The organism is Micromonospora sp. NPDC050495 (genome assembly GCF_040655175.1).
In the GTDB taxonomy this organism is placed as follows: Bacteria; Actinomycetota; Actinomycetes; order Mycobacteriales; family Micromonosporaceae; genus Micromonospora.
The window spans coordinates 156,725-209,501 of record NZ_JBFAJK010000007.1; the positions used below are offsets into that span (position 1 = coordinate 156,725).

At 71.5% G+C, this 52,777-nt stretch carries 43 protein-coding genes, 2 tRNA genes, 3 rRNA genes, 1 other RNA gene and 1 pseudogene; 20 read left to right on the forward strand and 30 right to left on the reverse strand.

The annotated features are described in order from the left end of the window. Positions 1 to 45: 45 nt before the first annotated feature. On the reverse strand, positions 46 to 1,785 hold the full coding sequence (locus AB0I11_RS11065) for a bifunctional metallophosphatase/5'-nucleotidase (RefSeq protein ID WP_357317023.1): 1,740 nt from the start codon (positions 1,783 to 1,785) through the stop codon (positions 46 to 48). Positions 1,786 to 2,589: 804 nt separating this feature from the next. Continuing rightward, the gene (locus AB0I11_RS11070; RefSeq protein ID WP_357317026.1) at positions 2,590 to 3,369 is read right to left on the reverse strand and encodes a phosphodiesterase; all 780 of its coding nucleotides are present in this window, start codon (positions 3,367 to 3,369) and stop codon (positions 2,590 to 2,592) included. Positions 3,370 to 3,542: 173 nt separating this feature from the next. On the opposite strand from AB0I11_RS11070, the gene AB0I11_RS11075 reads away from it, so the two are divergent. Next, positions 3,543 to 4,994 (forward strand): sensor domain-containing diguanylate cyclase, encoded by a 1,452-nt coding sequence (locus AB0I11_RS11075; protein ID WP_357317029.1) that lies wholly within the window; start codon positions 3,543 to 3,545, stop codon positions 4,992 to 4,994. A 214-nt stretch (positions 4,995 to 5,208) separates the two neighbouring features. On the opposite strand, the gene AB0I11_RS11080 is transcribed toward AB0I11_RS11075, so the two are convergent. Both AB0I11_RS11080 and AB0I11_RS11085 read right to left on the reverse strand, forming a co-directional pair. Then, positions 5,209 to 6,267, reverse strand: coding sequence for an aspartate-semialdehyde dehydrogenase (locus AB0I11_RS11080; RefSeq protein ID WP_357317032.1), 1,059 nt, complete (start codon positions 6,265 to 6,267; stop codon positions 5,209 to 5,211). A gap of 6 nt (positions 6,268 to 6,273) precedes the next feature. Continuing rightward, positions 6,274 to 7,539, reverse strand: coding sequence for an aspartate kinase (locus AB0I11_RS11085; RefSeq protein ID WP_357317035.1), 1,266 nt, complete (start codon positions 7,537 to 7,539; stop codon positions 6,274 to 6,276). Positions 7,540 to 7,787: 248 nt separating this feature from the next. On the opposite strand from AB0I11_RS11085, the gene AB0I11_RS11090 reads away from it, so the two are divergent. Together AB0I11_RS11090 and AB0I11_RS11095 are read left to right on the forward strand one after the other, a co-directional pair. Beyond that, complete coding sequence (locus tag AB0I11_RS11090) at positions 7,788 to 8,570, forward strand: hypothetical protein (RefSeq protein ID WP_357317038.1); 783 nt, start codon at positions 7,788 to 7,790, stop codon at positions 8,568 to 8,570. Between the two features lie 84 nt (positions 8,571 to 8,654). Then, the gene (locus AB0I11_RS11095; protein WP_357317042.1) at positions 8,655 to 9,197 is read left to right on the forward strand and encodes a nitroreductase family protein; all 543 of its coding nucleotides are present in this window, start codon (positions 8,655 to 8,657) and stop codon (positions 9,195 to 9,197) included. An 18-nt stretch (positions 9,198 to 9,215) separates the two neighbouring features. Here AB0I11_RS11095 and AB0I11_RS11100 read toward each other — a convergent pair whose 3' ends face one another. Then, on the reverse strand, positions 9,216 to 10,202 hold the full coding sequence (locus AB0I11_RS11100) for a MarR family transcriptional regulator (protein ID WP_357317045.1): 987 nt from the start codon (positions 10,200 to 10,202) through the stop codon (positions 9,216 to 9,218). 77 nt (positions 10,203 to 10,279) lie between these two features. On the opposite strand from AB0I11_RS11100, the gene AB0I11_RS11105 reads away from it, so the two are divergent. Further along, positions 10,280 to 11,551 (forward strand): MFS transporter, encoded by a 1,272-nt coding sequence (locus tag AB0I11_RS11105; RefSeq protein ID WP_357317048.1) that lies wholly within the window; start codon positions 10,280 to 10,282, stop codon positions 11,549 to 11,551. A gap of 239 nt (positions 11,552 to 11,790) precedes the next feature. Continuing rightward, positions 11,791 to 13,542, forward strand: coding sequence for a 2-isopropylmalate synthase (gene leuA, locus AB0I11_RS11110; RefSeq protein WP_357317051.1), 1,752 nt, complete (start codon positions 11,791 to 11,793; stop codon positions 13,540 to 13,542). A 44-nt stretch (positions 13,543 to 13,586) separates the two neighbouring features. Here the strand turns inward: leuA and AB0I11_RS11115 are convergent, their stop codons facing one another. Beyond that, the gene (locus AB0I11_RS11115; RefSeq protein WP_091316864.1) at positions 13,587 to 13,799 is read right to left on the reverse strand and encodes a DUF1737 domain-containing protein; all 213 of its coding nucleotides are present in this window, start codon (positions 13,797 to 13,799) and stop codon (positions 13,587 to 13,589) included. A 26-nt stretch (positions 13,800 to 13,825) separates the two neighbouring features. Continuing rightward, positions 13,826 to 15,307: an MFS transporter gene (locus AB0I11_RS11120; RefSeq protein WP_357317056.1), complete on the reverse strand. Its 1,482-nt coding sequence runs from the start codon at positions 15,305 to 15,307 to the stop codon at positions 13,826 to 13,828. A 192-nt stretch (positions 15,308 to 15,499) separates the two neighbouring features. On the opposite strand from AB0I11_RS11120, the gene AB0I11_RS11125 reads away from it, so the two are divergent. Next, positions 15,500 to 16,060 (forward strand): HNH endonuclease family protein, encoded by a 561-nt coding sequence (locus AB0I11_RS11125; RefSeq protein WP_357317144.1) that lies wholly within the window; start codon positions 15,500 to 15,502, stop codon positions 16,058 to 16,060. A gap of 64 nt (positions 16,061 to 16,124) precedes the next feature. Beyond that, positions 16,125 to 16,583, forward strand: a complete 459-nt coding sequence (locus tag AB0I11_RS11130; protein WP_357317059.1) for a hypothetical protein — start codon at positions 16,125 to 16,127, stop codon at positions 16,581 to 16,583. Between the two features lie 50 nt (positions 16,584 to 16,633). Here the strand turns inward: AB0I11_RS11130 and AB0I11_RS11135 are convergent, their stop codons facing one another. From AB0I11_RS11135 to ffs, 9 genes are all read right to left on the reverse strand, one after another. After that, positions 16,634 to 17,731, reverse strand: a complete 1,098-nt coding sequence (locus AB0I11_RS11135; protein WP_357317147.1) for an oligopeptide/dipeptide ABC transporter ATP-binding protein — start codon at positions 17,729 to 17,731, stop codon at positions 16,634 to 16,636. A gap of 5 nt (positions 17,732 to 17,736) precedes the next feature. Beyond that, entirely contained in the window at positions 17,737 to 18,723 is a 987-nt protein-coding gene (locus AB0I11_RS11140) for an ABC transporter ATP-binding protein (protein WP_357317062.1), read from the reverse strand. A 55-nt stretch (positions 18,724 to 18,778) separates the two neighbouring features. Beyond that, the gene (locus AB0I11_RS11145) at positions 18,779 to 19,819 is read right to left on the reverse strand and encodes an ABC transporter permease (RefSeq protein ID WP_357317065.1); all 1,041 of its coding nucleotides are present in this window, start codon (positions 19,817 to 19,819) and stop codon (positions 18,779 to 18,781) included. Then, positions 19,816 to 20,823, reverse strand: a complete 1,008-nt coding sequence (locus tag AB0I11_RS11150) for an ABC transporter permease (protein ID WP_357317068.1) — start codon at positions 20,821 to 20,823, stop codon at positions 19,816 to 19,818. Before AB0I11_RS11150 ends, AB0I11_RS11145 begins: the two co-directional genes overlap by 4 nt. Before the next feature lie 98 nt (positions 20,824 to 20,921). Beyond that, positions 20,922 to 22,592: an ABC transporter substrate-binding protein gene (locus AB0I11_RS11155; RefSeq protein WP_357317071.1), complete on the reverse strand. Its 1,671-nt coding sequence runs from the start codon at positions 22,590 to 22,592 to the stop codon at positions 20,922 to 20,924. Between the two features lie 388 nt (positions 22,593 to 22,980). Then, the gene (gene recR, locus AB0I11_RS11160) at positions 22,981 to 23,574 is read right to left on the reverse strand and encodes a recombination mediator RecR (protein WP_357317075.1); all 594 of its coding nucleotides are present in this window, start codon (positions 23,572 to 23,574) and stop codon (positions 22,981 to 22,983) included. Positions 23,575 to 23,581: 7 nt separating this feature from the next. After that, positions 23,582 to 23,890, reverse strand: coding sequence for a YbaB/EbfC family nucleoid-associated protein (locus AB0I11_RS11165; protein ID WP_357317151.1), 309 nt, complete (start codon positions 23,888 to 23,890; stop codon positions 23,582 to 23,584). A gap of 108 nt (positions 23,891 to 23,998) precedes the next feature. Beyond that, positions 23,999 to 26,818: a DNA polymerase III subunit gamma and tau gene (locus AB0I11_RS11170; protein WP_357317078.1), complete on the reverse strand. Its 2,820-nt coding sequence runs from the start codon at positions 26,816 to 26,818 to the stop codon at positions 23,999 to 24,001. A 107-nt stretch (positions 26,819 to 26,925) separates the two neighbouring features. Beyond that, an RNA gene (gene ffs / locus AB0I11_RS11175) (signal recognition particle sRNA small type) lies at positions 26,926 to 27,015 on the reverse strand. An 82-nt stretch (positions 27,016 to 27,097) separates the two neighbouring features. Here ffs and AB0I11_RS11180 point away from each other — a divergent pair. The 3 genes from AB0I11_RS11180 to AB0I11_RS11190 all read left to right on the forward strand — a co-directional run bounded on the left by AB0I11_RS11180 (position 27,098) and on the right by AB0I11_RS11190 (position 28,173). Then, positions 27,098 to 27,185, forward strand: a tRNA-Ser gene (locus tag AB0I11_RS11180). Positions 27,186 to 27,433: 248 nt separating this feature from the next. Then, positions 27,434 to 27,619 carry a hypothetical protein gene (locus AB0I11_RS11185; protein WP_357317082.1) on the forward strand — a complete coding sequence of 62 codons (186 nt, stop codon included), beginning with the start codon at positions 27,434 to 27,436 and terminating at the stop codon, positions 27,617 to 27,619. Between the two features lie 179 nt (positions 27,620 to 27,798). Next, entirely contained in the window at positions 27,799 to 28,173 is a 375-nt protein-coding gene (locus AB0I11_RS11190; protein ID WP_357317086.1) for a PH domain-containing protein, read from the forward strand. 140 nt (positions 28,174 to 28,313) lie between these two features. Here the strand turns inward: AB0I11_RS11190 and AB0I11_RS11195 are convergent, their stop codons facing one another. After that, on the reverse strand, positions 28,314 to 29,495 hold the full coding sequence (locus tag AB0I11_RS11195) for a right-handed parallel beta-helix repeat-containing protein (RefSeq protein WP_357317089.1): 1,182 nt from the start codon (positions 29,493 to 29,495) through the stop codon (positions 28,314 to 28,316). 454 nt (positions 29,496 to 29,949) lie between these two features. Between AB0I11_RS11195 and AB0I11_RS11200 the strand changes: the two genes are divergently transcribed. The 3 genes from AB0I11_RS11200 to AB0I11_RS11210 are packed head-to-tail and all read left to right on the forward strand — an operon-like array spanning position 29,950 to position 32,055. After that, positions 29,950 to 30,675, forward strand: coding sequence for a hypothetical protein (locus AB0I11_RS11200; protein WP_357317092.1), 726 nt, complete (start codon positions 29,950 to 29,952; stop codon positions 30,673 to 30,675). Then, on the forward strand, positions 30,672 to 31,202 hold the full coding sequence (locus AB0I11_RS11205; RefSeq protein ID WP_357317095.1) for a hypothetical protein: 531 nt from the start codon (positions 30,672 to 30,674) through the stop codon (positions 31,200 to 31,202). Before AB0I11_RS11200 ends, AB0I11_RS11205 begins: the two co-directional genes overlap by 4 nt. Positions 31,203 to 31,221: 19 nt before the next feature. Further along, positions 31,222 to 32,055 (forward strand): hypothetical protein, encoded by an 834-nt coding sequence (locus tag AB0I11_RS11210; RefSeq protein WP_357317097.1) that lies wholly within the window; start codon positions 31,222 to 31,224, stop codon positions 32,053 to 32,055. A 152-nt stretch (positions 32,056 to 32,207) separates the two neighbouring features. Here AB0I11_RS11210 and AB0I11_RS11215 read toward each other — a convergent pair. Next, positions 32,208 to 32,294 (reverse strand) — tRNA-Ser (locus AB0I11_RS11215). A 75-nt stretch (positions 32,295 to 32,369) separates the two neighbouring features. Between AB0I11_RS11215 and deoD the strand changes: the two genes are divergently transcribed. From deoD to AB0I11_RS11230, 3 genes are all read left to right on the forward strand, one after another. Next, on the forward strand, positions 32,370 to 33,077 hold the full coding sequence (deoD, locus tag AB0I11_RS11220) for a purine-nucleoside phosphorylase (RefSeq protein ID WP_357317099.1): 708 nt from the start codon (positions 32,370 to 32,372) through the stop codon (positions 33,075 to 33,077). Between the two features lie 114 nt (positions 33,078 to 33,191). Continuing rightward, complete coding sequence (locus tag AB0I11_RS11225) at positions 33,192 to 33,830, forward strand: TetR/AcrR family transcriptional regulator (protein WP_357317103.1); 639 nt, start codon at positions 33,192 to 33,194, stop codon at positions 33,828 to 33,830. Further along, positions 33,827 to 34,270: a thioesterase family protein gene (locus AB0I11_RS11230; protein ID WP_357317106.1), complete on the forward strand. Its 444-nt coding sequence runs from the start codon at positions 33,827 to 33,829 to the stop codon at positions 34,268 to 34,270. Before AB0I11_RS11225 ends, AB0I11_RS11230 begins: the two co-directional genes overlap by 4 nt. 161 nt (positions 34,271 to 34,431) lie before the next feature. On the opposite strand, the gene AB0I11_RS11235 is transcribed toward AB0I11_RS11230, so the two are convergent. From AB0I11_RS11235 to AB0I11_RS11250, 4 genes are all read right to left on the reverse strand, one after another. Further along, positions 34,432 to 34,917 carry a nucleoside deaminase gene (locus AB0I11_RS11235; protein ID WP_357317155.1) on the reverse strand — a complete coding sequence of 162 codons (486 nt, stop codon included), beginning with the start codon at positions 34,915 to 34,917 and terminating at the stop codon, positions 34,432 to 34,434. A 130-nt stretch (positions 34,918 to 35,047) separates the two neighbouring features. Beyond that, entirely contained in the window at positions 35,048 to 35,572 is a 525-nt protein-coding gene (locus tag AB0I11_RS11240) for a tRNA adenosine deaminase-associated protein (RefSeq protein WP_357317109.1), read from the reverse strand. Between the two features lie 119 nt (positions 35,573 to 35,691). Next, positions 35,692 to 35,862, reverse strand: a complete 171-nt coding sequence (locus tag AB0I11_RS11245) for a hypothetical protein (protein ID WP_357317111.1) — start codon at positions 35,860 to 35,862, stop codon at positions 35,692 to 35,694. 71 nt (positions 35,863 to 35,933) lie between these two features. Next, entirely contained in the window at positions 35,934 to 36,230 is a 297-nt protein-coding gene (locus AB0I11_RS11250; protein WP_357317158.1) for a hypothetical protein, read from the reverse strand. A gap of 206 nt (positions 36,231 to 36,436) precedes the next feature. On the opposite strand from AB0I11_RS11250, the gene AB0I11_RS11255 reads away from it, so the two are divergent. Both AB0I11_RS11255 and AB0I11_RS11260 read left to right on the forward strand, forming a co-directional pair. After that, entirely contained in the window at positions 36,437 to 37,195 is a 759-nt protein-coding gene (locus AB0I11_RS11255; protein WP_357317114.1) for a M23 family metallopeptidase, read from the forward strand. Between the two features lie 69 nt (positions 37,196 to 37,264). Continuing rightward, positions 37,265 to 38,335: a PHP domain-containing protein gene (locus AB0I11_RS11260; RefSeq protein ID WP_357317117.1), complete on the forward strand. Its 1,071-nt coding sequence runs from the start codon at positions 37,265 to 37,267 to the stop codon at positions 38,333 to 38,335. Here the strand turns inward: AB0I11_RS11260 and AB0I11_RS11265 are convergent. Further along, positions 38,218 to 39,349, reverse strand: a pseudogene (locus AB0I11_RS11265) (DMT family transporter); the annotation flags it as partial. The gene AB0I11_RS11260 and the pseudogene AB0I11_RS11265 sit on opposite strands and share 118 nt — an antisense overlap. A 167-nt stretch (positions 39,350 to 39,516) precedes the next feature. Between AB0I11_RS11265 and AB0I11_RS11270 the strand changes: the two are divergent. Next, positions 39,517 to 41,187: a DUF885 domain-containing protein gene (locus tag AB0I11_RS11270; RefSeq protein WP_357317120.1), complete on the forward strand. Its 1,671-nt coding sequence runs from the start codon at positions 39,517 to 39,519 to the stop codon at positions 41,185 to 41,187. A gap of 105 nt (positions 41,188 to 41,292) precedes the next feature. Here AB0I11_RS11270 and AB0I11_RS11275 read toward each other — a convergent pair whose 3' ends face one another. From AB0I11_RS11275 to nudC, 3 genes are all read right to left on the reverse strand, one after another. Next, positions 41,293 to 42,858: a DUF6114 domain-containing protein gene (locus AB0I11_RS11275; RefSeq protein WP_357317123.1), complete on the reverse strand. Its 1,566-nt coding sequence runs from the start codon at positions 42,856 to 42,858 to the stop codon at positions 41,293 to 41,295. A 92-nt stretch (positions 42,859 to 42,950) separates the two neighbouring features. Further along, positions 42,951 to 43,493 (reverse strand): DUF6230 family protein, encoded by a 543-nt coding sequence (locus AB0I11_RS11280; RefSeq protein WP_357317160.1) that lies wholly within the window; start codon positions 43,491 to 43,493, stop codon positions 42,951 to 42,953. 450 nt (positions 43,494 to 43,943) lie between these two features. Beyond that, positions 43,944 to 44,867: an NAD(+) diphosphatase gene (gene nudC / locus AB0I11_RS11285; RefSeq protein WP_357317163.1), complete on the reverse strand. Its 924-nt coding sequence runs from the start codon at positions 44,865 to 44,867 to the stop codon at positions 43,944 to 43,946. Positions 44,868 to 45,052: 185 nt separating this feature from the next. On the opposite strand from nudC, the gene AB0I11_RS11290 reads away from it, so the two are divergent. Then, on the forward strand, positions 45,053 to 46,864 hold the full coding sequence (locus tag AB0I11_RS11290) for a VanW family protein (RefSeq protein ID WP_357317126.1): 1,812 nt from the start codon (positions 45,053 to 45,055) through the stop codon (positions 46,862 to 46,864). 73 nt (positions 46,865 to 46,937) lie between these two features. On the opposite strand, the gene AB0I11_RS11295 is transcribed toward AB0I11_RS11290, so the two are convergent. From AB0I11_RS11295 to AB0I11_RS11310, 4 genes are all read right to left on the reverse strand, one after another. Further along, entirely contained in the window at positions 46,938 to 47,564 is a 627-nt protein-coding gene (locus AB0I11_RS11295) for an NAD(P)-binding domain-containing protein (protein WP_357317129.1), read from the reverse strand. 286 nt (positions 47,565 to 47,850) lie between these two features. Then, positions 47,851 to 47,967 (reverse strand): 5S ribosomal RNA (rrf, locus tag AB0I11_RS11300). An 88-nt stretch (positions 47,968 to 48,055) separates the two neighbouring features. Further along, positions 48,056 to 51,164: ribosomal RNA gene (locus AB0I11_RS11305) — 23S ribosomal RNA — on the reverse strand. 374 nt (positions 51,165 to 51,538) lie between these two features. Next, positions 51,539 to 52,777 (reverse strand): 16S ribosomal RNA (locus tag AB0I11_RS11310); the annotation flags it as partial.

Here is a 52,777-nt window from a genome sequence, read left to right on the forward strand (position 1 = left end):
GGTCCCCGGAGCAGGCGCTCCGGGGACCGTTCTGAGCGGGTCCCGTCAGGCGGCGGGAACCTCCGCGGTGGTCTGGATCCGGTCCAGCGCCGGCGCGGAGACCGGCGACTTCTCGGTCAGGTACGCGGTGAAGGCGTCCAGGTCGATCATGCCGGTGACCGCGTTGGTGCCACCGGTGAGGACGCTGAAGCCGTCACCCCCGCCGGAGAGGAAGTTGTTCACCGTGACCCGGTAGGTCGCGGTGTCGGTGACCGGGGTGCCGTTGATGGTGAGGCTGCCCCGGACCACCCGGGTGCCGCTGCACGGCGTGGCGACCGGTGCGGTGGTGCCGTTGACGTCGACGACGTAGTGCACGGTCGACGAGGCGTACAGCACCTTGGCGGTGGTGAACTGCTGCTCCAACAGGCAGTAGAGCTGCGCACCGGTCAGGTCCAGGGTCACCAGGTTGTTGGCGAACGGCTGGACGGTGAACGCCTCGGCGTAGGTGACCGGGCCGGCGTCGAGGTCGGCGCGGACCCCGCCGGGGTTCATGAACGCGGCGACCGCGTTCTGCTCGTTGTCGGTGGCGGCGAGCTGCGCGTCGGCGATGACGTTGCCGAGCGGCGACTCACCGAACATGTACGTCGGCTTGCCGTTGGCGTCGACCCCGGTCTGGTACAGGTTCTCGGGAGTCTTGGTGAGCACGCCGGTGGTCTCGCCGACCACCTTGTCGGCCACCGGGCCGAGGGCGGTCTTGTAGTGGTTGATCAGCTCGGTGCTGGCCGGGTCCTTCGGGACGTCCCGGGTGACCACGACGTTGTTCGCCGACGCGCTGACGATGTCCCTGGTCCGCCGGTCGATCTTCAGGTCGATGTCGGTGACCAGGCGGCCGAAGGAGCTGGCGCTGGTGACCAGCTTGCCGTTGATGTTGCAGTTGTACGCGGCGTGGGTGTGCCCGCTGACGATCACGTCGATGGCCGGGTCCATCCGGTTGGCGATGTCGACGATCGGGCCGCTGAACCCGGTGCAGTCGTTGATGCCGCCGCCGTTCTGCACGCCACCCTCGTGCAGCAGCACGACGATGGACTCCACGCCCTGCTTGCGCAGGATGCGGGCGTACTTGTTGGCGGTGTCCGCCTCGTCGGCGAAGCTGAGCCCGGCGACGCCCTGCTGGCTGACGATCTGCGGGGTGCCCTCAAGGGTCATCCCGATGAAGCCGATCTTGATGCCGTCGATCTTCTTGATCCCGTACGGCGGCAGCAGCGGCTTGCCGGTGGCGGTCTTGAAGGCGTTCGCCGACAGGTACTGGAAGTCGGCGCCCTTGAACGGGGTGCCGTCGCCGCAGCCGTCGACCGGGTGGCAGCCACCGTTCTGCATGCGCAGCAGCTCGGCGGCGCCCTCGTCGAACTCGTGGTTGCCGACGCTGGTGAACTCGAGCCCGGCGAGGTTCATCTCCTCGATGGTGGGCTCGTCGTGGAAGGCCGCGGAGAGCAGCGGGGAGGCGCCGATCAGGTCACCGGCGGCGACCGTGACGGTGTGGTCCCGCTCCTTCTTCGTGGTGCCGCGCAGCATGTCGAGCTGGGTGGCCAGGTATTCCGCGCCACCGGCGGTCTTACCGTCGATGGTGCCGCTCGAGCCGGTCGGCGGCTCGAGGTTGCCGTGGAAGTCGTTGATGGCGAGCAGCTTGACGTCCACCGGCTTCGGACCGGCCTCGGCCTGGTCGGGGTGGACGGCGACCGCGGTGAACGCGGTCGCGGCGAGTGCGGCCAGGCCGACAGCGGCCCGACGCATCCCGGGGACGGACATGGAACTCCTCATGAGGTTCGGCGCGTGGTTGTCCGGACGATGGTTCGCCCGGCGACCCTGATCCGTGCCGTGACAGGGGTCGGCGCGCAAGGCGGCAATCGGGGGAACGCCGCCCCGCCGGGGGCAAGCTTCTCATCCACTGGGCGTTCGGTCGACCGGGGCGGCCACCGAGAATGGTGGATCCGGGGGGCGACCTGTGCCGGTCTGCCCGACGAGTCCGACATGACGGTCAGGTGAATTCCTTCACGACCGCCCGCTGTCACCCCGGCACCTCGCCCGAGCACGTCCCGCTGGGCGACGATAGCACCGGCGGGCGCGCCGCGGACCGGCGCGACGCCGGCTCCAGGGACCGGGGAGCCGGCGTCGCGTTCCGCGGGGGTCAGCGCCAGGTACCCGCACCCCCCGCCACCCCAGGTCCCCCATTCACCGGCAAACTCCTACCCGCGGCAACCTCTTCGGCGTCAACAAATACGTCCGTGGGGCGGCCGACGGCACCCGAAAGTTGATCGTCCTCGCCGTTCCGGGTGACCCTTCACCTGGTCCGATGTGGAGCAACGACCGACCGCGCCGCGGCCCTCACGGCGTGCGGCCCGACCGTCCACGCGGCCCTAACGCCGTGCGGCCCGGCCCTGCCACGGACCTCGCGCCGTGCCGCCCGACCGCGCCACGGACCTCGCGCCGTGCCGCCCGGCCGTCCCACGCGGACCTCGCGCCGTGCGCCGGGCCGCTCCCGCACCGGTCGCCGCCACGACCGGCAGCCGGGCCCGCGGCGGGCTCCGCCGTCGCGATCAGCCGGGACCGGGTTCAGAACCAGCAGGTCCGGGCCGCGGCATGGCTCACCGGGACGGTGTGCGTGACGCAGCCGTCCGCGGCCACCCGGTGCAGCAGAAAGGCGGTCGGCTCGGCCACCATCCCGAGCTGCGGATCGTCGGTCATGGTCAGGCTCGCCTGCATCCAGGTGCTCGGCGCCGTGGTCAGCACCGTGCCGGCGAAGTTGGCGGTCACCGGGCGGTGCAGGTGGCCGGCGGCGACGCGTACCACGTGGGGGTGCCGCCGGAGCACGGCCGCGAGGTCGTCGGCGTCGGTGAGCCGGCTGGCGTCCAGGGCCGGGATGCCGACCGCGACCGGCGGATGGTGCAGGCACACGACGGCGGGCACCTCGGGCCGGCCGGCGAGCACCCCGTCGAGCCAGCCGAGCTGCTCCTCGCCGAGCCGACCGGCGTCGTCACCGACGGCGAGCGAGTCCAGCACCACGAGCGTCGCGTCCGGGTGGTCGAGGTGGTAGTACGCCGAGAAGCCGCCCCCCAGGTACGGCGTGCCGCCGAACGTGTCCAGCAGGGACTCCCGGTCGTCGTGGCTGCCGGTCGCCAGATGCACCGGCAGCGGGAAGCGTCCGATGATCTCGCGCAACGCGACGTACTCGTCGGGCCGGCCGTTCTCGACCAGGTCGCCGGTGATCACCACACAGTCGGGCCGGGGGCGCAGCGCCAGCGCCCGACCGAGGGCCCGGTGCAGCCCGGTGGCCGGCTCGGCGGCGAGCGGGCCGGTGGTCACGTGCGGGTCGCTGAGCTGGGCGATGAGCATCGACGCCTCCTCGGGCCGGAACCCTCACGCTAGCGTCGACCACCCCACCGCGCGGCCCGCGCTCTGCCCACAGGCCGTGTCCACACCCTGTGGATAGCACATGTGTACGAAGGTCGACGAGCCCGCCGCTGAGTACTCTTGATCGCGCAACCACCCCTCTCACCAGGAACGACGTGGATCACGAGCGAGTCGCCCGAGACGTCACGGTCCGCCTGTCCACGGCGTCGACCGCCCTCGAGGCATGCCAGACGGCAGTCAGCGCGCTCGCCCGGCACACCCCGGCGACCATCTCGGTGCTGCTCGCGGTGCACGACCGGCTCCGCTGCGTCGCGGCCACCGGCGCCTGGCAGGTCTTCGCCACGGTCCCGCACCACGAACCCGGCGCGCCGCACCCCGAGCGGCGGCGCTCGATCGTCGGCCGGGTCTACGCCTCCGGCGAGCCGGCCACCGTCGCCGACGTCACCACCGACCCCGACTACCTCCCGGTACGCCCCGACGTCACCACCGAGCTCTGCGTGCCGGTGCTGGACCCGTCGGGGCGGCCGATCGGCGTGCTCGACCTGCAGTGGAGCAAGCCGGTCGAGCTGGCGCGCTGGCGGGAGACCGCGGAACAGCTGGCCGGCGGGCTGGGCGCCCGGATCGTGGCGCTCGGCGGCCCGCCGGCGGAGAGCCGTAGCGAGAAGCTGCTCCGGCACGCCGCCGCGATGACCGCCGCCCCCACCGACTGGGACCTGATGGCCGCCGCGCTCACCGCGGCCCGAGACGTCTCAGGGCTCGCCGCGGCCGTGCTGCTGCTGGCCGGCCGGCGAGGGCCCCGGCTCGGCGACCCCACCGGCACGCCCGGCGAGCTGGAGGCGCGGCTCCGCGCCGAGCTGGCCGAGGCCGGTCCGGCCGCGTTCGGCCGGCTGATCGCGCGGGCGCACCGGCACGGCGCGGCGTACACGCTGGGCGAGGCGGGACACCCGCCCACCGAGGACTACCAGCCGCTGGCCCGCGCCGGCGCGCGCACCCTGGTGGCGGTGCCGGTCGGCCCGGCGGACGGCGGCGGGGTGCTGCTGGTCGCCGACGAGCGGCTGCTACGTCCCGACCCGACCACGGTCAACCTGATGGAGCTGCTGGCCGGGCAGGCGTGGACCTGCCTCGACCGGCTGCGTACCCTCGACCGGCTGCGCGAGCAGGCCAGCTCCGACCCGCTCACCGGGCTGCGCCACACCGGGCCGTTCGGGCAGCGGATCGCCACCGCCACGCCGGGGCGTACCGCCCTGCTGGCAATCGACGTGGACGGCTTCAAGACGGTCAACGACACGTACGGCCACCAGGCCGGGGACCGGCTGCTGGTGGGGCTGGCCCGGGCGCTGGAGGGCGCGCTGCGGCAGGGCGACGAGCTGTACCGGACCGGCGGGGACGAGTTCGTCGCGGTGATCGAGGTGAACCGCCCGGAGGAGGCGGTCCGGATCGCCGAGCGGCTCGCCGAGGCGGCCCGGCGCACCGGCCGCACCATCAGCGTCGGCGTGGCCCTTCCCCGCCCCGGCGAGTCACCCCAGCGCACCCTGCACCGCGCCGACCAGGCCCTCTACGCCGCCAAGCGCCACGGCCGCGACGCCGTCCACCTCTCCGCCGCCTAACCCCGCCACCCCGGACCCGCCCGCTCTGCCCGCCCCGCGCCCTGCCCTGCCCTGCCCGCCCCGCCTGCCCGCCCTGCCCTGCCCGCCCCGCCCCGCGTCGATCAAGGAGTTGTGGCACCAGCCAAAGGGCGCCGATCGGACATCCGAGGCACCACAACTCCATGATCGGCGAGGCCCGGCGCACGGAGCCCGGCGCAGGGCGGCCCGGGGGTGGTTAGGGGTGGGACAGGTCGGTGGCGAGGAGTTCGGCTATCTGGGCGGTGTTGAGCGCGGCGCCCTTGCGGAGGTTGTCGCCGGTGACGAAGAGGTCGAGGGCGCGGGGGTCGTCCACCGCGCGGCGGATGCGGCCGACCCAGGAGGGGTCGGTGCCGACCGCGTCGATCGGCATCGGGAACTCGCCGGCCGCCGGGTCGTCGACCAGGATCACGCCGGGCGCGTTGCGCAGCGCCTCGCGGGCGCCCTCGGCGTCCACCTCGGTGGCGAAGACCGCGTGCACGGCGACCGAGTGGCCGGTCACCACCGGCACCCGTACGCAGGTGGCGGAGACCTTGAGGTCGGGCAGGCCGAGGATCTTGCGCGACTCGTTGCGCATCTTCAGCTCCTCGGACGACCAGCCGCCGTCGCCGAGCGAGCCGGCCCAGGGCACCACGTTGAGCGCCAGCGGGGCCGGGAACGGACCCAGTTCGTCGCCGACGGCCTGCCGGACGTCACCGGGGCGGGAGCCGAGCACCCGGTCCCCGGCGATCTTGCCGAGTTGGGCGTACAGCGCGTCGGCGCCGGCCTGACCCGCCCCGGACGCCGCCTGGTACGAGGCGAGCACCAGCTCGCGGAGGCCGTACTCGCGGTGCAGCGGGGCGATCGCCACGATCATCGCGAGGGTGGTGCAGTTGGCGTTGGCGATGATGCCCTTGGGCCGGTTGCGTACCTGCTCGGGGTTGATCTCCGGAACGACCAGCGGGACGTCCCGGTCCATCCGGAACGCGCCGGAGTTGTCGACCACCACGGCGCCCCGGGCCACCGCCTCCGGCGCCCACCGCACGGAAACCTCGTCCGGCACGTCGAACATGGCCACGTCGACGCCGTCGAAGGCCTCCGCGGTGAGCTCCTGGACGGTCAGCTCCTCGCCGCGGCACTGCACCCGGCGGCCCGCCGAGCGCGCCGAGGCGAGCAGCCGGATCTCGCCCCAGACGTTGCGGCGGGAGGAGAGCAGCTGGCACATGACCGTGCCGACGGCGCCGGTCGCCCCGACCACGGCGAGGGTGGGCAGTGACATCTCCCGCTACCGCCCGGTCCCCGCGTAGACCACGGCTGCGGTGTCACCGCCCAGGTCGAAGGCGTCGTGGATGGCTCGCACCGCCTTGTCGAGGTCGGTGTCCCGGCAGACCACGGAGACCCGGATCTCGGAGGTGGAGATCATCTCGATGTTCACCCCGGCCGCGCCGAGGGCGGCGAAGAAGCCGGCCGCGACGCCCGGGTGCGAGCGCATCCCGGCGCCGATCAGCGAGACCTTGCCGACGTGGTCGTCGTAGAGCAGGCCCTTGAACTTGACCGACTCCTGGATCTTGCTGAGCGCGGCCATGGCGGTCGGCCCGTCGGTCTTGGGCAGCGTGAACGAGATGTCGGTGCGCCCGGTGCCCTCGGTGGACACGTTCTGCACGATCATGTCGATGTTGATCTCGGCACCGGCGACGGTGTCGAAGATCCGGGCCGCGGCGCCGGGCTCGTCGGGCACCCCGACGATGGTGATCTTCGCTTCGCTGCGGTCGTGGGCGACCCCAGTGATCAGTGCCTGTTCCACAGGAAGGTCCTCCATCGATCCGGTGACCATCGTGCCGGTGTTGGTCGAGTATGACGAACGGACGTGGATCGGCAAGCCCGCGCGCCGGGCGTACTCGACACTGCGCAGGTGCAGCACCTTGGCGCCGCAGGCGGCCAGCTCCAGCATCTCCTCGTAAGTGATGTGCTTGATGTGCCGGGCGTTCGGCACGATCCGGGGATCGGCGGAGAAGACGCCGTCCACGTCGGTGTAGATCTCGCAGACGTCCGCGTCGAGCGCGGCGGCGAGCGCCACAGCGGTGGTGTCCGACCCGCCCCGGCCCAGCGTGGTGACGTCCTTGGTGTCCTGCGAGACGCCCTGGAAGCCGGCCACGATGACCACCGCGCCCTCGTCCAGCGCGCCCTTGAGGCGGCCCGGGGTGACGTCGATGATCCGCGCCCGGCCGTGCACCGAGGTGGTGATCACGCCGGCCTGCGAGCCGGTGAACGAGCGGGCCTCGTACCCCAGGTTGTGGATGGCCATGGCGAGCAGCGCCATGGAGATCCGCTCCCCCGCGGTGAGCAGCATGTCCAGCTCCCGACCGGGCGGCAGCGGGCTCACCTGGTTGGCCAGGTCGAGCAGCTCGTCGGTGGTGTCGCCCATCGCGGAGACCACCACGACCACGTCGTCGCCGGCCTTCCGGGCGGCGACGATGCGCTCGGCCACCCGCTTGATCCGCTCGGCGTTGGCGACGGAGGATCCGCCGTACTTCTGCACCACGAGTGCCACGACGGTGCACTCCCTCCCAGCGACGACCCTGAGCGTGCCGACGCCGCCGGTCCGAGGTCCGGCGGCGCGTGTCAGACCTCCTCAGCGTATCGGGCGGCGTCGGCCGCCGGGTCGGGTGATCCCACCATCCGGCCTGGCGTGGGCGGCTCACCAGCGGCGTGCCGGCCCGTCGAGGTCCGCGCGACACGCCGGCAAGCCAGCCGTACGGCGGGCTCCCCACACCCGGTCGGGCACCGCAGAATGTCCCGGTGCACGCTCATCTCCGCGCGGCCCGGCGACTGGCCGGCGTCCTGGCGATCGCCCTGCCCGCACTGCTGGCCGCCTGCACCGCCGACCCGCCCCGGCCGGCGCCGACCAGCACCGCCGACCCGGCTCCGGCGGAGGCGGACGCGGCCCGGGACGAGTTGGCCGCGCTGGCCGCCGCCGCCCAGGATCGGCACCTGACCGCCACGTACCTGCTCGTCACGGGCGACGGACCGGACCGCACCATCACGGTGACCAGCGCGAACGACGGCAGCTGGCGGGTCGACGTGCCCGGTTGGGGCTGGGGCGGCACGGTCGACGTCTCGCTCGCGGCGAACGGCGACGGGCTGTTCCAGTGCGCGCTGCCGTCGCCGGGGCGGCCGGGGTCGGCGAGCTGCGTACGCCTCGGCGACCCGGACGACGCGCTGCCCCGGAAGCTGGACCCCCGGGTGCAGCACCCTTTCACCGACTGGCTGGAGGTGCTCACCGACCGGCGGGCGCCGCTGGCGGTCTCCCCGGCGACCGCGCCGACCGGGGCCACCGGCGACTGCTACTCGGTCGACACCACCTCGGCGTCGTTGAACGCCCCGCTGGACGTCGGGATCTACTGCTACCGGCCGGACGGCACCCCGGCCGCGGTCCGGGCCGCCTTCGGGACGCTCCGGCTGGCCGGCGAGCCGGGGCCGGCGCCGGCCACCGTGTCGCTGGCCGGACCGGTCGTCGAGGGCGACCCGGTCGGGCGGGAGGCGCCGGAGCCCACCGACAGCGCGAGCACGGGAACGTCCTGACCCACATGTCCGTTACGGGTGCTCTTGGCCACACCTGACCGACCCGTCAGACAGGGCAAAACGTGCATCCGGGATGCTTTGCCCATGACCGACCTCACCCCGCTGCTCGCCTTCCGCTGGAGTCCCCGCGCCTTCGACCCGCACGCCGAGCTCACCGGCGACGAGGCGACCTTGCTGCTCGAGGCCGCCCGCTGGGCGCCGTCGGCGGGCAACGCGCAGCCCTGGCGGTTCGCCCTCGGGCACCGGCAGGACGAGACCTGGAAACGGGTCCTGGTCAGCCTCCCCGAGCCCGAGCAGCGCTGGGCCCGGCATGCCGGGGCCCTGCTGGTCGGCGCGCACACCGGCGCGGCCGGGCCGGGCGCGGCGGAGCGGGCCGCGTACGACCTGGGCCAGGCGATCGCCCACCTCACCGTCCAGGCCACCGCGCTCGGCCTGCACGTGCATCAGCTCACCCGCTTCGACCGCGCCGGCCTCGCCACCGAACTGGACCTGGCCGCCGAGGTCCGGCCCTTCGTGGTGGTCGCGATCGGCCGACTCGGGGACCCGTCCGCACTTCCCGATGACCTGCGGGACCGGGAGACCGCGCTGCGCCACCGCCGGCCGCTCGCCGCCCTCCTGCTCGCCTGAGCCACCCCGCCGGCCCGGTCAGCCGCCGCGGCTGGCCCGGACGAGGACCGTCGCGGCCTCGGTGTTGCGGTAGAGCACGTGCCGGCCCTGCCGGGACCGGGACACCAGGCCGGCGGCGTGCAGCGCGGCCAGGTGCTGCGAGACGCTGCCGCCCGACAGCCCGGTGCGCCGGGCCAGATCGGTGGTGGTCGCCGCCGTGTCGAGCAGGTGCAGCAACGTCGCACGGCCCGGACCGACCACCCGTGCCAGCGCGTCGCCCGAGGGCGGCGCGGTCGCCTCCCAGAGCGTCCCGACCGCCCGGACCGGATACGCAGCGGCGGGCAGCGACGCCTCCAGCAGGTTCCACAGCACCCGCCGCTCGGTGAACACCGTCGGGTTCAGCGCCAACCCACGACCGCGCAGGTCGAAGTCCCGCTCGAACGGGTCGTCGCCGACCACCCGGTCACCGAGCCAGCGCAGGCTCGGGTGCAACCGCTCGAAGAAATGACCGGCCCCGCCCTCGGCGAGTTGGGCGGCGCGGTACGCCACGTCCGCGTCGAGCAGCGCCCGCATCCGCGGCCAGTCCGGGGCGATCGCCTCGTCGTACCAGACGCGCATCGCGTCAACGAGCTGCGGCAGCAGCTCGCGGGGCTCGGCGAGCAGCGCCCGCCCGAACGGGCTCAGCGGCCGGCGCGGCGTGGTCGCCAGCAGGTCCCGAACCACCACGTCGGGGGGCGTCGCCGCGATCTGGTCGAGTTGCTCGGCCATCTCCACGTTCGGGCGGGCCGCCGGGGTGAGGAAGTCGGGCAACGGGCAACCCCGCCAGGTCAGCTCCACAAGCGGTCGGACCCGGGCAGCCACCTCGGGGCGGCGCAACGTCACCCGGGCCCGGTCGATCCAGGGCAGGTGCACCGCGTAGCGGAGCGGGTTGGCCAGCGCCCACATGCTCATGACCGTCTCGTTGGCCGGCGACACGGCGACCCGCACTCCCGCCACGTCGGCCAGGCTGAACCGCAACTCGGACACACGACCCCCGAACCCAGGATTCGGCCCAGCCTAAAAGGTTCGACGGGAACGATGGGGACCGGATTCACTCACCGCCCATGGGGGCCAGAGAGCACATCCGCACCGCCGTCCGCCACGTGGTACCGCCCGCCGGGCTGACCCGCGCCCTGGCCGTCCAGGCCATGGTCGGAGCGGTCGGCAGTGGCCTGTTCCACGCCGGCAGCGCCGTCTTCTTCACCCGGGCGCTCGGCCTCAGCGCCGCCCAGGTCGGGCTGGGCCTGTCCATCGCCGCGGGGGTGTCGCTGCTGGGTACGGTGCCGCTGGGCGGGCTCACCGACCGGTACGGGCCGCAGCGGGTCTGGGTGGTCGGGCTGGTGCTGAACGCCGCGCTCTTCGCGACGTACCCGTTCGTGGGTGGCTTCGCGAGCTTCCTCGCCGTGGTGGTGGCGCTGGCAGCTGTGGACGCGTCGACAGGCGTGGCCCGGCAGGTCTACTCGATCAACGCGGTCCCCCCGGCCGAACGGGTCACGGCGATGGCGTACCAGCGTTCGTCGTTGAACCTCGGCTTCGGGCTGGGGGCGGTGGTCAGCGGCCTGGTGCTGGCGGTGGACACGATCGAGGCGTACCGGGGAATGGTCTGGTTCATCTCGACCGTCTTCCTGGTCACGGCGCTGTTCGTCCGACGACTGCCCCGGCTGCCGCAGGTGGCCCGGCCGGTGGAGCCGCGGAGCCGGCTCGCCGTGCTGCGGGACCGCCCGTTCATGGCCGTGTCCCTGCTGTCCGGACTGCTCACCGCGCACGGCGTGCTCTACCTGACGGTCATGCCGCTGTGGATCCTCACCCACACCGACGCCCCGAAGACGGTGATCGCCGCGCTGGTGCTGCTGAACACGGTCCTGATCGTGCTGCTCCAGGTACGTGTCAGCCGGGGTGCCGACACCGCCGCGGGCGCGGCGCGGGCCTCCCGTCGTGGCGGCCTGCTGATCGCCCTCTCCTGTCTGGTCCTGCCGCTCTCCGCGGCCACCCGGGGGCCGCTCACCATCGTGGTGCTGGTGGCCGCCGCGCTGGTGCTGATCATGGCCGAGCTGATCGAGTCGGCGGGCACCTGGGGGCTCACCGCCACCCTTCCGCCGGACAACCAGCGCGGCGCGTACGTGGGGGCGCTGCGGCTCGGCGAGCAGGTGCAGTACCTGATTGCCCCGGCCGGCCTGACCGCCCTCGGCGTGACCACCGGCGGCTGGGGCTGGTTCCCGATGGCAGCGATCTTCGTGCTGGTCGGAATGGCGATCGTGCCTGCGGTGGCGTGGGCCGGACGGACGCCGCGACTGGGCGAGCCGGTGGCGGAGCGGGCGGTGACTCCGGTCCCATAGTCCGGACCCGCCTTCCCACTGCCGGTCTCACCACGTAGGGTGACCTAGTCATGTGGCGGGCGTTCCTTCTCCTTGGCTGCCGCGACGAGGCCTGACCGGCCGGCACCTCGTCGCGGAGTTGAACCGCGCCGTCCAGCACATCCGATCTTCTTCTCGGCTCCGCCGCGCATCGTCGCGCGGCACCCACGCCGACACCTTCCGATCTGCTGACGCCACATGTTCCCAGGGAGCACACCGAGATGGCTCAACCTGTCACCGACGCTGAGACCGATCCGTTCGCCCGGCAGCGCCCCAGCCGGATGCCGGTCCACCGTTACCTGCCGTACGACCAGCAGTTCCGCGTCGACCTGCCGGACCGCACCTGGCCGACCCGCCGGGTCGAGGCCGCGCCGCGCTGGTGCGCGGTGGACCTGCGCGACGGCAACCAGGCGCTGATCGACCCGATGTCGCCGGAGCGCAAGCGCCGGATGTTCCAGCTGCTCGTGCAGATGGGCTACAAGGAGATCGAGGTCGGCTTCCCCTCGGCCAGCCAGACCGACTACGACTTCGTCCGCCAGCTGATCGAGCAGGACCTCATCCCGGAGGACGTCACCATCCAGGTGCTGACGCAGTGCCGGGAGCACCTGATCGACCGCACCTTCGAGTCGCTGCGCGGCGCCCGCCGGGCCATCGTGCACTTCTACAACTCCACCTCGACGCTGCAGCGCCGGGTGGTCTTCGGCCTGGACCGGGACGGCATCACCGACATCGCGACGAGCGCGGCGCGGCTCTGCCAGAAGTACGCCGAGATCCACACCCCGGACACCGAGATCTACTACGAGTACTCGCCCGAGTCGTACACCGGCACCGAGCTGGAGTACGCGCTGGAGGTCTGCACCAAGGTCATCGAGGTGATCGAGCCGACCCCGGACCGGAAGCTGATCATCAACCTGCCGGCCACCGTCGAGATGGCCACGCCGAACGTCTACGCCGACTCCATCGAGTGGATGCACCGGCGCCTGCCCCGGCGGGACAGCCTGGTGCTGAGCCTGCACCCGCACAACGACCGGGGCACCGGCGTGGCCGCCGCCGAGCTGGGCCTGCTGGCCGGGGCCGACCGCGTCGAGGGCTGCCTGTTCGGCAACGGCGAGCGCACCGGCAACGTCGACCTGGTCACCCTGGGGCTGAACCTGTTCTCCCAGGGCATCGACCCGATGATCGACTTCTCGAACATCGACGAGGTCAAGCGGGCCGTCGAGTACTGCAACCAGCTGCCGGTGCACGAGCGCCACCCGTACGCGGGCGACCTGGTCTACACCGCGTTCTCCGGCTCGCACCAGGACGCCATCAACAAGGGCTTCGACGCGCTGCACGCCGACGCGGCGGCGGCCGGGGTGCCGGTCGACGAGTTCAGCTGGGCGGTGCCCTACCTGCCGATCGACCCGAAGGACCTGGGCCGCACCTACGAGGCGGTCATCCGGGTCAACTCGCAGTCCGGCAAGGGCGGCGTCGCGTACATCATGAAGACCGAGCACCAGCTCGACCTGCCGCGCCGCCTCCAGATCGAGTTCTCCGGCGTGGTCCAGCAGGTCACCGACCACGACGGCGGTGAGGTCGAGCCGGGCACCATGTGGGAGATCTTCGCCCGCAACTACCTGGTCGACCACCAGGTCGACCCGGCGGTCACCCTGGCCGGCTACACCATCGGCACCGCCGACGGCAAGGTGGAGATCGAGGCCCAGGTCGGCACCGGCGACGAGGTCCGCCCGCTCACCGCGGTCGGCAACGGCCCGATCGACGCGTACGTCAACGCGCTGCAGTCGCTGGGCGTGGCGGTACGGGTGCTCGACTACCACGAGCACGCGCTCTCCTCGGGTGGGGACGCGCAGGCCGCCGCGTACGTGGAGTGCGAGGTGGACGGCGCCACGGTCTGGGGCGTCGGCGTCGACGCCAACATCGTGACCGCCTCGATCAAGGCGGTCACCAGCGCGGTCAACCGCGCCCGGAGCTGAGCGACGGGTGGTCGGGCCCCGGCGTGCGGCGCCCGACCACCCGGTCAGACCGGCACGACGACGGGGTTGCCGTCGTCGAGGACGACCGCCTGCGCCACGATCACCCGCTGCCCGTCGAAGGTCGCCGCCGGCGAGCCGTGCAGCCGGTAGCCGTCGGCCAGCAGGTCGCTGACCCGCCGGCAGAAGTCGGCGTCGTCCGGCCCGGTCAGCAGCCGGTACCGCAGCCGGGCCGGCGTCCCACTCTCCTGATCACCCATGGCCCCGACGTTAACAGCGGCGCCGGTCACCGCCGGTCCGGCGGCGTCGAGGCGGGCAGCGACGGGCAGGGCTGGCCGCCGGGTGCGGTCCGCTCCGGCCGGTGGATCAGCACGGCGGCCAGCACCGCACCGGCCACCAGCAGGCCCGCGCACCACGCCAGCGCCCCCCGGTACGCGTCGGCGAGCGCGCCCTTCTGCTCGTACCCGGTGCCGGAGAGGCCGACCAGCAGCGGCAGCGCGGCCACCGCGAGCAGGCCGCCGGCCCGCGAGGCGGCGTTGTTGAACCCGCTCGCCACCCCGGCGAAGCGGTCCGCCACCGCCGCCAGCACCGAGGCGGTCAGCGGCGCGACCACCAGGGTCAGGCCCGCTCCGAACAGGACCACCCCGGGCAGCACATCCGTCCAGTACGACGCGCCCGGCCCGACGCGGCGCAGCAGCAGCAGACCGGCGGCCGCGACCACCGGGCCGACGCTCAGCGGCAGCCGCGGGCCGATCCGGGCCGCCATCGCCCCGGCGCGCGACGAACCGAGTAGCAGCAGCACCGTCATCGGCACCGTGGCCAGGCCGGTGAGCAGCGCCGACCAGCCGACCACGTTCTGCAGGTAGACGGCGAGGAAGAAGGTGAAACCGCCGAGGGCCGCGTACACCACCACGGTGAAGACGTTCAGCACCGAGAACAGCCGGCTGCCGAACAGCCCGGTGGGCAGCATCGCGGTGTCGCCGCGCCGCCGCTCGACGAGCACGAAGGCCACCACGGCGACCACCCCGGCCACCGCCGCGGCCAGCACCGCCGGGGAGCGGGCGCCGCGCGTCGGGGCGTCGATCAGCGCGTACGTGACGCCGCCCAGGCCCAGCGCGCCGAGCAGTGCGCCCGCCACGTCGAACCGCCGCCCCGCCCCGGTCCGCGAGGCGGCCTCGTCCCGGCTCTCCGGCACCCAGCGCAGCGCGGCGAACACCACCCCGACGGCCAGCGGCAGGTTGACGAAGAAGATCCACCGCCAGGAGAACGCGTCGATCAGCCAGCCGCCGAGGAGCGGGCCGAGCGTGGTGGCCACCCCGGAGAGCCCGGACCAGGTGCCGATCGCCTTGCCCCGGTCATCGGGGTGGAAGCTGGCCTGGAGCACGGCGAGCGAGCCGGGGGTGAGCAGCGCCCCGCCGGCGCCCTGGAGGAACCGCGCCGCGATCAGCCAGCCGATCCCCTGGGACAGTCCGCAGAGCACCGACGCCACGGCGAACCACACCACCCCGAGCAGGAAGATCCGCCGCCGGCCGAACCGGTCCCCGAGCGCGCCGCCGAGCAGCACGAACGCGGCCAGCATGAGCAGGTAGCCGTTCACCGTCCACTGGAGATCGGCGACGGTGGCGTCGAGGTCCGCCCCGAGCCGGGGCAGCGCCACGTTGACCACGGTGCTGTCCAGGAAGACCATGCCGGAGGCGAGGGTCGCGGCGAGCAGGGTGCCCCGGCCGGCGGCGGTGCCGGTGCGGAGTGCGGGGGCCGGTGGGGTCATGGAAGTCCACTCTGCCGGGCCCCGGGTCCCGACGCCACGAATCACAGAATCCGCCGCCAGGTACTGTGCGGACTCGCCGGGAGCCCGCAAGCTAAAGAGGTGTCGTCTGTGCGTACGAGATCAGGAGCCCGTGCCGGGTCGGCGGCCGCGCTCACCGCGGCGCTGGTGCTCGGCGTGTCCGGCTGTGTGCCGATGGCCGACGAGCCGGCGACGTCGCCGAGCGCCACGGGCAACGTCAACCAGCAGCTCGGTGAGCTGACCGTCGCGGCGGCCGGTTCGATGAAGGGTTACAGCCGGACCCACTTCCCGCACTGGCGGGGCACCGGCAAGAACTGCGACGTGCGGGACAGCGTGCTGCAACGGGACGGGGAGGGCATCAAGCTCTCCGGTTGCAACGTGGTCGGTGGCCGCTGGGAGAGCGTGTACGACGGGATGGCGCTGACCGATCCCGCCGACGTGGACATCGACCACATGGTGCCACTGGCCAACGCGTGGCGGTCGGGCGCCGACGAGTGGGACGACTCGAAGCGCGGCGATTTCGCCAACGACCTGACCCGGCCCCAGCTGGTGGCGGTTTCGCAGCGGTCCAACCGGGCAAAGGGTGACCAGGACCCGTCCCAGTGGAAGCCGCCCAGCAAGTCCTACTGGTGCCAGTACGCGGCCGACTGGGTGACGGTGAAGCACTACTGGCGGCTCACGGTGACCAGCGCCGAGAAGGCCGCCCTGACCGACATGTTGGAGGGCTGCCCGTGAGCGGGCGCCGGCGAGCGGATCCCCGCCCCGGCGGGGCGGCCAGCGAGCGGAGCGAGGGGGCCGGATGAGTGAGCAAGCGGTGACCGGGTCCGGCGGTACGCCGGGGCCGGAGCAGACACCGGACGCGGCGGGCGGGGACGCGGCGGCGTCCCCCGCCGGTGCGACCGCGGCCGGTCCGACCTCGGCCGGCATGACGGCCGACGGCGCGCCCGCCGCCCCGGCCGACGTCTCCGGCGCCGGCATGGCCGCCGACGCGGCCCCGCCGGCCGGCGGGACGCAGCAGCGGAGCACCGACATCACGGCCGGGCCGGGCGGCGTGATGACCGACGAGGTCGGCGTGGTGACCGGGGAGCTCACCCTGCGCACCGAGTGGGCCGACGGGCAGGTCGTCCTGCGCGTGCAGTACAAGGACGCCGACGAGTGGTACGTGGTGACCGGCGGGAAGGCGGCGCTGGCCGACCCGGCCGGGCTGGACGCGGTGCACGCCATCGCGGTCGCCCTGCTGAACCGTCCCGAGGGCTGAACCAGGACGAGGCCCCCTTCCCGGCTCGGGAAGGGGGCCTCGTCCTGTGCTCACGGGGTCGGGATCAGCTCACCGGGGTCGCCCGGCGCCGCGCCGTCGTCCGGCCGGACCAGCTCCGGCTCCACCTCGTGCGGCCGAATCCGGCCGGCCGCGATGTCCTCGGCGTAGTGGCACGCGACCCGGTGACTGCCGAGCACCTCGCGCAGCGCCGGCCGTTCCTCCGCGCAGCGGGTCGGCTGGGCCCACGGGCACCGGGTGTGGAACCGGCAGCCGGCCGGCGGGTTCGTCGGCGAGGGCAGGTCGCCGGCGAGCAGGATCCGCTCGCGGCGGTCCTCCACCTGCGGGTCCGGCACCGGCACCGCCGACATCAGCGCCCGGGTGTACGGGTGCATCGGCTCCCGGTAGAGGTCGTCGCTGGACGCCTCCTCGACCAGGCCACCGAGGTACATCACTCCGACCGTGTCCGCGATGTGCCGGACCACCGCGAGGTCGTGCGCGATGATCAGGTACGTCAGGCCGCGCTCGTTCTGGATGTCCTCGAGCAGGTTGAGCACCTGGGCCTGGATCGACACGTCCAGCGCGGAGACCGGCTCGTCGGCGACGATCAGTTCCGGGTCGAGCACCAGCGCCCGGGCGATGCCGATGCGCTGCCGCTGGCCGCCGGAGAACTCGTGCGGGTACTTGCTCAGCGCGGAGGCGGGCAGGCCGACCGCGGCCAGGGTGTCCCGCAGCCGCTTGGCGGTGGCCGCCTTGTCGCCGGCCAGCCCGTGCGCCTTGAGTCCTTCGACCAGCAGCGACTCCACCGACTGGCGGGGGTCGAGACTGGACAGCGGATCCTGGAAGATCATCTGCATCCGGCGGCGGGCCTTGCGCATCGACTCGCCCTTGAGCGAGCGGACGTCCGTGCCGTCGAACACGATCTCGCCGTCGGTCGGCTCGACCAGCCGCAGCAGGCCCCGGCCCAGCGTGGACTTGCCGCAGCCCGACTCGCCCACCAGCCCGTACGTCTCGCCCCGGTTGATGGAGAGCGAGACGCCGTCCACGGCGTAGACGTAGCCGATCGTCCGGTCGAAGAGCACCCCGCTCTTGACCGGGAAGTGGACCTTGACGTCGCGCAGTTCGACCAGGGGTTCGGTCCGCTCGGTCAGCTCGGTCACGGGACCGCCACCTCCTCGGAAACGGGGTTGTTGCAGCGCAGGTCGCCGCCGGTCGCGGTGGGCTCCAGCGGCGGGGTGCCCTCCAGGCAGGCGTCCACCACGTTGTCGCAGCGCGGCGCGAAGGCGCACCCCTCGCCCCAGGGGATGTTGTCGGCCACCGAGCCACGGATGGCGTGCAGCCGCTCGCCCCGGGGCGAGTCCAGCCGGGGCACCGAGCTCAGCAGCCCGTGCGTGTACGGGTGCCGCGGCCGGGCGAACAGCTCGTGTCGGGCCGCCCGCTCCACCACCTTGCCGCCGTAGAGCACGTTGACCGTGTCGCAGAGGCCGGCGACCACGCCCAGGTCGTGCGTGATCATGATGAGCGCGGTGCCGGTCTCGTCGACGAGCTGCTTGAGCAGGGTGAGGATCTGCGCCTGGATGGTCACGTCCAGGGCGGTGGTCGGCTCGTCCGCGATCAGCAGCCGCGGCTTGCAGGCCAGCGCGATGGCGATCAGCGCCCGCTGCCGCATGCCGCCGGAGATCTGGTGCGGGTATTCCTTGAGCCGGCGGTTCGGGTCCGGGATGCCGACGGCGTCGAGCAGCTCCCGGGCCTCCTTCAGGGCCGCCTTGCGGTCCATGCCCCGGTGCCGTTCCAGCACCTCGGCCACCTGGATGCCGATCGGCACGACCGGGTTCAGCGAGGAGAGCGGGTCCTGGAAGATCATGCCGATGTCCCGGCCACGCCGATCCCGCAGGTCGTCCGGGCGCAGCTTCAGCAGGTCGGCGCCGTCGAAGTTGACCTCGCCGGTGACCTTGTTGCCGCGCCCGGGCAGCAGGCCCATGATCGCCAGGCTGGTCACGCTCTTGCCACAGCCGGACTCGCCGACCAGACCCACGGTCTGCCCCGGCTCCACACTGAAGCTGACCTTGTCGACCGCGGTGAACGGCCGCTCGCCACGGCGCTGGAACACCACGGTCAGGTCACGTACGTCGAGCAGGCTCATCGGGTCACGTCCTCTCGCCGGCCGGGGCCGGCCATGCTGGTCCAGCGCATCGCCGTCACCGCCGGCTCTTCGGGTCGATCGCCTCGCGCATGCCCTCGCCCAGCAGGGTGAAGCCGAGCGCGACAATGATGATCGCGACCGCCGGGTAGTAGGCCAGTTCGGGGCGGACCTCGAAGTAGCGCTGACCGTCCACGCCGAGCATCAGGCCCCACTCGGCGCGGTTGATGTCGGGGTCACCGAGGCCGAGGAAGGAGAGTGACGCCGCCTCCAGGATCGCGGTGGAGAGGGTCAGTGTGGCCTGCACGATCACCGCGGTCATCGCGTTCGGCAGCATGTGCCGGAGCACGATCGACCTCTGCTTGACGCCGAGCGCCCGGGCGGCCAGCACGTGGTCGCTCTCCCGTTGCGCGAGCATCGAACCGCGCAGCAGCCGGGCGAAGATCGGCACGTTGACGATGGCCACCGCGATGATGACCGTCCACTGGCTGGACCGGCTGGCCATGGCCACCAGGCTGATCGCCAGCAGCAGGGCCGGCAGCGCCAGCATCACGTCGGTGAAGCGCATCAGGATGTTGTCGACCCAGCCGCCGAAGGCGCCGGCGATCGCGCCGACCAGCACGCCCAGGGCCAGCCCGATGAAGGTGGCGAGCACGCCGACGAACAGGGTCTGCCGGCTTCCGTGGATCATGCGGGACAGGAAGTCCCGGCCGAGCGGGTCGGAGCCCAACGGGAAATCGCTGCTGGCCCCGGGGATGTTGTCCACGGTGAGGTTCTTCGTCAGCTCGTCGAAGCGCTGCGCGGGGTCGTGCGGCGCGAGCAGCGGTGCGAAGATCGCCACCAGGATGAACAGCGCCACGATGGACGCGCCGAAGATCGCCGTCGGGTTGCGCCGCAGCCGGCGGAACGCGTCCCGGACCAGGCTCACGCCGCCCTTGTCGGCGGTGGCCTGGGCGAGCTGCTCCAACCGGGCGCGCTTGCGCTCGCCGAGCCGGTCGAGGCCGCGCGGCAGGGTGCCCTCGCGCTTCTCCTCGACGGCGGAGGGGTCCACGCTCTCGCGTTGCGGGGACACCGTGGGCCGGGTGATCGGATCACTCATCGCACACGCACCCTCGGGTCGATGAAGGCGTAGGAGAGGTCGACCAGGAGGTTGACCAGCACGAAGACCAGCGCGGCCAGCAGGATCAGCGCCTGGAGCACCGGGTAGTCACGGCCGCCGCTGATCGAGTTGTAGATCAGTGTGCCGAGGCCGCCCCAGTTGTAGACCCGCTCGGTGAGCACCGCGCCGGAGAGCAGCGCGCCAGTCTGCAGGCCGATGGTGGTGACCACCGGCAGCAGGGCGTTGCGCAGGATGTGCCGGCCCCGGATGGTCTTGTGCCGCAGGCCCTTCGCCTCGGCCGTGCGGACGAAGTCCTCGTTGAGCACGTCGAGCACGCTGGCCCGGGTGATCCGGACGATCACCGCGAGCGGGATGGTGGCCAGGGTGAGCGCCGGCAGGATCAGGTGCCAGAGCGCGTCCGCGGTGGCGTCGAACTCCCGCGTGAGCAGACCGTCGAGGACGAAGAAGCCGGTGATCTCGGTGTTGTCCACGCCGGTGCTCATCCGGCCCGAGGGCGGGAACCAGTGGATGTTCTGGGTGAAGACGTCCTTGAGCAGGTAGCCCAGGAAGAAGATCGGAATCGAGATGCCGAGCAGGGTGCCGGCGATGCTCATGTTGTCCAGCAGCCGGCCGCGGTGCCGGGCGGCCAGGTAGCCGAGCGGCACGCCGAGCCCGATCGCGATGACCATGGCGGCCGCGGCCAGCTCGATGGTGGCGGGAAAGGCGCGGCCGATCACCTCGGTGACCGGATCGCCGCTCCGGATCGAGTTACCGAAGTCGCCGGTCAGCAGCCGCTGCATGAACTTGGCGTACTGCACCAGGATCGGCTGGTCGTAGCCGAGCGCCTTGATCAGCAGGGCCCGCCGTTCCGGGGTGGCCCGCTCACCGAGCAGCGCCTCGATCGGTCCGCCGGGCAGGTTCCGCAGCCAGACGAAGACGAGCGCGGACAGCCCTATCAGGGTCACCACCAGCTGTAGCAGGCGGCGGACTATGACTCGCAACATCTCTCACACACCAGATTCTCGGTAGCCGCCGAATCGGCCCGGGCCGGGGTAAGCCCAGCCCGGGCCGATTCCGTGTCGCGTCAGCGGATCAGGCGTCCTCAGCCGACGCTGACGGTGTTGAACCGCTCGTCCGTCAGCGGGCTGGCGACCAGACCCTTGACGTCCTTGGTGACCACGATGGCCGGCGGGGCGTGCCACACCGGCACGGCCGGCAGCCACTTGGCGGCGATGTCGCGGTTGACCTGCTCCCACGCGGCCTTCTTGCCGGCCTCGTCGACCGTGCCGTCGGCCTTGGTGATGGCGTCGAACATCTCGGTCATGGACTGGTCGCCGAACTCGACCTTGGCGCGGCCGAAGAACGTGCCGACGAAGTTGCCCGGGTCGTTGTAGTCACCGGTCCAGCCGAGGATGTGCAGGTCGTGCTTGCCGAACTGCTGCACGTCGTCCTTGTAGCCACCGTTCCACGGGCGGGCCACACCGTTGACCTTGATGCCCACGGCCTGGAGGTCGTTGGCCAGGACGGTGAAGATCTCCTGCGGGTTCGGCATGTACGGCCGGGACACGTCGGTCGGGTAGTAGAAGTTCAAGGTCAGGTTGCTGACCCCGGCCTCCTTGAGCAGCTGCTTGGCCTTGTCCGGGTTGTACTCGTACTTCTGCACGTCCTGGGCGTAGCCGAGCACGGTGTCCGGCATGAACTCGTCGGCGACCTTGGTGCCACCCGGGCCCTTGGTCTGGACGAGCTGCTGGCGGTTGAGGGCGTAGGCGATGGCCTGGCGCACCCGCAGGTCCTTCAGCTTCGGGTTCTTCTGGTTGAAGCCGAGGTAGAGGATGTTGAACGCCGGGCGGTCGAGGACCTGGAAGCCCTCGCCCGAGAGCGCCTTGCGGTCGGCCGGGGCCGGGAAGTCGATGCCCTGGACGGTGCCGGCGCGCAGCTCCTGCTTGCGGGTGTTCTCGTCCTCAATGATCTTGATGACGAGCTTGTCCACCTTGGCCTTCTCGCCCCAGTAGTCGGGGTTCCGGTTCAAGGTGATCTCACCCTTGGCCTTGTCCCAGCCGCCGAAGGTGAACGGGCCGGTGCCGACCGGGTGCTCGTTGGCGAACGCGCTGTACTCGAAGGAGTCGCCGTTCTGCTTCACCGTGTTGGCGTCGTACTTCTTCAGCGCCTCGGGGCTCGCGATCGAGAGCGCGGTCAGCGCGAACGCGCCGGGGAAGGCGCCCTTGTACCGGTTCATCGTGACGACGGCGGTGCCGTCGTCCTTCGCCTCGCACTTGTTGTAGACAGGCTCGCCGACACCCTCGGCCTCGTTCTTGGCGAAACCGCCGAAGACGTCCGAGTAGTAGATCATCTGCGACTGGGCGGCGGCGCCCTTCATGTTGAACCAGCGGTCGAAGTTGAAGCAGACCGCGGCCGCGTTGAAGTCGGTGCCGTCGTGGAACTTCACGCCCTTGCGGAGGTGGAAGGTCCAGACCTTGCCGTCAGGGTCGTGCTCCCAGCTCTCCGCCAGGGCGCCCTGCAGATCGGCCGTGCCCGGCTTGTTCTGCACGAGGGTGTCGTACATCTGCCGGATCGGCCGGAACGACTCACCGTCGTCGTTGAAGATCGGGTCGAAGTTCTTGGGGTTACCGGCGCCCGCGAAGACGAAGGTGCCGCCGGTCTTGGCCCCACCGCTGCCCTCGTCGCGCTCGCTCTTGGCGCAGCCGGACGCTCCGACCGCCAGAGCGGCAGCGGCCGCGAGGGCCACGGCCGCTTTAAGCCTGCTCGCCTGCATCTCTCACCTCTGTCATGCGCATGTCCCACGCCGAGCTGTGACTCAGTCCGTGTGCGGGAGGCTATGACACGACACACAGAAGCGGAACGCCCGTTAGGCAATCGCTATCAAGCCGACACCAAGCTGCCGGGTCTGACAGCACCTGATCTTCCGACAAACAGGACTGTCACAGCGACGAGCAGATGGTGGGATAGGACGGATCAGCGCAAAGCGGACGGCGCGCCGGCCAGCCGGTCGGCGCGTGGCGAACCACACTCGTCCCACATCGCGGATACCTCCGGGCGGCCCGCCCCGGGTGGCCAGCGTGGTCAGCACGGTGCGCCGGCGCCGGGACGGCGTCGTCGGGCCACCAGCCCGACCGGCACCGTCCCGGCGCCGCCGCCGACGGTCAGACGGCCCGCCGGCCCTCGAACGCGCGGCCCAGGGTGATCTCGTCGGCGTACTCGAGGTCGCCGCCGACCGGCAGGCCGCTGGCCAGCCGGGTCACCGCGATCCCCATCGGCTTGACCATCAACGCCAGGTACGTCGCGGTCGCCTCGCCCTCGGTGTTCGGGTCGGTGGCCAGGATCAGCTCCCGCACCGAGCCGGCGCCGAGCCGGGTCATCAGCTCCCGGATCCGCAGGTTGTCCGGGCCGATCCCCTCCAGCGGATTGATCGCCCCGCCGAGCACGTGGTAGCGGCCGCGGAACTCGCCGGTCCGCTCGATCGCCACCACGTCCTTCGGCTCCTCGACCACGCAGAGCACCTCATCGGTACGGCGCGGGTCGCGGCAGATCCGGCACTGCTCCGACTCGGCCACGTTGTAGCAGGTGGTGCAGAACCGCACCAGCTCCTTGACCTTGCGCAGCGCACCGGCCAGCCGGTTCACGTCCGCCGGATCCGCCGACAGCACGTGGAAGGCGATCCGCTGGGCGCTCTTCGGGCCGACGCCCGGCAGCCGACCCAGCTCGTCGATCAGGTCCTGGATGGCACCCTCGTACATCTGCCGCTCAGAACCCGGGCAGGCCGAGGCCGCCCATCCCGCCGGTGACCGGGCCCATCTTCTGCTCGGTCAGCTCCCGGGCCGCCTCGGCGGCGTTGTGCAGGGCCGCGACGACCAGGTCCTCCAGGGTCTCCACGTCCTCCGGGTCGACCGCCTTCGGGTCGATCTTGATGCTCTTGATCTCACCGCTCCCGGACACGGTCGCGGTGACCAGCCCGCCGCCGGCGGTGCCGGTCAGCTCCGCCTCGGCCAGCTCGGCCTGGGCCTTGGTGATCTGCTGCTGCATCTTCTGCGCCTGCTTCAGCATCTGCTGCATGTTCGGCTGTCCACCTGGGCGCACGGATGGCTCCTTCTCACAGTCGTCTGGTCGGCCGCGCCCAGCCTAGTCGGGCGGCGGCACAGCTCCTCGGCGGTCGACGCGCGCTCAGCGCGCGTCCACCTCATCGATCTTCTCGGCGCCGAACACCTCGCGGAGCAGCTGGACCGCCTGCTCCTCGCTGGACTGCCGGGCGGTCCGCTCGTCGACCACGTCGTCCAGCGGCTCGTCGCCCGGGTCGAACCCCTCGTAGGCCGGGGCGGCCGGCATCGCCGGGCGGGCGCCCGGCCGGATCGGTCCGTCGAAGTCCGGGTCGTAGGGCGGCTCGCCGGCCCAGTCCGTGTCCGCGGTCGGGCGGGTCGGCTGGGCGACCCGCGCGCCCCGGCCCGGGCCGCCCCCCGCCGCGGCCGCCCGGGCCGCCGCGATCGCGCTGCTCTTCGGGGTGGTCGCCGTGGGCTGCGGCCGCGCGGCCGGCGTCCGGGCCGGTTTCGGTACGCCGGGAGCGGCCACCGCCGGGCCGCCGAGCCCGACCGGCGCGTTCCCGCTCAACGCGGCACCGCTGGCCGGCGTGGTGCCCCCGACCGAGCTGGCGCCCCCGACCGGCGTGGTGCTCCCGGCCGACGTGGTGCCCCCGACCGGCGTGGTGCTCCCGGCCGAGTTGGTGCTCCCGGCCGACGCGTTGCTCCCGGCGGACGCGGCGCTCCCGGTCAGCGCGTTGCTTCCGGTCGGAGGGACGCCCCCGGTCGGAGGGACGCCCCCGGTCGGCGCGGTGCCACCGGTGGACCCGGCAGAGCCGGTCGGTGCGGTGGTCGGCTCGGCGGTTGCCGCCCCGCCGGGACGGGCCGCCTCCGGCCAGTCGTCGTCGGCCGCCACCGGACCGGCAGCCGGTTGTCCGGCGCCGCCGGGTCGCGCCGGCTCCGGCCAGTCCTCCTCGTCGCCGGCCGGGTCGCCCCCGGCCGCCGGCGAGCCGTTGGCCGCCGGGCCGTCCGGTCGTCGGGCCGGGCCGGCGGGCCGGGCCGCTCCACCGGCATTACCGCGGGTCTCCGCCCCGGACGGAGCGGGCGGGGTGTCCGGGCCGGCCGCCGGGCGGCCCCCGGACGGGCGGGCCGGGCCGCCGATCGAGGCGGCGCCCCGCTCACCGGCCACCTCGCACCGGATCTGCCAGCGGCCGCCCAACTCCTCGTAGAGCGCTTCGAGCAGCAGGTCCGGCTCGTTGGAGAGCGCCTGCGCGTGGAACGGATAGCGGAAGGTGAGGACCATCGACTGGCCGTCCACCTCGCGGACGGTGGCCTCCCTGGCCCAGGCGGCCACCTTCTTGCTCTTCCGGCCCACCTTGCCGACGATCTCGGGCCAGACCCGGCGGGCTGCCACGGCGTCCACCGCACCCGGCGCGGCCGAGCCCGGGCGCGGCGGCTCGGGTGTGGCGGGATCGGGCAGCACCGCCGACGGCGGCACCGGACGGCGGGTGGAGCCCTCCGGCTGGGCGTCGGCCGCCATCGGGCCAGCACCGGACCGGTCGGCGGCGGCGGGAGGCTGCTCCGGCGAGGAGGCGGCCGGACGGGTCGAGGACGGCCGGGCACCCGCCGCCGCGGCGGCGGCCCTAGCGGCGGCCGCCCCGGCGGGGGCACCGGCAGCCGCCGGCAGGCCGGCGGTCCCCGGCTGAGACGCGGCGGCAGCCGCGGTCGGGGCGGGCGGCGCCGGGCGTACCTCCGGGGCGGGCACGACCGGCGCGGGGCCGGCGGCGGCCGGCGGCGGCTCGGCGGCGCCGAGGGTGAGCCGGCGTTCCATCCGCTCCAGGCGCTGGAGCAGGCCGCCGGTGGAGTCGTCCACGCCGGGCAGCAGCATCCGGGCGCAGACCAGCTCCAGCAGCAGCCGGGGCGCGGTGGTGCCGCGCATCTCGACCAGCCCGTTGTGCACGATGTCGGCGCACCGGGACAGGGTGGCCGGGCCGAGCCGCTGGGCCTGGGCGGCCATCCGCTCGATCTGGTCGGCCGGGCCGTCGATCAGGCCCTTGGCGGCGGCGTCCGGCACCTGTTGCAGGACGATCAGGTCACGCAGCCGCTCCAGCAGGTCGGAGGCGAACCGGCGGGAGTCGTGCCCGGCCTCGGCCACCCGGTCGATGGTCGCGTACGCGGCCGCGCCGTCCCCGGCGGCGAGCGCGTCACACATCTCGTCGATCAGCGCGGCGTCGGTGACCCCGAGCAGTGCGGCGGCCCGGGCGTAGCTGACCCCCTCCGGGCCGGCGCCCGCGATGAGCTGGTCGAGCACGGAGAGGCTGTCCCGCATGCTGCCCCCACCGGCGCGCACCACCAGGGGGAAGACCGCCGGCTCGACGGTCACCCCCTCCGCCTCGCAGAGCTGCTGCAGATAGGGGCGGACCACCTTCGGCGGGAACAGCCGGAACGGGTAGTGGTGGGTCCGCGACTTGATCGTGCCGAGGACCTTCTCCGGCTCGGTGGTGGCGAAGATGAACTTGACGTACTCCGGGGGCTCCTCGACCAGCTTGAGCAGGGCGTTGAAGCCGGCCGACGAGACCATGTGCGCCTCGTCGATGATATAGATCTTGAAGCGGCTGCGGGCCGGCGCGAAGAACGCCTTCTCGCGCAGCTCCCGGGCGTCGTCGACGCCACCGTGGCTGGCCGCGTCGATCTCGATGACGTCGATCGACCCGCCGCCGTCGGGGGCCAGCCCGCGGCAGGACTCGCACTGGCCGCACGGCTCCGGGGTGGGGCCCTGCTCGCAGTTGAGCGAGCGGGCCAGGATGCGGGCGCTGGAGGTCTTGCCGCAGCCACGCGGGCCGGAGAAGAGGTAGGCGTGGTTGAGCCGGCCGCTGCGCAGCGCCTGCGACAGCGGCTCGGTGACCTGCTCCTGGCCGATCATCTCGGCGAAGGTACGGGGCCGGTACTTGCGGTAAAGGGCCAGTGCCACCCGTACCGCCTCCTCTCGACCGAGCCATTCTGCGCCGGTCAGGCGCGGGTGACCACCCACCACCCCGTGACCTGACCCGCAGGAACGTTACCGGCACCCGGAGACAGAAAGGCCTCCCGTGCACCCGGCAGAGCTCGCTTATCCTTGCTGCCTTCCGGCCCTGGGGAGGTTCACGAGATACCGCCGCACGGGAGGTGCCGCCAAGCCTACCCGACCCGGCGTGGATCTTCAGGGGGTGGTGGGGTGGTCGGGCCGCCGGGGACCTGTATCCTGGCTCGCGGAGGATTCGCCTAGAGGCCTAGGGCGCACGCTTGGAAAGCGTGTTGGGTTAACACCCTCACGAGTTCGAATCTCGTATCCTCCGCCATCGACGAAGGGCCGACCCGGTCAGGGACCGGCCCTTCGTCGTCGCCACGGTCGCTCCCGGCTCAGTTGTCGTCGCACTCACCCGGTTCCGGCCCATCTGTCGGCCCCCGCGTCGGACTCCCCCGGCCGGCGCGGCAGGTCGCCCCGGCGCAGCCGGTGCAGGGCGTCGTGCGCAGCCGGTGCCGGGCGTCGTACGGCCGGCCCTGGCGGGCGATTGTCTGCCGGACAAGGCCGTGCTTGGCTTATCACATGACGAAGCGCGGGGTGCTGTCTGCTGTCGGCGGGGTGCTTGCCGCCGCCGGAGCGGCGGCAGGTGTCGCGGCAGTCCAGGCCAGCGCGGGTGGCGTTTACCTCCTCGGCTTCGTGGTCATGATGGCCGGTGGCCTCATGGTCGCGAAGGCGAGAAGGCTCGGTCTCCCGGCGCGGCGTACGTGATCGGTGGACGGTCAACGGCTGTCCACGCGGCCGGTGGACACTCTCGTAGGGGTCCTGAGCAGTCCACCCGACAGCCTGCGGCGAGGTGAGCTGATCAGCCAGGACGTGTCGACCGGCCGCCCCGGACCGAGGTCCGACTGGTTGATCTTCGGTGCTGGCAGCGTGGCTAGGGTGACGCCATGATCGACTTTGCGAACGGCTTCGTGTTCAAACTGCATCCGTGCAATCCAGCCGACATCGCCCCCGCGGTCGCGCCACTGCTGATTCCTGGCGAGCAGATGGTCTCGTGCTTCAAGGCTGTTCGGGACTTCGTTGTGTTCACGGACAAGCGCCTGATCGCGGTCAACGTTCAAGGAATCACGGGCAAGAAGCGAGACTTCACGTCCCTCCCCTACAACAAGATCCAGGCGTTCTCGATCGAGACCGCCGGCACCTTTGACCTCGACGCCGAACTCGACCTGTGGTTCAGCGGACTCGGCAAGGTTCGGCTGGAGTTCAAGGGCAACTCGGCCATCCGGCAACTCGGTCAGATGGTTGCCTCCTACGTGCTCTGAGCAGGGCCTGGACCTGGTTCGGCGGCGCCCTGGCCGCCCCCACCCCTCGCGGGTTCGAATCTCGTCTCCTCCACCGTCGACCAGGGCCGGCTCCCGCGGGGAAGCCGGCCCTTCGCCTATCTACCGCCCGGTCCGATGGGTCAGCCCAGGACGGAGACCGACGAGCGGGCACCGACGGTGCCGGTGATCAGGCGCACGAACGGGGTCTGCCGGTCCGGCCCGGTGACCAGCCGGACCGAGAGGTAGTCGACGCCGCTGGCCAGGTAGAGCGCGGTCCGCATGCCGGCACCGCTCACGATCCACTTTCCGCCACCGCCGGCCCGCTGGAAGGCACCACCCTCGATGTTCGCCACCGACGCGGCGACATAGAAGCCGGCCGAGTCCCCGTCGCTGCTACCGAACCCGGTCGAGTCGGCGGTGCAGCCGGAGATCGTGCAGTTGGCGGCGCGGATCTCGAACCCGTTGCCGGCGGTGTCCTGCGCCTCGCACCCCACCACAGTGGCACGGGCGGACTCGATCTTGAAGCCGGGAGCGACCGCCGTGGAGGTGCCGGTGCCGTACACCTTGCTGCCCCAGATCTTGATGTTGCCGCCGCTGATCAGGTAGCCGCCGGCGTCGCCGCCCTGGGCCGAACACCCGCTGACGAAGCCGTCGGAGGACTGGAGGTTGTAGGCCCAGCCGCCCGCGTTCTCGACCCGGCAGTCGGTCACCTTGAACTCGCGCTGCCCGCCGACGTACGTGCCGCCGAGGTAGATGCCGTCGCCGGTGGTCCGGGTGACGAAGACCCGGGTCAGCCACGGCGCCGGGTCCGGCCCGTACGTGGTGGGGGTCGCGTTCATCTGGAAGTTGACCCCGTTGGCCACCAGGTTGGCCCCGTCCAGCCCGATGTCGCTGACGCACTGCCGGGAGGCGCCGACCGCGCCCAGCGCCGCAGTCCAGGGGTTGATCACCAGGGCCGACCCGCTGAAGCCGGTGTCCGCGCGCAGCATGGTGACCAGGGGGCCGGCCCCGATCAGCGCCTGCTTGTCGCCGAGCACCACCGGGGACTTGAGCTTGTACTGGCCGGGCGCCACGAAGACGGCCTTCATCGAGGCGCTGCCCAGCGCGGCGTTGATGGCGGCCTGGGCGCCGACGGTGGTGTTCACCTCGTAGGTGGCGCCGGAGCCGGCGGGGCCGACCCACGGGATGGCGCCGGTGGAGGCCAGCGCGGCGGCCTGCGCGGGGGTGATGCCACCGAGCGCCGGTGCGGCGACGGCGGCGGCGCCGGCACTGACCGCGGCGGCCCGCAGCAGAGAACGCCGGTCGGAACGCTTGTCCTGCATGTTTCCTCCTGGGGGTTGTCTCGCCCGGGTGGACGAGGTGCGGCGGCGGCGCCACCGGCCCCGGAGGATGCGAACGGTCGGCGCGCGGCCCGGCGGGTGCCGGGCTGCGCGCGGTGCTATTCGTCTGTGGTGGATCCCCCGTGGCAGCGGCGTTACCGGCGCTGCATCGCGGGTCATCATTCCAGCCGCCCGTCGATCCGTCTGCCCGGCGAAACGGACGTTCCGCCGACCGTCGGGAGAGCGGGCCCCCGGCCAGCGGGAGCGGGCCGGCCGGCCAGCGTGAGCCCGCCGTCGCGGCCCGACCGCACACCCCGGGGCGCGACCCACACGCCCCCGGTACGGTGCGGTGGGTGCGACGCTGACGGCCTTCGCGCCGACGATCCCCCGCCACACACCGAGGCCGCACCGTCGTACACATGTTCCATCCACAGCCTGTGGACGCCCGGGAGATCGGATGAGTTACCAGCTCAGCGCGGTGGTCGCCGACGTCGAGCTGCTGCGCGAGCAGACCGCCGACCTGGACCACGCGGTGCTCGCCGCGCTCCGGCAGGACTTCGCGCTGCTGCCGATCACCCCGCAACTGGTTGAGGAGTTGACCGGCCACCTGCCCGACTTCACCACTGGCGAGGTCTCCCCGGAGCAGCCGTTCCGGCTCGTCCTCGCACCGGACCGGGCCGGTGACGGGGTCCGCGAACGGCGCGACGGGCAACCGGCCGCCAGCCGCCCCGCAACGGCGCCCGGCGAGAGCGCGGCCGACCCGCCACCGCCGGCCGGGCCGGACCTGGCGGAGCTGCTGGCCCGGTGGTCCCGGCGAGGGCCGGTGGCGTACCTGGAGGCGGAGTTCGCCGGCGGGCTGGGCCACCAGGCGGCGGCCGTGTGGCTGGGCGGCGGGCTGAGCTGGGGGCCGTGCGTCGACCGGGCCCTGGACCGGCCGCGCGCCGAGTGGCCGATCAACGCGGCGCTGGCCCGGCTCGGCGCCGAGCCGGGGCCGTGGATCGACTACTTCGCCGAGCTGGGCCTGCACCTGGAGCGGGACACCGCCGGCTGGCTCGCGCACGGCCGCCGCGGGCTCTCCGCCGACTACTGGGACGAGCTCGCCGAGGAATGGGAACTCCGGCAATCCGCCCCGCACCAGCAACCTCCTTCCCCCGGTCCCGTTGTGGACTGGGGGAATGCATGAAACTACGGCAATTCGGCTTCATCGCCGCGCTCATGGCGGCCGCTTCGATCGCCGGCAGCGGCGTCCGTCCACAAGGGCCGGAGGTGCCGGCCCGCCCGGTCGGCGCCGCGGAGGTGGTCGGCCTCGGCGGGCTGCGCAACGTCGAGTTCGGCGACACCGAGCAGGAGCTGACCCGGCGCGGGGTGCTGCGGACGGACGAGGACGCGTGCGGACCGACGCTGGCCGGGCACGAGGCGGTCAGCCCGATCTTCGCCGGCGACCGCCTGGTCCTGCTCTGGCTCGGCGATCCGCTGAGCACGCCCGAGGGGATCAGCGTCGGTACCCCGGTGACCGAGGTGCGCGACACCTTCCCGGCGGCGGTCGAGCTGGCCGCCCCGCAGAACTCGTACCGGTTCGACGGGCTGCTCGCCCGCGACGGCGACCGCGCGTACCTCTTCCTGCACGACGGCATGACGGTCCGGAAAATCATCGCCGGGTACGCGGACTGGGCGCGCCGCCTCTTCGACGAGGGCTACGGCCCCTGTTGACCGGGCCTACCATGACGCAGTGCTGCTCGCTGACTGGTTGTCCGATGCCTGGGCACGGACCCAGACGGTGCGGGTCCTGCAAGGTGGTGCGAACGGCGGCCCCTTGGCCCATCGTCAGGTGCTGGTTGAACTGGTCGGCCGGGCTCGAATCACCAGGGCGCGGGACCTCACTACGAACGGGCGGTTCACCGGCGGCATCTGCCGATGCCTGGGAAGTGTGACGCTTGCCCTGTACGACAGCGACGACACGGTCATCGGAAGCGCCACCATCCACGGGCACGGCAGCGTCGCGTGGGAGCGATCCAGGTTCGCCAACGACGTGGACGTTGCTGAGCCCACCGCCCTGACCCTGTTCCTGTCCGAGTGCGGCGTCACCGGGATCCTCGTGACCCTGTTCACCGGCCTCGCCATGACCCTCGGGTACTACGAGCAGCCCAAGGAACCCCAGTTCCGTCCCGCCGGCCGCCCGGCGTTGCTGGCAACCCGGCAAGTGCCTGAGGTGCTCCGCGGCGAACTGGTCGGCATCGCCGGCAACACCGCCGCGGAGCTTCCCGAGGAGCGGGTAGCTGAGCTTGCGCGGCGACTTGCCCACGTCGAGCCAGATCCAGGCGCTCGGGCTGACTCGCTGCTGAACTGGCTGGGGCGACTGTCGTATCCCACGGAAGCGCTCTGGGGGGAAGGCGTCCTCGTGCGTCGGCTGCTGGCCACGCTCCCTGAGCCGACCATCACGGCTGCCGCGGCGGCAGGCGAGCCGATGGTGACCCTGGGTGCGCTCAACTGGGCAGCTCACCAGCCAGACGACCGCACGATCGCCGCCGCGATCGCGCCCGCCCTGCGCCGCTTGCTGCCCTGAGGGCAGTACCGCCTCCGCTTACCTGGACGAGGTGTAGGGCAACTCGGCCAGGCGTGCAGGGCGCAGCCCACAACGGAGACGGCACGGAGACCACAAGCGGAACGCCCGGTACGATCCTCGCGGATCGACCGGGCGTTCTCGCTGTTCACGAGCGGTGGCGGCGGGATTTGAACCCGCGGAGGGCGTAAACCCTCACACGCTTTCGAGGCGTGCTCCTTAGGCCACTCGGACACGCCACCGCCGAGTAGGGTACAGGACCCCGGGTCTGGACGCCGAACCGGTATCCCCGGGCCCGGCCTGGCAGGATCGTTGCCATGAGTACGCACATCGGCGCTGAGCCGGGAGAGATCGCCGAGCGGGTCCTGATGCCGGGTGACCCGCTGCGGGCCAAGTGGATCGCGGAGACCTACCTCGAGGACGCCCGCTGCTACACGACGGTTCGCGGCATGCTGGGCTTCACCGGCCGGTGGAACGGCGTCGAGGTCTCCGTCCAGGGCTCCGGCATGGGCATGCCCTCCGCCTCGATCTACGCCCACGAGCTGGTCACCGAGTACGGCGTGAAGACGCTGATCCGGGTCGGTTCCTGCGGCGCCCTCGCCGAGGACCTCCAGCTGCGGGACGTGGTGGCGGCGATCGGCTCGTCCACCGACTCGAACATGAACCGGATGCGCTTCGACGGGCTGATCGACTACGCCCCGGTGGCCGACTTCGGGCTGCTGCGCACATCGGTCGAGGTGGCCGAGCGGCGCGGCATCAGCATGCGGGTCGGCCCGATCCTGGCGGCGGACGCCTTCTACACCGACCGGCCCGACCTCTACGACCGGCTGGCCGACTACGGGGTGCTCGCGGTGGAGATGGAGTCGGCGGCGCTCTACACGATCGCGGCCCGGTTCAAGGCTCGGGCGCTGACCATCCTGACGGTCAGCGACCACATCAAGACCGGCGAGAAGACCACCTCGGCGGAGCGCGAGCAGACCTTCAGCCAGATGGTCGAGATCGCCCTGGACACCGCCATCGCCTGACCCGTCCCGGTTCTTTCCGTCCGCCCCGCCACCATCCCGGTGGCGGGGCGGACGCGTTCCACGTCACATAAATTAATACGACCGGTCGGTCTTATTTTGGTTTACGCTGCCCGCATGACCCTCGACGGCCGCGTCGCCCGCGGCGACCGCACCCGCCGCGCCGTGCTGGACACCGCGGTGGCGCTGGCCACCGAGGTCGGCCTCGACGGCCTCTCCCTCGGCCAGCTCGCCGACCGGCTGGAGGTGAGCAAGTCGGGCCTCTTCGCGCACTGGCGCTCGAAGGAGGCGCTCCAGCTCGCCACCGTCGACCGGGCCGTGGCCCAGTGGCAGGAGCGGATCATCGAGCCGGCCCTGCGCGCCCCCCGGGGCGTACGCCGGCTGCGGGCCCTGCACGAGGCACGGATCGACTTCTACGCCGCCCGGGTGCTCCCCGGCGGCTGCTTCTTCGCCAACACCGAGTTCGAGTACAACGTGCGTCCCGGCCCGATCCGGGACCGGCTCGCCGAGGCGTTCCACCGCTGGACCGCCTTCCTCGAACGGCTCGTCCAGGAGGCCGTCGACCTCGGCGAGCTCCCCGCCGACCTGGACGTCGCGCAGCTCGCCTACGAGATCGACGCGTTCGGTATCAGCGCCGTGATGCGCTCCCGGCTGCTCGACCCGGACGCCACCTACCGGCACGCCCGCCTGGGCCTGCTGAACCGGCTGTGCGCGCTCAGCCCCGACCCGACCCTGCTAACGGAAGGCCCGTCATGAGCCACCAGTTCGGTCACGTCGAGCACGTCACCGTGCACTTCGACGACCTCGACGCCATGGGCATCCTGCACAACGCCCGGTACGCGGTGCTGCTGGAGCGCGCGCTCACGCCGTACTGGACCGAGCGGGGCATCGCCTTCTCGGCCGGGCGGCACAGCGCCCCCGACGTGTTCCACGCCGTACGCGAGTTCGCCATCACCTACCACGCCCCGGTCACCGGGGTCGGCGCGCTGGCGGTGCACTTCTGGCTGGAGCACTTCGGCACCAGCAGCGCCCGGTACGCCTTCGAATTCCGCTCACCGGACGGCGGCACGCGGTACGCCGACGGCACCCGCTCGATCGTCCGGCTGGACCCGGCCACGCTGCGCCCGACCGCCTGGACCGAGGCCGCCCGGGCGGTCGCCACGACCCTGCTGCGCCCCGCCGCCCTGCCCGCCTGACCGACCCACCCGACGCTGCCGAGCCGCGGCCCGGGCCCACCGGAATCAGCGGAGCCCGGGCCCGCCGGAATGAGCGGAGCCCGGGCCGACCGGAATCAGCGGAGCCCGGGCCCGCCGGAATGAGCGGAGCCCGGGCCGACCGGAATCAGCGGAGCCCGGGACTACCGGAAGAAGGCGCGGAGCAAGGCGGCGCTCTCGGACTCGAGCACGCCGCCGTAGACCTCGGGGCGGTGGGGCAGGCGGCGGTCGCGCAGCACGTCCCAGAGCGAGCCGACCGCGCCGGTCTTCGGCTCCCAGGCGCCGAAGACCACCGTCGAGATCCGGGCCAGCGCGATCGCGCCGGCGCACATCGTGCACGGCTCCAGGCTCACCACCAGCGTGCAGCCCTCCAGCCGCCAGTGCCCCAGCCGCTCGGCGCCCCGCCGCAGCGCCAGCACCTCGGCGTGCGCGGTCGGGTCCCCGGTCAGCTCCCGCTCGTTGCGCCCGATGGCCAGCTCGGCGCCGTCCGGGCCGTAGAGCACCGCGCCGACCGGGACGTCCTCCACCGCGTCGGCACCGTCGTCCGGGCCGGTCACCGCGACCTCCAGGGCCCGGCGCATCCACAGCTCGTGCCGCTGCCGGCGGCCCACGCCACCGGGGTCGGCCAGCCCTTCCTGCGCGCCCGGACCGACCCGGCCCGGGCGGCCCGGAGTGGGCTGCCCCGGGCGTACGGTCTCCAGCGCCGGGTCGGTGGCGTCGGCCGGCTCGCCGCCACCGGTCCAGAACGGGCCGGACGGCTCAGATCTCACGCAGCTCCTCGACCTCGTCCGCGCAGCCGAGGACCTGGCAGATCTCGGCGGTGACGTCGGCCGGCATCATGCCGTCGTGGCCGCAGAGGGCGAGCAGCTTGGGCGCGGGGATCCCCAGGTCGGCGAGGAGGTCGGCGTCGCCCACCGGGTCGGCCTCCGGGTCCACCGCCGGCTGCTCGGACTCGTCCCCGCCGGCCGCCGCCCGGGGCTCCTCGGCCTCCTCCAGCCCGGTGACCGACGTCTTCAGGTCCCCGACCAGCAGGACGCCGAGCCGCGACTCCTCGGCGTACGCCGAGTCGGAGCCGAAGATCCGCAGGTCCTCCCCCTCGTCCAGGCGCAGGATCACCAGGTACGTGTCGTCGGCCTCGACGAAGAGCAGCGACAGGTCGGCGTCCGGCTCGGCGTCGCGGAGCCGGTCGGCGACCTCCTCGATGTCGGTGACGCCCCGCAGGCTCACCTCTTCGGCGGACCAGCCGCCCTCGACGCGCGCCACGGCAGCAGCGAAGTACGACACGATCCCCCCAATTTGGCCTCGGCAGCATGCCGACTCGTCACGCGATGCACGTTAACCGGTCGGGTCGGCAGGCGACCGGTCAACGCCCCGAAGGGCCGGCCGATCCCGGAGAAAGTCGGTCAGCCGGCGATCCGCCGGCGGGTGGCGATGAGCTGGCGCAGATGCTCGGTGCGTACCCGCTGCGGCCGCTCGCGCTGACGTACCGTGCGGGCGCCGGCCAACTCGGCGAGGAGTTGCAGGCGGCGGCGGCTCCGCTCGGGATCGAGCCGCGGCGGGGTGGTCCAGGCCATACCGCGAGGGTGGACCGTCACCGCGGGTACGTCAAGGGGCGTTCGCTACGCAGCGGAGGCGTCACCCGAGGTCACCAGAGTGGCCAGTTTCCGCTCTGCGCCCAGCGCACCGCGACGACCGCCGCGGCGATGCTCCAGCCGCCGGCGGTGACGATCGCGACGCCGGTCGCCACCCCCCGGTCGCCGTACCGGACCAGGGCGGCGGCGGCCAGCCAGGCCAGCGTGCCGCCGATCAGCGTCCACCAGGCATAGCCCGGCACATCCCGCCCGAGCAGGCCGAACAGCAGCAGCCAGGCGAAGGCCGTCACCGCGCCGGAGGCCACCCCGGCGCCGGTGACCGGGTGCGGCTCCCGCCAGACGGGCCGCATCGGCGCGCCGGCCGGGAAGAGCCCCGACGGGGCCCGTGGCACCGGCCGGGCCGGGCCGGGGCCGGTCTCGCCGGGTCCCGCGTGCCACCCGCTCATCGCCCCTGCTCCCTTCACGGACCGTGCACCCCCCGAGGTCACGCTGAGCGACCGTCTCGGGGCCGGCTCCGGCGTTCGTCCCCACCGTACTTCTCTGCCAGGATGACCGGATGCGCTCGCGATCGACCGGCCGCCGTCCGCGCCCCGCGTTACCGGTCCTGCTGCTGCTCGTCCCGGTCCTGGCCGCCGGCTGCGCCCCCGACGCCGGCGGCCCGGCCGGCCCGGGGAGTTCCTGGCAGGGTCCGAGCGGGCCGGTCACCGCCGAGCAGCCCGCCGCGTCGCCGTCGGCGGCGCCCGGCACCGCGTCGCCCACCCCGTCGGCCAGCCGTACGCCGCCGCGGCACGTGTTCCCGGTCCGGGCGGGCAACGTGGCCTTCCACCCGACCCACTCCGCCTACCCGGGGACGGACATCTTCGCCGACTGCGGCGAGCCGGTGGTGGCAGTCACCGACGGCCGGATCCTCGAGGTGAGCCGGGTGGACCGGTTCCGCCGGAGCGGCCCGCTCGGCCCGTACAACGGAGGGCTGTCGGTCTCGCTGCTCGGCGACGACGGGGTCCGCTACTACGGCTCGCACCTGAGCGCGATCGCCGCCGGCATCGACGCCGGGGTCCGGGTCCGGGCCGGCCAGCAACTCGGCAAGGTAGGCCACACCGGCAACGCCAACAACGTCTGCCACCTGCATTTCGGCCTCTCCCCGAAGTGCACCGGGCAGAACGACTGGTGGATCCGGCGGGGCGTGGTCTGGCCGGCGCCGTACCTGACCTCGTGGCGGGGAAAGGGCAACCGGGGGCCGGCCGCCGAGGTGGCGGCCTGGCAGCGGAAGCACGGCTGCCCGAAGGCGCCGGGGACGGGCGCCGGCGGCGGCTGACCGGTCCACTCCCGACACCCGGGGCGGGACGCCCCGCGGCCGGCGGTGTGGACGCGTAGGTTGCAGGTCATGACTGCCCGGGATCCCATCGCCGACCTGCGCCGGATCGCGTTCCTGCTGGAGCGGGCCAACGAGGCCACCTACCGGGTCCGGGCGTTCCGGTCGGCCGCCAAGACGCTCGGCGCGCTGCCGGCGGCGGAGGTGGCCGAGCGGGCCCGGACCGGGAAGCTCACCGAGCTGTCCGGCGTCGGCGACGTCACCGCCCGCTGTGTGGCCGAGTCGCTGGCCGGCGAGGAGCCGGTCTACCTGCGCCGGCTGGTCGCCACCGAGGGCACCGACCTGGACGCGGCGGCGCAGCAGCTGCGGGACGCGCTGCGCGGCGACTGCCACACCCACTCCGACTGGTCCGACGGCGGCTCCCCGATCGAGGAGATGGCGCTGGCCGCGGTCGAGCTGGGCCACGAGTACGTGGTGCTCACCGACCACTCGCCCCGGTTGACGGTGGCCCGGGGCCTGACCGCGGCCCGGCTGCGCCAGCAGCTCGACCACGTGGCGGCGGTCAACGAGGCGCTGCCGAAGGGGTTCCGCATCCTCACCGGCATCGAGGTGGACATCCTCGCCGACGGGTCGCTGGACCAGGACGAGGAGCTGCTCGCCCGCCTCGACGTGGTGGTCGGCTCGGTGCACAGCGGCCTGAGCGACGACCGGGCGAAGATGACCCGGCGGATGCTGGCCGCGGTGGCCAACCCGCACCTGGACATCCTGGGCCACTGCACCGGGCGGATGGTGTCGTCCCGGCCGGCCGGGGTGACCGGCCCGGGCGACCGGGGGCACCGGGCGCGTACCCGCAAGGAGAGCGACTTCGACGCGGACGCGGTCTTCGCGGCCTGCGCGGAGCACGGCGTCGCCGTCGAGATCAACTCCCGGCCGGAGCGGCAGGACCCGCCGAAGCGGCTGATCCGCCGGGCGCTGGAGGCCGGCTGCCGGTTCGCCATCAACACCGACGCGCACGCCCCGGGGCAGCTCGACTGGCAGCGGTTCGGCTGCGAGCGGGCGGCGCTCTGCGGCGTACCGGCGAACCGGGTGGTCAACACCTGGACGGCCGACCGCCTGGTGAAGTGGACGTCCGGCCGCCGCTGACCGGTGGCCGGGCCACCACGGTGGCGGCGGCCCGGCGTGCGGTCAGCGGCCGGCGGGCACCGGCGCCGGGCTGACGGCGTCGACGGCCGGGGCCGGGCGACGCCGGCCCAGCATGCCCTGGGCCACCGCCACGCCGAGCAGCACCACCAGCGCGCCGACCGGCTGGTGCCAGTTCATCCGCTCGCCCAGCACGACCGCCCCGACCAGCACCGCGAACACCGGGATCAGGTAGGTGACGGTGGAGGCGGTGCTCGCCCCGGCGAGCCGGATGTTGCGCAGGTTGATCACGAAGGCCAGGCCGGTGCCGAGCATGCCGAGCGCCAGCACGCTGCCCAGCACCCGGCCGGAGAGCCCGGCCGGCGCCGGCGGGGCGCCGGCCACCAGCGGCGCGACCACCGCGAGCTGCGCCGTCGCGACCAGCAGCTGGGCCGCCGAGAGCGACAGCCCGGAGTACGCGGTGTCGGCGATGAACTTCTTCTGGTACGGGATGGCCACGCCGTAGCAGGCCGCCGCCCCCAGGCACATCAGCTGGCCGAGGAAGTGCGAGCCGCCGACGCCCTCCCAGACGCCGAGCACCACCAGCACCCCGGCGAAGCCCAGCCCCAGGCCGACGGCCCGGCGCACGGTCAACCGCTCGGTGCGGAACACCAGGACGGCCAGCGGCAGCACGATCAGCGGGGTGGTCGCGTTCCAGATCCCGGCGAGCATCGACTCGACCCGCTGCTCGCCGAAGCCGAACAGGGTGAACGGCAGGGCCACGCCGAACGCGGCGACCACCACCAGGTGCGCCCACACGCGGGGTTCCCGGGGCAGCCGGTCGCGCAGCACGGCCAGCACCACGAGCAGGGTCACCGCGCCGGTGGCGACCCGGTAGAGGGTGAGGTGCAGGGGGTGCAGCTCGGTCACCCCGACCTTGATGAACAGGAAGCTCGAACCCCAGATCACACCGAGGGCGAGGAAGCCGGGCAGCCAGCTTCGCAGCGGGGCTCGGTCAGGAGTGAAGTCGCCGGTCACTCATGACACTCTGCCGCAGGGGTACGACGAAGTCGCGCGAAAATCGGACCACGTGTCGGCCGCCACAGCGACTCCGGTGCCCCGCCCGTCGTACCCACCGGCGGGCCCACCCCGAACGCGACAAAGAGGCTCGACAACGGGGCGGTACGGTCACGTAGGGTCGCAGGGTGGGACGAATCGATGACCTCGCCAACCGCTACGTGGCCGACTGGGCCCCGCTGAGCCCGACCGGCGCCACCTACGTCGGCATCGCCGGCTACGACGACCAGCTCGACGACCTGACCCCGGAGGGATACGCCGCCCGCGCCGACCTGACCCGGCGCGCCCTGGCCGACCTCGACGTGACCGAGCCGGACACCGAGGCCGAGCGGACCGCCAAGGAGGCGATGCAGGAGCGCCTCGGTCTGGAGCTCGCCCGGCACGAGGCCGGCGAGACCACCAGCGAGGTCAACGTGATCGCCAGCGGGCTGCACGACCTCCGGATGGTCTTCGACCTGATGCCGACCGAGGGCGAGGACGCCCGCGCCAACATCGCGGCCCGGCTCAACCGCTTCCCGGCCGCCCTGGAGGGCTACAAGCGGACGCTGCGCGAGGCCGCCCAGGCCGGGCAGGTCAGCTCCCGGGCGCAGCTGACCGAGGTCGCCAAGCAGTGCGACATCTGGACCGACCCGGACGGCGACAACTTCTTCCACGGGCTGGTCGAGCGGCTCGGCGCGGCCGGGGCGCTCGACGCCGACCTGCGCAAGGGCGCCGCCGCGGCGACCGCCGCCACCGCCGAGTTCGGGCAGTTCCTCCGCTCCGAACTGGCCCCGCGGGGCCGGGAGAAGCAGGCCGCCGGCCGGGAGCGGTACGAGCTGGCCTCGCAGTACTTCCTCGGCGCCCGGGTCGACCTCGACGAGACGTACGCCTGGGGCTTCGCGGAGCTGGCCCGGCTGGAGGGTGAGATGCGGGCGGTGGCCGCCCGGATCGTCGGGCCCGGCGCCACCATCGACGAGGCCGTCGCGGCGCTCGACGCCGACCCGGCGCGCACCATCCAGGGCAAGGAGGCGTTCCGGGACTGGATGCAGGCGCTGGCCGACAAGGCGATCAGCGAGCTGCACGGCACCCACTTCGACATCCCGGAGCAGGTCCGCCGGATCGAGTGCTGCCTGGCCCCGACCAGTGACGGCGCGATCTACTACACCGGCCCGAGCGAGGACTTCTCCCGGCCCGGCCGGATGTGGTGGGCGGTGCCGCAGGGCGTCACCGACTTCTCCACCTGGCGCGAGGTGACCACCGTCTACCACGAGGGTGTGCCCGGCCACCACCTCCAGGTCGCCCAGACGGCGGTCCGCGCCGAACTGCTCAACCGCTGGCAGCGGCTGCTCTGCTGGGTCTCCGGGCACGGTGAGGGCTGGGCGCTCTACTCGGAGCGGCTGATGGACGAGCTGGGCTACCTGGAGGACCCGGGTGACAAGCTCGGCATGCTCGACGGCCAGGCGTTCCGGGCGGCCCGGGTGATCGTCGACATCGGCATGCACCTGGAGCTGGAGATTCCCCGGGACAACCCGTTCGGCTTCCACCCGGGCGAGCGGTGGACGCCGGAGCTGGGCTGGGAGTTCATGCGGGCGCACTGCCGGGTGCCGGACGAGAACCTGCGCTTCGAGCTGAACCGCTACCTGGGCTGGCCCGGGCAGGCGCCCTCGTACAAGGTGGGGGAGCGGATCTGGCTGCAGGCCCGGGAGGAGGCGAAGGCCCGCAAGGGCGCCGACTTCGACCTGAAGGAGTTCCACCGGCAGGCGCTGGATCTCGGCTCGCTGGGGCTCGACCCGCTGCGCCAGGCGCTGGCCCGGCTGTAGCCGCCGCCTCCGGGTCCCCGGCCGGGGACCCGGACACCGGCCCGGTACGACGAACGGCCGGGAGTCGGAGGATCACCTCCGGCTCCCGGCCGCGGTCGTTCGGGATCAGGCCAGGTCGAGGTGGAGCCGCGGCTTGGCGGTCAGCCGGTTGCAGTCGACGAAGGCCAGGTCGATCGTCGGGTCGGTGAAGGTGATCGGGATCGGCGAGGTGATCGGGATGCCGTCCGGGAACGGCAGGTCCGGGGTCAGCGTGATCTTGATGCCGAGCAGGTAACCGACGAAGCGGGTGGCGTAGAAGGCCACGTCGCCCTGGACGGTGAGCCGGTCGGTGACGTACCGCTGGCGCTTGCCGGCGGGGCCGTCGGCCAGCAGGACGAAGTCGTCGGTCACCGCCTTCTCCATGCTGAACTTCAGCACCTTGAGCGTGCCGTCCCCGGTCGGCAGGTCGACGACCCCGTCGAAGTGCAACCCGGTCATGGTCACCTTCGAGCCGGTCAGCTTCGAGGGCTGACCGGCCACCCGGGGCTGGTTCGCCTCGGCGGCGATCTTCGGCAGCGGCTCGCCCGCCTCGACCGGCTTCGGCTTGGCCGGGGTCGGCCGGTCGCAGATGCTGGGCTTGGCCGGCCTGGTCGGCTTGGCCGGGGAGGTGACCTTCGGCGTCGGCGCGGCGCTGGTCGGGCCGCCGGTCGGGGCGGCGCCGGTGGCCGTCGGCTCGGGCGTGGGCGCCGGGCTGCTCGCCGCCGCCTCCGGCTCGTCGCCGCCGGTGAACAGGCCGGTGATGCCGTCGATGATGTTGGTCAGCAGGTTGCCGGAACTCTTCTCCTCGGCCGGCTCGGCGCTGGCCTTGGCACTGGCCGCCGGGGACGCGGAGACGGTCCGCTCCGGCCTCGCCGGGGCGCTGCTGGTGGTGGGGCAGGCGGCCGGGGCGGCGATCGCCGGTTCCTGATCGCGCAGCCCGAGCAGGCCCACGGTCGACACGCTGGCGAGCACCAGCAGGATCGCGTACAGCTTGGGGTCGCGGCGGCCGTCGCCCTCGCGGGCGTCGGGTCCGACGGCCGGCAGCACCTCGGTGCTGTCGGCCGACCCGCGGGGCTCGCCCGGGGCCGGCTCCCGCAGCGGGTTGCGCGGCTCGGGCAGCGTGTCGGTGAGCACCCCGGTCGTCTCGTCCTCGCGCTGCCGGGGCAGCAACTCGTCGACCAGGGCGGGCTCGTCACCGTCGGTCTCCTCGGCCGGCTCCGCCTCGGCGGGGGCCGCGGCCTCCTCGGCGGGGGCGGCCGGCCGCTTCCGCGGCACCCAGGCGAAGCCGAGCGCGCTACCGATCATGCCGAGCAGCAGGCCGATGAAGAAGCCGCCGAGGTTGACTCCGATCAGCGAGTAGAGCGCGGTGATCGCCGCCACGATCGCGTAGAACATGCGCTGGGCGGGGCTGAACCAGAGCAACATCCCGCAGGCGATCAGGATGACCGGGATCAGCCAGGACAGGAAACCGGTCGGCCCCATCTGGAAGGTGAGGCCGCCGAGGCTCATCTGCGTGGTGCCGAAGATCTCCAGGCCGGCCAGCGCCGTGAAGAGGCCACCCCAGAAGGGCCGTTCCCGCCGCCACCGGCGGAACCCACCCCACGCCTGCCCGAGCCGGCTGGGCCGCGCATGCTGCGTCTCGGTGGTTGTCACGTGTTCCTCCTGGCGGTGCTGGCGGTGCTGTCAGGGCGGTGGAACAGAGTCGAGGCCCGCGGAGGGCGCCCTCCGCGGGCCTCGACATCAGATCAGAAGCATTCCTTGGCGGCCGCGCCCACGTTCACCTTGAGCTTGAGGCCGTTCAGGGTGAAGACGCCGGCGCTGGTGGAGCGGGCCACCTGCTGCAGGTCGTTGATGACGACCTTGTCGGCGCTCTGGCCGAAGGACTTCGGCGTGGCGGACGCGTTCAGGTCGGTCGCGTCGCGGCCGATCTTGATGTTGGTGAACTCCGCGTCGCCCTCGAGGGAGTCCATGTCGATCAGCAGCCCGCTGGCGGTCGCCGGGTTGCCGCCACCACCGGCGTTGATGGTCAGCACGACCGGCAGGTCCGGCACCTTGACCGACTGGCAGAGGTCGTACAGCTTGGCGTTGGAGATCTCGGAGACGGCCACCGGGTGCACGGTGCCGTCCTTCTCCTTGGCGAAGCCGCCGTACTGCTTGAAGCCGTCGCCCTCCAGCTTCGAGGCGCCGACCTTGAAGGTCTGGCCCGAGACGGCGAACGAGGCGGCGATCGCGCCGTTCGCCATGCCCAGCACGATGCCGCCGGCCACGACGGTCGCCGGCACCATCATCGCGGCAAAGCGACGCCAGCGGGTGCCGCCACTCACCTGACGGTTCTCCGATTCACTCACAAGGTCCTCCTCGACGGGGGTTCGTCGCCGGGTGCGGGTCGCGCCTCGGGACGGGAAAGCTGCGGGGCGGCGCGGAGACCGTTGTGCCGAACGGACCGCGCAGTACGCGGATTGGATGCTCTCGCGAAGCGACACACCTCACAAGTCCCTTGCTACTGACCAGTAACACAACGGTGGTATCAAGATCGCCCAGTGTTACCGACGGTTAACATCGAGGTACCGCGAACGCCCGGGCAAACCACCCGGATTACGACACTGAGGCCGGCAGGTTTCACGTGTGGTAGCCGTCACGGCTATACATCACAGTTCGGTAACGAGGAGCTGACGGACCGCTGCGGATGATCCGCAGCTCAGCCGTCCGGCCGGGCCGGCTGACCGGTCGGCCCGGCCTCAGCCCCGGCCGTCCAACCAGGACCCCAGCAGGTGCCGGTCGATCGAGTCGATCCGGCCCAGCGGCCGGCCCGCCGCCACCCGGGCCCGCAGGTCATCCCGGGTGAACCAGCGCGCCTCCACCAACTCGTCCCCGTCGACCTCGAACTCGGTGCCGGCCGCCGTAGCCCGGAAACCGACCATCAGCCCGGCCGGGAACGGCCACGCCTGCGACCCCTGGTACGCCAGCCGCGACACCGTCACCCCGGCCTCCTCGGCCAACTCCCGGCGGACCGCGTCCTCCAGGCTCTCGCCGATCTCCACGAAGCCGGCCAGCGTCGACCAGGAGTCCTCCGCCGCGCCCCGGTGCCGCGCCAGCAGGCAGCGACCGGGCTCGCCGGGCGCCTCCACCAGCATGATCACCGCCGGCTCGATCCGGGGGAAGTGCAGCCGGCCGCAGTCCGGCCCGGTGCACGAGCGGGTGTGGCCGCCGTCGCGGACCCGCGTCAGCGCCCCGCAGCCGCCGCAGTGGCGCTGGCCCCGGTGCCAGTGCAGCATCCCCTTGGCGTACGCCTGGACGGCCGCCTCGGCCGCCCCCAGCCTCGCCACGATGGCGCGTACGTCGACCGCCTCGGCGGCCCCGGCGAGCCGCAACGCCGCCGGCTCCGGGTGCCCGGACAGGTCGACGGCGAAGACCGCCCGCCCCGCGTCCAGCCCCAGGAAGACCGGCTCGTCCACGGCAGCGAGCAGCCCGGCCGCGTCGACCGTGGGCAACCGCACCGGCGCCCGCTCCGCCGACACGAGGCAGCGGTCCTGCCAGAACGGCAGCAGCACGCTCTCCCGGTCGGCCAGGCGGGCGGAGATCCAGCCCGGGTCGGCGCGCAACGCCGCCGCCCGGTCCAGCCAACCCCCGCCGTACGCCGGGCCCTGCTCGTCGGTCCGCACCCGCTCACAGTGCCACGACCCGGGCGCGGCGATCGCCCCGGCCCGGGTGACCGTCGCGACACCCACCGGCCGGTCGACGGGCCGTGCCCGGCCAGCGACTCCCGACCGGGTCGAGCGTTGGTTACCGTAGGTGTCTTCCGGGTGGGGGAAGCGGTCCCCACGTGGTACTTCCGATCGAGGTTGCTGTGACGCTGTACGGGGAGAAACTCCCGCCCGCCGACGACCGGCCCACGGTGAAGGTCACCGCGGTGAGCTGGCCGGACGACGAACCGGAGCCCACCGTCGCCCGGGTACCGGGCCGCCCCGCCTGGTACCGGCGGGGCCGGATCCTGCTGGCCGGCGGGCTCACCGCGGCCGTGCTCGCCGCCGGGGTGGGCGCCGGCGCCTGGGCGTACGCCGGGGACGTGCCCCGCGGCACCACGGTGCTCGGCGCGGAGCTGGGCGGCCGGAGCCGGGCCGCGGCGGCCCGGGTGCTGGCGGCGGAGCTGGACCGCCGGGCCGCGGCGCTGAGCGCCCCGATCACCCTCACCGTGGGCGAGCGGAGCATGCCGGTGCAGCCGGCCGACATCGGCCTCGCGATCGACGTGGACGCGACCGTGGCGGCCGCATCGGCCATCGACGCGCACCCGGTGAGCCGCCTGGTCGGCTCCCGCAGCGTCGACCCCGTGGTGACGGTCGACGTCAACCGGCTGGCGGCCACCCTCCGCCAGGCCATGGGCGACCAGGGCCGGGAGATGACCATGCCGGCGATCATCTTCACCGGCACCACCCCCAAGCCGGTCTACCCGAAGCCCGCGCTCACCGTCGACCAGGACGGCGCGGCCGCCGCGGTCAAGGCGGGCTGGCTGGCCGCCCGGCCGGTCACCGTGCCGCTGGTCGAGCAGTGGCCGGCCACCAGCCGCGCCGAGGTCGACAGCCTCCTCGCCGAGCTGGCCCGGCCGGCGGTGGCCGCGCCGGTGACGCTCGCCACCGATCGCGGCTCGGTCACCATCCCGCCCGCCGCGATCGCCCGCGGCCTGCGCTTCTCCTCCGACCAGGCGGGCAAGCTCAGCCCCCGGGTCGACGTCAAGCGGCTGCGGGCCGCCCTCGGCGATGCCCTGGCCCGGATCGAGGTGGCGCCGAAGGACGCCGGCCTGACCATCTCCGGCGGCAAGCCCACGGTGGTGCCGGGGCGGGCCGGCCGGCAGGTCGACGCCACCGCCCTCAGCCGGGGCCTGCTCGCCGTGCTGCCGAAGGCCGACGGCCGTACCGTCCGGGCCGACCTGACGCCGGCGCAGCCGGAGCTGACCGAGGCGAAGCTCGCCGATCTGGGCATCCGGGAGCGGGTCTCCACCTTCACCACCCGGTTCACCGGCGGCCTCTCCTCCCCCCGCAGCCAGAACATCGTCCAGGCGGCCAAGGACGTCGACGGCGCGATCGTGCGGCCCGGCGAGACCTTCTCGCTCAACGGCCACACCGGCGAGCGCGGATACGACCAGGGCTACCAGGACGCGCCGACCATCGTGGGCGGCAAACTGGTCCCGGGCGTGGGCGGCGGCGTCTCACAGTTCACCACCACGCTGTTCAACGCGACCTACTACGCCGGCCTGGAGGACGTCGAGCACAAGCCGCACTCGTTCTACTTCAGCCGCTACCCCGCGGTGATCGAGTCGACGATCTACTGGCCGCAGCTGGACTTCAAGTTCCGCAACAACACCCCGCACGGCGTGCTCATCGACACCTCGTACACGGGCAGCACGATCACCGTGTCGATCTGGAGCACCAAGATCTACGACAGCGTCAAGACCGAGTACGGTCCGCGCCGCAACATCACCCAGCCGAAGACCGTCTACCTGGACCCGGGCCCCACCTGCATCTCCGCGGCGGGCAGCGTGGGCTTCGCCCAGGACGCGTACCGGGTGATCAAGAAGGGCGGCAAGGTGGTCAAGCGGGAGAAGTTCAGCTGGCGCTACGACCCGGAGCCGCGCTTCATCTGCGCCCCGAAGCCCGCCGCCTGACGCCCGTCGGGCGCAGGCACGGAAAAGCCCCGCCGGGCTCGTCGCCGGCGGGGCTTTTCCTCGTCGTACGCGGTCAGGGTCGCGCCTCGGCCAGGCCCTGCCGCACCCCCTCGGCGTCCCGGTCGGTGCCGTAGACGGGGGTGTCCGGCTGCTGGCGCCAGCTTTCGTCGAGCGTGCCGGCGTCCACCGGGTCGAAGCCCAGCTCGTCCACCAGCTCCATGACCACCCGCTTGGCGTCCGCGTCGTCGGCGGCGACCGGCAGGGCGATCCGGTCCGGGCTGCCCGCCGGCTTCCCGTACTCCATCAGGTGCCCGGCCTGGATGGTGTTGAAGACCTTCACCACCCGGGCGCCGGTGAGCCGGTCCGCGGTCCACCGGCTGGAACTGAGGCTGCGGTCGAGCAGCTCGGGGATCTCGCCGTCGCGCTGCGGATAGTAGTTGTCCGTGTCGATCACGAGCTTGCCGTCGAAGAGCTGGGCCGGTAGGTCCGGCACGGCCTTCACCGGGATCGCGATGGCGACCAGTTCGGCGTCCCGCACGGCGTCCTCCACCGTCCCGGCCGTGGCGCCGGTCTCCGCGGCGAGGTCGGCCAGGCTCTCCGGCCCGCGCGAGTTGGCCACCGTCACGTCGTGCCCGAGGGACCGCAGCCGACGGGTGAGGGTGCCGCCGATGTTTCCCGACCCGATGATTCCGATCTTCATGGACCACTCCTGCCTCCGCCGGTGCCCGGCGGTCAGTTCCGGTCGAACCATCAGCAGGTACCCCGACCGGCGCGGCTCGATCGGGGACCGGGGCGTACCGCGCGTCACGTCTGCCGGCGCGGCGGCCGGTTCCCGTCCCGACGGTACGAGAGTCGCCGGCCACCAGGCGGGCATTCGGCCGAACGCGTCGGTGGCGACGTCAGGGATGGGTAGGGAATGACGTCAGGGATCGGTGGGAGAATGCAGTGAGGGCCACCCCAACGGGGTGGCCCTCGACTGAAAGATTGTCCGGCGGTGTCCTACTCTCCCACACCCTCCCGAGTGCAGTACCATCGGCGCTGGAGGGCTTAGCTTCCGGGTTCGGAATGTTACCGGGCGTTTCCCCTCCGCCATGACCGCCGTAACTCTATGAACATGTCAAACAACCACACACCACAAACCGGGGGGGTTGTCGCTTGTTCAGAGTTGCACAGTGGACGCGTAGCAGCTTCGTAGTCAAGTCCTCGGCCTATTAGTACCGGTCAACTGAACCCGTTACCGGGCTTACATTTCCGGCCTATCAACCCAGTCGTCTAGCTGGGGGCCTTACCCCACAAAGTGGGTGGGATACCTCATCTTGAAGCGAGCTTCCCGCTTAGATGCTTTCAGCGGTTATCCCTTCCGAACGTAGCTAACCAGCCGTGCCCCTGGCGGGACAACTGGCACACCAGAGGTTCGTCCGTCCCGGTCCTCTCGTACTAGGGACAGCCCTTCTCAAGTATCCTACGCGCACGGCGGATAGGGACCGAACTGTCTCACGACGTTCTAAACCCAGCTCGCGTACCGCTTTAATGGGCGAACAGCCCAACCCTTGGGACCTGCTACAGCCCCAGGATGCGACGAGCCGACATCGAGGTGCCAAACCATCCCGTCGATATGGACTCTTGGGGAAGATCAGCCTGTTATCCCCGGGGTACCTTTTATCCGTTGAGCGACACCGCTTCCACATGCCAGTGCCGGATCACTAGTCCCGACTTTCGTCCCTGCTCGACCTGTCAGTCTCACAGTCAAGCTCCCTTGTGCACTTGCACTCAACACCTGATTGCCAACCAGGCTGAGGGAACCTTTGGGCGCCTCCGTTACCCTTTAGGAGGCAACCGCCCCAGTTAAACTACCCACCAGACACTGTCCCTGAACCGGATAACGGTCCGAAGTTAGATACCCAAATCAACCAGAGTGGTATTTCAAGATTGCCTCCACCCATACTGGCGTATGGACTTCACCGGCTCCCACCTATCCTACACAAGCTAATTCGGATACCAATGTCAAGCTATAGTAAAGGTCCCGGGGTCTTTCCGTCCTGCCGCGCGTAACGAGCATCTTTACTCGTAATGCAATTTCGCCGGGCCTGTGGTTGAGACAGTGGGGAAGTCGTTACGCCATTCGTGCAGGTCGGAACTTACCCGACAAGGAATTTCGCTACCTTAGGATGGTTATAGTTACCACCGCCGTTTACTGGCGCTTAAGTTCTCCGCTTCGCCCTTACGGACTAACAGGTCCCCTTAACGTTCCAGCACCGGGCAGGCGTCAGTCCATATACATCGAATTACTTCTTCGCATGGACCTGTGTTTTTAGTAAACAGTCGCTTCCCCCTGCTCTCTGCGGCCATACAACGCTCCACCCGCGCGGGGCTTCACGTCTCCGGCCCCCCTTCTCCCTAAGTTACGGGGGCAATTTGCCGAGTTCCTTAACCACAGTTCGCCCGATCGCCTCGGTATTCTCTACCTGACCACCTGTGTCGGTTTGGGGTACGGGCCGCTAAGAACTCGCTAGAGGCTTTTCTCGGCAGCATAGGATCACTGACTTCACCTGAATCGGCTCGGCATCACGTCTCAGCCTATATGCGCCGCGGATTTGCCTACGGCACGGCCTACACGCTTACCCCGGCACAACCACCGGCCGGGATCAGCTACCTTCCTGCGTCACCCCATCGCTTGACTACTACCCGTCAGGTTCCCACGCTCCCCACCATAGGTCCGAAGACCGCCGGCGGTTCGGGTGGTTAGCACAACGAGGTTCATCAGGGACGCTCTTTCGCGGGTACGGGAATATCAACCCGTTGTCCATCGACTACGCCTCTCGGCCTCGCCTTAGGTCCCGACTCACCCAGGGCGGATTAGCCTGGCCCTGGAACCCTTGGTCATCCGGCGGAAGGGTTTCTCACCCTTCTTTCGCTACTCATGCCTGCATTCTCACTCGTGCCGCGTCCACAACTGGGTCACCCCGCTGCTTCACCCCCGGCACGACGCTCCCCTACCCACCCACACACCTGCATACCCCATCAAGGAGGCACGAAGTTCATGTGTGAGTGCCACAGCTTCGGCGGTGTGCTTGAGCCCCGCTACATTGTCGGCGCGGAACCACTTGACCAGTGAGCTATTACGCACTCTTTAAAGGGTGGCTGCTTCTAAGCCAACCTCCTGGTTGTCTATGCGACCCCACATCCTTTTCCACTTAGCACACGCTTAGGGGCCTTAGCTGGTGATCTGGGCTGTTTCCCTCTCGACTACGAAGCTTATCCCCCGCAGTCTCACTGCCGCGCTCTCACTTACCGGCATTCGGAGTTTGGCTGATTTCGGTAAGCTTGTGGGCCCCCTAGACCATCCAGTGCTCTACCTCCGGCAAGAAACACGCGACGCTGCACCTAAATGCATTTCGGGGAGAACCAGCTATCACGGAGTTTGATTGGCCTTTCACCCCTAACCACAGGTCATCCCCCAACTTTTCAACGTTGGTGGGTTCGGCCCTCCACGCGGTCTTACCCGCGCTTCAGCCTGCCCATGGCTAGATCACTCCGCTTCGGGTCTAGAGCATGCGACTACGATCGCCCTATTCAGACTCGCTTTCGCTACGGCTCCCCCACACGGGTTAACCTCGCCACATGCCACTAACTCGCAGGCTCATTCTTCAAAAGGCACGCCGTCACCCCGCAAGGCTCCGACGGATTGTAGGCGAACGGTTTCAGGTACTATTTCACTCCCCTCCCGGGGTACTTTTCACCATTCCCTCACGGTACTCGTCCGCTATCGGTCACCAGGAAGTATTTAGGCTTACCAGGTGGTCCTGGCAGATTCACGGCAGATTTCAGGGGTCCGCCGCTACTCGGGAACACCCACAGAAGGTCAGCAACTTTCACCTACCGGACTATCACCGTCTACGGTCAGCCATTCCAGACTGTTCGACTAGCCACTGACTTGATAACTTCTCGAACGAGTGTCAGCTCGCTCAGCAGGGTCCCACAACCCCGACCACGCAACCCCTGACAGGTATCACACGCAGCCGGTTTAGCCTCAATCCGCTTTCGCTCGCCACTACTCACGGAATCACTATTTGTTTTCTCTTCCTACGGGTACTGAGATGTTTCACTTCCCCGCGTTCCCTCCACACACCCTATGTGTTCAGGTGTGGGTGACACCACATGACTGGTGCCGGGTTTCCCCATTCGGACACCCTGGGATCACAGCTTGGTTGACAGCTCCCCCAGGCCTATCGCGGCCTCCCACGTCCTTCATCGGCTCCTGGTGCCAAGGCATCCACCGTTCGCCCTTGACAACTTGACCACAAAGATGCTCGCGTCCACTGTGCAATTCTCAACAAACGACCAACCCACAACCCCACCGTCTCCCACCAGCCCGGCCACCGCCGGCGGTATGAGAAACCAGGTCATGCCTGGCGCCACCACGAGACAACCGCCTCGCGCTTCGGCTCTGAAAGACAACCCAGAGGTTGTTCCTTCAGGACCCAACAGGGTGCCTACGCCTCCCCCCAGCCGCATCACGGGCATCCGTTCCCACCAACCCGAAGGCCGGCTGTACTAGGCGCCCCCGACCGTTGCCGAGGAAAAACTTGCCAGTGTCTCCGCCATTGAGCACCCCACCACCACATTCGGGCGGCGTGGGCTCCATACCAGCCTTCGCTGGATGGTGCTCCTTAGAAAGGAGGTGATCCAGCCGCACCTTCCGGTACGGCTACCTTGTTACGACTTCGTCCCAATCGCCAGCCCCACCTTCGACGGCTCCCTCCACAAGGGTTGGGCCACCGGCTTCGGGTGTTGCCGACTTTCGTGACGTGACGGGCGGTGTGTACAAGGCCCGGGAACGTATTCACCGCAGCGTTGCTGATCTGCGATTACTAGCGACTCCGACTTCACGGGGTCGAGTTGCAGACCCCGATCCGAACTGAGACCGGCTTTTTGGGATTCGCTCCACCTCACGGTATCGCAGCCCATTGTACCGGCCATTGTAGCATGCGTGAAGCCCTGGACATAAGGGGCATGATGACTTGACGTCATCCCCACCTTCCTCCGAGTTGACCCCGGCAGTCTTCGATGAGTCCCCGCCATAACGCGCTGGCAACATCGAACGAGGGTTGCGCTCGTTGCGGGACTTAACCCAACATCTCACGACACGAGCTGACGACAGCCATGCACCACCTGTGACCGCCCCCGAAGGACCTGCCATCTCTGACAGTTTTGCGGCCATGTCAAACCCAGGTAAGGTTCTTCGCGTTGCATCGAATTAATCCGCATGCTCCGCCGCTTGTGCGGGCCCCCGTCAATTCCTTTGAGTTTTAGCCTTGCGGCCGTACTCCCCAGGCGGGGCGCTTAATGCGTTAGCTGCGGCACAGAGAACCGGAGAGGCCCCCCACACCTAGCGCCCAACGTTTACAGCGTGGACTACCAGGGTATCTAATCCTGTTCGCTCCCCACGCTTTCGCTCCTCAGCGTCAGTATCGGCCCAGAGACCCGCCTTCGCCACCGGTGTTCCTCCTGATATCTGCGCATTTCACCGCTACACCAGGAATTCCAGTCTCCCCTACCGAACTCTAGCCTGCCCGTATCGACTGCAGGCCCGCAGTTGAGCTGCGGGTTTTCACAGTCGACGCGACAAGCCGCCTACGAGCTCTTTACGCCCAATAAATCCGGACAACGCTCGCGCCCTACGTCTTACCGCGGCTGCTGGCACGTAGTTGGCCGGCGCTTCTTCTGCAGGTACCGTCACTTACGCTTCGTCCCTGCTGAAAGAGGTTTACAACCCGAAGGCCGTCATCCCTCACGCGGCGTCGCTGCATCAGGCTTCCGCCCATTGTGCAATATTCCCCACTGCTGCCTCCCGTAGGAGTCTGGGCCGTGTCTCAGTCCCAGTGTGGCCGGTCGCCCTCTCAGGCCGGCTAC

Coding starts and splice junctions, on each gene's coding strand:
- AB0I11_RS11065 (WP_357317023.1), bottom strand. CDS start 1,785: ATGTCCGTCCCCGGGATGCGTCGGGCCGCTGTCGGCCTGGCCGCACTC.
- AB0I11_RS11070 (WP_357317026.1), bottom strand. CDS start 3,369: ATGCTCATCGCCCAGCTCAGCGACCCGCACGTGACCACCGGCCCGCTC.
- AB0I11_RS11080 (WP_357317032.1), bottom strand. CDS start 6,267: ATGTCACTGCCCACCCTCGCCGTGGTCGGGGCGACCGGCGCCGTCGGC.
- AB0I11_RS11095 (WP_357317042.1), top strand. CDS start 8,655: ATGACCGACCTCACCCCGCTGCTCGCCTTCCGCTGGAGTCCCCGCGCC.
- AB0I11_RS11105 (WP_357317048.1), top strand. CDS start 10,280: ATGGGGGCCAGAGAGCACATCCGCACCGCCGTCCGCCACGTGGTACCG.
- leuA (WP_357317051.1), top strand. CDS start 11,791: ATGGCTCAACCTGTCACCGACGCTGAGACCGATCCGTTCGCCCGGCAG.
- AB0I11_RS11115 (WP_091316864.1), bottom strand. CDS start 13,799: ATGGGTGATCAGGAGAGTGGGACGCCGGCCCGGCTGCGGTACCGGCTG.
- AB0I11_RS11120 (WP_357317056.1), bottom strand. CDS start 15,307: ATGACCCCACCGGCCCCCGCACTCCGCACCGGCACCGCCGCCGGCCGG.
- AB0I11_RS11125 (WP_357317144.1), top strand. CDS start 15,500: ATGGCCGACGAGCCGGCGACGTCGCCGAGCGCCACGGGCAACGTCAAC.
- AB0I11_RS11130 (WP_357317059.1), top strand. CDS start 16,125: ATGAGTGAGCAAGCGGTGACCGGGTCCGGCGGTACGCCGGGGCCGGAG.
- AB0I11_RS11140 (WP_357317062.1), bottom strand. CDS start 18,723: ATGAGCCTGCTCGACGTACGTGACCTGACCGTGGTGTTCCAGCGCCGT.
- AB0I11_RS11145 (WP_357317065.1), bottom strand. CDS start 19,819: ATGAGTGATCCGATCACCCGGCCCACGGTGTCCCCGCAACGCGAGAGC.
- AB0I11_RS11150 (WP_357317068.1), bottom strand. CDS start 20,823: ATGTTGCGAGTCATAGTCCGCCGCCTGCTACAGCTGGTGGTGACCCTG.
- AB0I11_RS11155 (WP_357317071.1), bottom strand. CDS start 22,592: ATGCAGGCGAGCAGGCTTAAAGCGGCCGTGGCCCTCGCGGCCGCTGCC.
- recR (WP_357317075.1), bottom strand. CDS start 23,574: ATGTACGAGGGTGCCATCCAGGACCTGATCGACGAGCTGGGTCGGCTG.
- AB0I11_RS11165 (WP_357317151.1), bottom strand. CDS start 23,890: ATGCAGCAGATGCTGAAGCAGGCGCAGAAGATGCAGCAGCAGATCACC.
- AB0I11_RS11185 (WP_357317082.1), top strand. CDS start 27,434: ATGACGAAGCGCGGGGTGCTGTCTGCTGTCGGCGGGGTGCTTGCCGCC.
- AB0I11_RS11190 (WP_357317086.1), top strand. CDS start 27,799: ATGATCGACTTTGCGAACGGCTTCGTGTTCAAACTGCATCCGTGCAAT.
- AB0I11_RS11195 (WP_357317089.1), bottom strand. CDS start 29,495: ATGCAGGACAAGCGTTCCGACCGGCGTTCTCTGCTGCGGGCCGCCGCG.
- AB0I11_RS11200 (WP_357317092.1), top strand. CDS start 29,950: ATGAGTTACCAGCTCAGCGCGGTGGTCGCCGACGTCGAGCTGCTGCGC.
- AB0I11_RS11205 (WP_357317095.1), top strand. CDS start 30,672: ATGAAACTACGGCAATTCGGCTTCATCGCCGCGCTCATGGCGGCCGCT.
- deoD (WP_357317099.1), top strand. CDS start 32,370: ATGAGTACGCACATCGGCGCTGAGCCGGGAGAGATCGCCGAGCGGGTC.
- AB0I11_RS11225 (WP_357317103.1), top strand. CDS start 33,192: ATGACCCTCGACGGCCGCGTCGCCCGCGGCGACCGCACCCGCCGCGCC.
- AB0I11_RS11230 (WP_357317106.1), top strand. CDS start 33,827: ATGAGCCACCAGTTCGGTCACGTCGAGCACGTCACCGTGCACTTCGAC.
- AB0I11_RS11245 (WP_357317111.1), bottom strand. CDS start 35,862: ATGGCCTGGACCACCCCGCCGCGGCTCGATCCCGAGCGGAGCCGCCGC.
- AB0I11_RS11250 (WP_357317158.1), bottom strand. CDS start 36,230: ATGCGGCCCGTCTGGCGGGAGCCGCACCCGGTCACCGGCGCCGGGGTG.
- AB0I11_RS11255 (WP_357317114.1), top strand. CDS start 36,437: ATGCGCTCGCGATCGACCGGCCGCCGTCCGCGCCCCGCGTTACCGGTC.
- AB0I11_RS11260 (WP_357317117.1), top strand. CDS start 37,265: ATGACTGCCCGGGATCCCATCGCCGACCTGCGCCGGATCGCGTTCCTG.
- AB0I11_RS11280 (WP_357317160.1), bottom strand. CDS start 43,493: ATGATGGTGCCGGCGACCGTCGTGGCCGGCGGCATCGTGCTGGGCATG.
- AB0I11_RS11295 (WP_357317129.1), bottom strand. CDS start 47,564: ATGAAGATCGGAATCATCGGGTCGGGAAACATCGGCGGCACCCTCACC.